General features: G+C 64.2%; 49 protein-coding genes and 1 pseudogene (2 of these 50 only partly in view). 19 read left to right on the forward strand and 31 right to left on the reverse strand.

Annotation, left to right across the window (positions count from 1 at the left end):
- The 3 genes in view from ASF04_RS12445 to rsmB are tightly spaced (at most 9 nt apart) and all read right to left on the reverse strand, a layout consistent with a single transcriptional unit that may run on beyond the window.
- Positions 1-1,639, reverse strand: the 5' portion of a protein-coding gene (locus ASF04_RS12445) for an ATP-binding protein (RefSeq protein ID WP_082488717.1). Its footprint begins 656 nt before the window's first position; the window shows 1,639 of its 2,295 coding nt (coding positions 1-1,639); the start codon lies at positions 1,637-1,639; its stop codon lies beyond the left edge, outside the window.
- Positions 1,640-1,648: 9 nt separating this feature from the next.
- Entirely contained in the window at positions 1,649-2,284 is a 636-nt protein-coding gene (locus ASF04_RS12450) for a DUF4390 domain-containing protein (protein ID WP_056141761.1), read from the reverse strand.
- Positions 2,277-3,689 (reverse strand): 16S rRNA (cytosine(967)-C(5))-methyltransferase RsmB, encoded by a 1,413-nt coding sequence (gene rsmB, locus ASF04_RS12455; RefSeq protein WP_056141764.1) that lies wholly within the window; start codon positions 3,687-3,689, stop codon positions 2,277-2,279. Before rsmB ends, ASF04_RS12450 begins: the two co-directional genes overlap by 8 nt.
- A gap of 240 nt (positions 3,690-3,929) precedes the next feature.
- On the opposite strand from rsmB, the gene argS reads away from it, so the two are divergent.
- Genes argS through ASF04_RS12490 form a run of 7 tightly spaced genes read left to right on the forward strand, consistent with a single transcriptional unit; the run spans position 3,930 to position 10,237 of the window.
- Positions 3,930-5,639 (forward strand): arginine--tRNA ligase, encoded by a 1,710-nt coding sequence (argS, locus tag ASF04_RS12460; RefSeq protein ID WP_056141765.1) that lies wholly within the window; start codon positions 3,930-3,932, stop codon positions 5,637-5,639.
- 20 nt (positions 5,640-5,659) lie between these two features.
- Entirely contained in the window at positions 5,660-6,352 is a 693-nt protein-coding gene (locus ASF04_RS12465) for an SPOR domain-containing protein (protein ID WP_056142040.1), read from the forward strand.
- Between the two features lie 29 nt (positions 6,353-6,381).
- Complete coding sequence (locus ASF04_RS12470) at positions 6,382-7,053, forward strand: thiol:disulfide interchange protein DsbA/DsbL (protein WP_056141768.1); 672 nt, start codon at positions 6,382-6,384, stop codon at positions 7,051-7,053.
- A gap of 36 nt (positions 7,054-7,089) precedes the next feature.
- Positions 7,090-7,890, forward strand: coding sequence for an SDR family oxidoreductase (locus tag ASF04_RS12475; RefSeq protein ID WP_056141771.1), 801 nt, complete (start codon positions 7,090-7,092; stop codon positions 7,888-7,890).
- Positions 7,887-8,723, forward strand: coding sequence for a biotin--[acetyl-CoA-carboxylase] ligase (locus ASF04_RS12480; RefSeq protein WP_056141773.1), 837 nt, complete (start codon positions 7,887-7,889; stop codon positions 8,721-8,723). The genes ASF04_RS12475 and ASF04_RS12480 overlap by 4 nt, the downstream gene beginning before the upstream one ends.
- Positions 8,714-9,475, forward strand: coding sequence for a type III pantothenate kinase (locus tag ASF04_RS12485; protein ID WP_056141776.1), 762 nt, complete (start codon positions 8,714-8,716; stop codon positions 9,473-9,475). The genes ASF04_RS12480 and ASF04_RS12485 overlap by 10 nt, the downstream gene beginning before the upstream one ends.
- A 21-nt stretch (positions 9,476-9,496) precedes the next feature.
- Entirely contained in the window at positions 9,497-10,237 is a 741-nt protein-coding gene (locus ASF04_RS12490) for an SPOR domain-containing protein (RefSeq protein ID WP_056141780.1), read from the forward strand.
- A gap of 15 nt (positions 10,238-10,252) precedes the next feature.
- On the opposite strand, the gene ASF04_RS12495 is transcribed toward ASF04_RS12490, so the two are convergent.
- From ASF04_RS12495 to ASF04_RS12530, 8 genes are all read right to left on the reverse strand, one after another.
- The gene (locus ASF04_RS12495; protein ID WP_082488720.1) at positions 10,253-11,425 is read right to left on the reverse strand and encodes a septal ring lytic transglycosylase RlpA family protein; all 1,173 of its coding nucleotides are present in this window, start codon (positions 11,423-11,425) and stop codon (positions 10,253-10,255) included.
- Between the two features lie 13 nt (positions 11,426-11,438).
- Entirely contained in the window at positions 11,439-13,586 is a 2,148-nt protein-coding gene (mrdA, locus tag ASF04_RS12500; protein ID WP_056141783.1) for a penicillin-binding protein 2, read from the reverse strand.
- Positions 13,583-14,737: a rod shape-determining protein RodA gene (rodA, locus tag ASF04_RS12505; RefSeq protein WP_056141786.1), complete on the reverse strand. Its 1,155-nt coding sequence runs from the start codon at positions 14,735-14,737 to the stop codon at positions 13,583-13,585. The genes mrdA (ASF04_RS12500) and rodA (ASF04_RS12505) overlap by 4 nt, the downstream gene beginning before the upstream one ends.
- Positions 14,737-15,849: a rod shape-determining protein RodA gene (rodA, locus tag ASF04_RS12510; protein ID WP_056141788.1), complete on the reverse strand. Its 1,113-nt coding sequence runs from the start codon at positions 15,847-15,849 to the stop codon at positions 14,737-14,739. The genes rodA (ASF04_RS12505) and rodA (ASF04_RS12510) overlap by 1 nt, the downstream gene beginning before the upstream one ends.
- Positions 15,850-15,859: 10 nt before the next feature.
- On the reverse strand, positions 15,860-17,839 hold the full coding sequence (gene mrdA / locus ASF04_RS12515; protein WP_056141793.1) for a penicillin-binding protein 2: 1,980 nt from the start codon (positions 17,837-17,839) through the stop codon (positions 15,860-15,862).
- Positions 17,840-17,852: 13 nt separating this feature from the next.
- Positions 17,853-18,365, reverse strand: coding sequence for a rod shape-determining protein MreD (gene mreD, locus ASF04_RS12520; protein ID WP_019924444.1), 513 nt, complete (start codon positions 18,363-18,365; stop codon positions 17,853-17,855).
- A complete protein-coding gene (gene mreC / locus ASF04_RS12525; protein WP_056141794.1) occupies positions 18,362-19,522 on the reverse strand; it encodes a rod shape-determining protein MreC in 1,161 nt (386 codons plus the stop codon). Before mreC ends, mreD begins: the two co-directional genes overlap by 4 nt.
- A gap of 93 nt (positions 19,523-19,615) precedes the next feature.
- Complete coding sequence (locus ASF04_RS12530) at positions 19,616-20,659, reverse strand: rod shape-determining protein (RefSeq protein ID WP_008445008.1); 1,044 nt, start codon at positions 20,657-20,659, stop codon at positions 19,616-19,618.
- Positions 20,660-20,933: 274 nt separating this feature from the next.
- Between ASF04_RS12530 and gatC the strand changes: the two genes are divergently transcribed.
- The 5 genes and pseudogenes from gatC (at position 20,934) to ASF04_RS12555 (ending at position 26,101) form a co-directional block, all read left to right on the forward strand.
- A complete protein-coding gene (gene gatC, locus ASF04_RS12535; protein ID WP_056141797.1) occupies positions 20,934-21,236 on the forward strand; it encodes an Asp-tRNA(Asn)/Glu-tRNA(Gln) amidotransferase subunit GatC in 303 nt (100 codons plus the stop codon).
- A gap of 74 nt (positions 21,237-21,310) precedes the next feature.
- Positions 21,311-22,795 (forward strand): Asp-tRNA(Asn)/Glu-tRNA(Gln) amidotransferase subunit GatA, encoded by a 1,485-nt coding sequence (gene gatA / locus ASF04_RS12540; protein WP_056141800.1) that lies wholly within the window; start codon positions 21,311-21,313, stop codon positions 22,793-22,795.
- Between the two features lie 18 nt (positions 22,796-22,813).
- Positions 22,814-24,277, forward strand: a pseudogene (gene gatB, locus ASF04_RS12545) (Asp-tRNA(Asn)/Glu-tRNA(Gln) amidotransferase subunit GatB); the annotation flags it as partial.
- 175 nt (positions 24,278-24,452) lie between these two features.
- Entirely contained in the window at positions 24,453-24,833 is a 381-nt protein-coding gene (locus tag ASF04_RS12550) for a BlaI/MecI/CopY family transcriptional regulator (RefSeq protein ID WP_056141806.1), read from the forward strand.
- The gene (locus tag ASF04_RS12555) at positions 24,830-26,101 is read left to right on the forward strand and encodes a M56 family metallopeptidase (protein WP_056141811.1); all 1,272 of its coding nucleotides are present in this window, start codon (positions 24,830-24,832) and stop codon (positions 26,099-26,101) included. Before ASF04_RS12550 ends, ASF04_RS12555 begins: the two co-directional genes overlap by 4 nt.
- Before the next feature lie 8 nt (positions 26,102-26,109).
- Here ASF04_RS12555 and ASF04_RS12560 read toward each other — a convergent pair whose 3' ends face one another.
- Positions 26,110-27,075 carry a LysR family transcriptional regulator gene (locus ASF04_RS12560; protein ID WP_056141814.1) on the reverse strand — a complete coding sequence of 322 codons (966 nt, stop codon included), beginning with the start codon at positions 27,073-27,075 and terminating at the stop codon, positions 26,110-26,112.
- Positions 27,076-27,184: 109 nt separating this feature from the next.
- Between ASF04_RS12560 and ASF04_RS12565 the strand changes: the two genes are divergently transcribed.
- Positions 27,185-28,120: a sodium-dependent bicarbonate transport family permease gene (locus ASF04_RS12565; RefSeq protein ID WP_056141817.1), complete on the forward strand. Its 936-nt coding sequence runs from the start codon at positions 27,185-27,187 to the stop codon at positions 28,118-28,120.
- 2 nt (positions 28,121-28,122) lie between these two features.
- On the opposite strand, the gene ASF04_RS12570 is transcribed toward ASF04_RS12565, so the two are convergent.
- Together ASF04_RS12570 and pyrE are read right to left on the reverse strand one after the other, a co-directional pair.
- The gene (locus tag ASF04_RS12570; RefSeq protein ID WP_056141821.1) at positions 28,123-28,494 is read right to left on the reverse strand and encodes a hypothetical protein; all 372 of its coding nucleotides are present in this window, start codon (positions 28,492-28,494) and stop codon (positions 28,123-28,125) included.
- Positions 28,495-28,575: 81 nt separating this feature from the next.
- On the reverse strand, positions 28,576-29,241 hold the full coding sequence (gene pyrE, locus ASF04_RS12575; RefSeq protein ID WP_056141824.1) for an orotate phosphoribosyltransferase: 666 nt from the start codon (positions 29,239-29,241) through the stop codon (positions 28,576-28,578).
- A gap of 96 nt (positions 29,242-29,337) precedes the next feature.
- Here pyrE and ASF04_RS12580 point away from each other — a divergent pair, with 96 nt between their 5' ends.
- Positions 29,338-30,111, forward strand: a complete 774-nt coding sequence (locus ASF04_RS12580; protein ID WP_019924455.1) for an exodeoxyribonuclease III — start codon at positions 29,338-29,340, stop codon at positions 30,109-30,111.
- An 85-nt stretch (positions 30,112-30,196) separates the two neighbouring features.
- Positions 30,197-30,886, forward strand: coding sequence for a DUF433 domain-containing protein (locus ASF04_RS12585; RefSeq protein WP_056141827.1), 690 nt, complete (start codon positions 30,197-30,199; stop codon positions 30,884-30,886).
- Between the two features lie 244 nt (positions 30,887-31,130).
- Here the strand turns inward: ASF04_RS12585 and ASF04_RS12590 are convergent, their stop codons facing one another.
- The 13 genes from ASF04_RS12590 to ASF04_RS12650 all read right to left on the reverse strand — a co-directional run bounded on the left by ASF04_RS12590 (position 31,131) and on the right by ASF04_RS12650 (position 43,759).
- A complete protein-coding gene (locus ASF04_RS12590) occupies positions 31,131-32,039 on the reverse strand; it encodes a pseudouridine synthase (protein WP_056141831.1) in 909 nt (302 codons plus the stop codon).
- Positions 32,039-32,929, reverse strand: a complete 891-nt coding sequence (locus ASF04_RS12595; protein WP_056141835.1) for a M48 family metallopeptidase — start codon at positions 32,927-32,929, stop codon at positions 32,039-32,041. The genes ASF04_RS12590 and ASF04_RS12595 overlap by 1 nt, the downstream gene beginning before the upstream one ends.
- Positions 32,916-34,169 (reverse strand): AmpG family muropeptide MFS transporter, encoded by a 1,254-nt coding sequence (locus ASF04_RS12600; protein ID WP_056141837.1) that lies wholly within the window; start codon positions 34,167-34,169, stop codon positions 32,916-32,918. Before ASF04_RS12600 ends, ASF04_RS12595 begins: the two co-directional genes overlap by 14 nt.
- Complete coding sequence (gene metW, locus ASF04_RS12605) at positions 34,169-34,777, reverse strand: methionine biosynthesis protein MetW (protein ID WP_056141840.1); 609 nt, start codon at positions 34,775-34,777, stop codon at positions 34,169-34,171. Before metW ends, ASF04_RS12600 begins: the two co-directional genes overlap by 1 nt.
- Positions 34,774-35,943 (reverse strand): homoserine O-acetyltransferase, encoded by a 1,170-nt coding sequence (locus ASF04_RS12610; protein WP_082488721.1) that lies wholly within the window; start codon positions 35,941-35,943, stop codon positions 34,774-34,776. The genes metW and ASF04_RS12610 overlap by 4 nt, the downstream gene beginning before the upstream one ends.
- Before the next feature lie 78 nt (positions 35,944-36,021).
- The gene (gene ptsP / locus ASF04_RS12615; RefSeq protein ID WP_056141847.1) at positions 36,022-37,770 is read right to left on the reverse strand and encodes a phosphoenolpyruvate--protein phosphotransferase; all 1,749 of its coding nucleotides are present in this window, start codon (positions 37,768-37,770) and stop codon (positions 36,022-36,024) included.
- Positions 37,771-37,814: 44 nt separating this feature from the next.
- Positions 37,815-38,084, reverse strand: a complete 270-nt coding sequence (locus tag ASF04_RS12620; RefSeq protein WP_019924464.1) for an HPr family phosphocarrier protein — start codon at positions 38,082-38,084, stop codon at positions 37,815-37,817.
- Positions 38,085-38,149: 65 nt separating this feature from the next.
- Positions 38,150-38,551 carry a PTS sugar transporter subunit IIA gene (locus tag ASF04_RS12625; protein WP_026637766.1) on the reverse strand — a complete coding sequence of 134 codons (402 nt, stop codon included), beginning with the start codon at positions 38,549-38,551 and terminating at the stop codon, positions 38,150-38,152.
- Between the two features lie 71 nt (positions 38,552-38,622).
- On the reverse strand, positions 38,623-39,570 hold the full coding sequence (gene gshB, locus ASF04_RS12630; protein ID WP_019924466.1) for a glutathione synthase: 948 nt from the start codon (positions 39,568-39,570) through the stop codon (positions 38,623-38,625).
- A 43-nt stretch (positions 39,571-39,613) separates the two neighbouring features.
- The gene (gene gshA, locus ASF04_RS12635) at positions 39,614-40,915 is read right to left on the reverse strand and encodes a glutamate--cysteine ligase (RefSeq protein ID WP_056141850.1); all 1,302 of its coding nucleotides are present in this window, start codon (positions 40,913-40,915) and stop codon (positions 39,614-39,616) included.
- Positions 40,916-41,095: 180 nt separating this feature from the next.
- A complete protein-coding gene (locus ASF04_RS12640) occupies positions 41,096-42,628 on the reverse strand; it encodes an ammonium transporter (protein WP_056141853.1) in 1,533 nt (510 codons plus the stop codon).
- Positions 42,629-42,638: 10 nt separating this feature from the next.
- Positions 42,639-42,977 (reverse strand): P-II family nitrogen regulator, encoded by a 339-nt coding sequence (locus ASF04_RS12645; RefSeq protein ID WP_008444920.1) that lies wholly within the window; start codon positions 42,975-42,977, stop codon positions 42,639-42,641.
- Between the two features lie 11 nt (positions 42,978-42,988).
- Positions 42,989-43,759 (reverse strand): TorF family putative porin, encoded by a 771-nt coding sequence (locus ASF04_RS12650; RefSeq protein ID WP_056142045.1) that lies wholly within the window; start codon positions 43,757-43,759, stop codon positions 42,989-42,991.
- 293 nt (positions 43,760-44,052) lie between these two features.
- Here ASF04_RS12650 and ASF04_RS12655 point away from each other — a divergent pair, with 293 nt between their 5' ends.
- Positions 44,053-44,352, forward strand: coding sequence for an accessory factor UbiK family protein (locus tag ASF04_RS12655; RefSeq protein WP_056141856.1), 300 nt, complete (start codon positions 44,053-44,055; stop codon positions 44,350-44,352).
- Positions 44,353-44,392: 40 nt separating this feature from the next.
- Here ASF04_RS12655 and ASF04_RS12660 read toward each other — a convergent pair whose 3' ends face one another.
- From ASF04_RS12660 to ASF04_RS12670, 3 genes are all read right to left on the reverse strand, one after another.
- The gene (locus ASF04_RS12660; protein ID WP_229205030.1) at positions 44,393-46,042 is read right to left on the reverse strand and encodes a glycoside hydrolase 43 family protein; all 1,650 of its coding nucleotides are present in this window, start codon (positions 46,040-46,042) and stop codon (positions 44,393-44,395) included.
- Complete coding sequence (locus ASF04_RS12665; protein WP_056141858.1) at positions 46,039-49,179, reverse strand: glycoside hydrolase family 2 TIM barrel-domain containing protein; 3,141 nt, start codon at positions 49,177-49,179, stop codon at positions 46,039-46,041. Before ASF04_RS12665 ends, ASF04_RS12660 begins: the two co-directional genes overlap by 4 nt.
- Before the next feature lie 89 nt (positions 49,180-49,268).
- Entirely contained in the window at positions 49,269-50,000 is a 732-nt protein-coding gene (locus ASF04_RS12670) for a hypothetical protein (RefSeq protein ID WP_156368612.1), read from the reverse strand.
- Positions 50,001-50,181: 181 nt separating this feature from the next.
- Here ASF04_RS12670 and ASF04_RS12675 point away from each other — a divergent pair, with 181 nt between their 5' ends.
- On the forward strand, positions 50,182-51,765 hold the full coding sequence (locus ASF04_RS12675; RefSeq protein ID WP_056141863.1) for a YifB family Mg chelatase-like AAA ATPase: 1,584 nt from the start codon (positions 50,182-50,184) through the stop codon (positions 51,763-51,765).
- 27 nt (positions 51,766-51,792) lie between these two features.
- The gene (locus tag ASF04_RS12680; RefSeq protein ID WP_056141867.1) at positions 51,793-52,731 is read left to right on the forward strand and encodes a DUF6624 domain-containing protein; all 939 of its coding nucleotides are present in this window, start codon (positions 51,793-51,795) and stop codon (positions 52,729-52,731) included.
- Between the two features lie 14 nt (positions 52,732-52,745).
- Here the strand turns inward: ASF04_RS12680 and ASF04_RS12685 are convergent, their stop codons facing one another.
- Entirely contained in the window at positions 52,746-55,034 is a 2,289-nt protein-coding gene (locus ASF04_RS12685; protein ID WP_056141871.1) for a hypothetical protein, read from the reverse strand.
- Between the two features lie 195 nt (positions 55,035-55,229).
- Between ASF04_RS12685 and ASF04_RS12690 the strand changes: the two genes are divergently transcribed.
- Positions 55,230-56,445, forward strand: partial view of a M1 family metallopeptidase gene (locus tag ASF04_RS12690; RefSeq protein WP_056141874.1) — the 5' portion only. The gene runs 503 nt beyond the window's last position; 1,216 of the gene's 1,719 nt are visible here — the first part of the coding sequence; the start codon lies at positions 55,230-55,232; its stop codon lies beyond the right edge, outside the window.

Here is a 56,445-nt window from a genome sequence, read left to right on the forward strand (position 1 = left end):
CCGACAGCTGGATCGGCGTCAGCGGATTCTTGATTTCGTGGGCCAGCCGGCGTGCCACCTCGCCCCAGGCGATCGAGCGCTGCGCCGAAATCACGTCGGAAATATCGTCGAACACCACCAGGTAGCCGCTGCCGCCCTCGATCGGCAGGCGCGAGCCGCGCGTGAGCAGGGTCAGGTCGTGGTCGTCCAGGCTGGCCGAGCGGCGCGGCACCTCGATCTGGCGCTGCCAGTGGGTGCGCTGGGCGGTGCGCCCGGCGGCCGACTGCGCGCTCTGGGCGGCAAAGCCGGCCACGATGGCGGCGCCGAACTCCTGCATGCCGTCCACCTCGTCGAGCTTGCGGCCGATCATGGTCATGCCCGGCAATTGCAGGATGCGCTCGACCGAATCGTTAAAGCTGATCAGGTGGAATTCGGCATCGAGCACCATCACCCCGGCCGACATATTGGCCAGCACCGATTCCAGATGGGCCTTGGCGTTTTGCAGCGCCGTGCGGTTACGCTCGACCGCGCTGCGGGCGTCCGACAGTTGCCGCGTCATGGTATTGAACGATTGCGTCAGCGTGCCCAGCTCGTCGGACGTGGCAACGATCGGGCGTGGCGACAGGTCGCCCTCGGCCACCGCGCGCGTGCCTTCGGCCAGCAGCAACAGCGGCTGGGCCAGGTCGCGGGCGATCAGGAAGGCGCTGGCAATGGCGCCAAACACTGCCAGCAGCAGGGTCAGCGTCAGGGTGACGATATACATCTTGCGCAAGCCCACGCGCGCGACAAACCGTTCCTTGTAATTGGAATAGGCACTGCGGATGGTCTCGCCGTTGGCAGCGAGCTTGGCGGGCGCCAGCTGGATCAGTTGCAGGTAGCGCGGCGCCAGGCGGAAGCCGTTGGGCCGCACCACCTCGGGAATGGCCATTACCACGCGCAGGCGCAGCTGGCTGGCGCTGTCCGGCTGGTTGACGGGCGCGGTGGGGACATCGATCAGGTTGCTGCGCAGTTCGTTGCCGCCCTCGGGTGCACCGTAGGCCACCTCGCTCTTGGCGCGGGCCATCATCTCCCTGGTGGGCAGGTCGGCGCTGAGGTTGCCGCCGCTGCTGGCGCGGGCGCTGACAACCAGGCCGCCTTCGGCATCGACAATGATGGCGTTCTGCATGCCGGGATGATTCTTGACCAGTTCGGCGAGCATCTGGCGCTCGGTACCTGTGGGTTCCTGGGCCAGCCGTTCGGTGGCGCGGGCGGCAGTCACGGTCAGCTCGCCGAGCGCCGCGTCGAGACCGGCACGGCTGAGGTCGATACCGGCCTCCAGCGCCTCTTCCACCGGCACATTGAACCAGGAATCGATCGAATGCGAGACGAACTGCACCGACACCAGGAAGATCACCAGCCCCGGCAGTACGCCGATGGCGGCAAACAGCAGCACCAGCCGGGTCATCAGCTTGGAGCCGAACTTGCCATCCTTGTAACGGCCGTACAGGCGGAACAGCGAGATGGCGACGAGCAGCAGCAGCGCGCCGGCCACCGCCGCGTTCAGGCCCAGCAGCCAGGCATAGTAGCGGTCGAAGAAGCCGGAGTTATCAGAAGCCGAGGCCAGCAGGAACAGCAGGATGCTGACGAAGGCGCCGCCGACGACCGCAAAGTACCGCAGCATCCTGCTCACTTATTCGGCCCTGTAAAGGAAGGATTTTTTGTCCGACGCCAGGCGCCATTCATTGTTGTTGAGGGCGTTGATCTGGATCGGCTTGGGCAGGTAGTTGGGGTCGAGCCCCATCGACAGCTTGACGGTATAGGTTTCGCCCACCTTGAGCGCGCCGCGCGGCGCCACGATCCAGCGGTTGGGGCGGCGGATCTGGAACAGCGCGTCGTCGAGCGACGAATAGCTTTGCGCCACGCTGCCGGTGATGCCCACCGTGTACTGGCGGGTGAGCACGTTGAACCAGATCTTGGCGGTCTGGCGCGCGACGATGGCTTTTTCGTCGAACCAGTACCAGCGCGGGCGCGAGAATTCGATGGTGGTGGTGAAGTACAGCGGCACGCCGTATTGCAGCGCGTCTTCCAGGCCGTGATTGAGGTCGAAACCGTAGGTAGCCGACAGGCGGTAGCCTTCTTCGGTCGCTTCCACGAAGGCGCGCTTGATCTCGACGCCGTCCGCAGCGCGTGCCGCCTGCGGCATGGCGCAGGCAATCAATAGCAGCAAGGGGCCGATCAACAGGCGCAGAAATCGAAGGGTCACGGTGCTCAACAGGTGCGGGGTGGCTAAAGCTTGGGCAAAATCGCTGGCAAAACGGTTACGCATTTTTCTGGAACAGCGCGTAGAACAAACCATCGTGATCCTGCCCGTCGCCACCGGCGGGAAGCAATTGGCCCGGCGCGTCGAGGCGCGCGGCGCCGTGGCGCACGGCAAACGCGGCCGCCTGCGCCTCGGATTCCTGGGGCCACAAGGAACATGTCACGAACAGCAATTTACCACCGGGGGCAAGCATCTGCCAAAGGTTGTCGAGGATTTTGGCCGAAAGTGTTGCAAGTTGGAGCGTGTCACCCTTGCGGCGCAACCAGCGGATATCAGGGTGGCGGCGCACGATGCCCGACGCCGTGCACGGCACGTCGGCCAGAATACGGTCGAACAATTGACCGTCCCACCAGTCCGAGGTCTCGGCCGGGGCGGCCTTGAGTTCGGCGTCCAGTTGCAGCCGTTCGAGGTTTTCGCCCACCCGCGCCAGGCGCTTGGCATCGGCGTCAAGCGCGGTCACGTGCACGTTGGCCAGTTCCAGGATATGGCAGGTTTTGCCACCGGGCGCAGCGCAGGCGTCGAGTACGCGCATGCCGTCGGCCACATCGAGCAGCGGCGCGGCCAGCTGGGCGCCGGCATCCTGCACCGACACCACGCCGTCGTTAAAGCCGGGGATCAGGCTGACGGCCACCGGTTTGACCAGGCGCACGGCCGACGGGCCGATGCGGGTGGCGGCCATGCCGGCCTGCTCCAGCACGGCCAGGTAGTCTTCCACCGAGCTTTTACGCACGTTGACGCGCAAGGTGAGCGGCGGCGCGGTGTTGCCGGTGGTGAGCACGCCCTGCCAGTCCTGCGGCCAGGCCGCGCGCACGGCGTCGATCCACCATTGCGGGTAGTTCCAGCGCGCCAGCGGCTGCAGCGAGGCGGTATCGAGCAGATTCTGGCGCTCGCGCAGGAAGCGGCGCAGCACGGCGTTGACCATGCCCTTGGCACGGGCGGTGTCCGGGTGCGCCTCGGCGGCGGTCACGGTCTGATCGACCACGGTGAATTCTTCGTAGGGCGCGGTTTCGTCCGGGGCGTTGATCAGCGCCAGCGCGCAGGCCAGCAAGGCCGCCACCAGCGGCTCGGGCGCCTTGGGCGCCATCAGGCCCACCAGGGTTTCGCTCTGGCCCAGCTGGCGCATGCAGCGGTAGCTGATGTCCTGCATCGCGCCGCGCGCCTGCGGCGTCGCATCGCCACCGAGGCGGGCCCACACCTGCACCAGCGCCTGTGGCAGGTTGGTACCAGTGCGCACCAGCGCCACGGCTTGCGCCGCGCCGATCAGGGAAAATGCGAGGGAATCGGGTTTGAGGCCGGTATTAAAACCTGTTTGCAGCGCCGGCTTGAGGTCGCGCGCGTGGCTGGCGCGCAGCGTGGGCGCAGCGGGCTTGGCGGGGGACTTCAGGGAGAGTGTCGGTCGCTGCTTGTTCATATGCTAATTCCAGATGGCGGCCGGCAGCCGTGATCGCGCAGTATACAGCAGCACCTTTCATATGGCGATGATATGCGCGGGCCACACATGTAAATCTCGTTTCAGATACCGACGCGCGGTGACCGGGCCCGGTCAAACCAGTATAATATTTGCAGTTTGGCTCGTGCTTTCGCGCCGGCCCGAAGCGTAACACTTCGCATTTTGATGATTATTTAGCGCGGCTCCGCCGCCACCCTGCTCATGCTCGCCCAACAAAAACAAGATATCACCGCCCTGTTCCAGGCCGCCCTTGCTCCGATCCTCGCTGGCACGGAAGTCTTCGCCAACGTCGTGCTCGAGCGTCCGCGCGATCCGTCGCACGGCGACGTCGCCTGCAACATCGCCATGCAACTGGCCAAGCAGCTCAAAATGAACCCGCGCGAGCTGGCTACCCGCCTGGTCGATGCGCTGCGCGCCGATCCTGCCGCCGCCGGCCTGGTGGAGTCCGTGGATATCGCCGGCCCCGGCTTCATCAACCTGCGCGTGACCGCAGCGGCCAAGCAGGCCGTGGTCAAGGCCGTGCTGGCCCAGGGCGCAGCGTACGGTCGCAGCGCCACCGGCACCGGCCAGAAAGTGATCATCGAATTCGTCTCCGCCAACCCCACCGGCCCGCTGCACGTGGGCCACGGCCGCCAGGCCGCGCTGGGCGATGCGCTGTCGTCGCTGTTCGGCAGCCAGGGCTACGACGTTACCCGCGAGTTCTATTACAACGACGCCGGCGTGCAGATTCAAACCCTGGCCAACTCGGTGCAGGCACGCCTGCGCGGCCACAAGCCCGGCGACGCGGCCTGGCCCGAATCGGCCTACAACGGCGACTACATCGCCGACATCGCCGCCGACTTCCTGGCCAAAAAGACCGTGTCGGCTTCCGACGGGGCGCCGGCCACCGCCTCGGGCGATATCGAGGACATCGAATCGATCCGCGCGTTTGCCGTGACGTACCTGCGCAACGAGCAGGACATCGACCTGCAGGCGTTCGGCGTCAAGTTCGACAACTACTACCTCGAATCGTCGCTGTACCAGGACGGCAAGGTCGAAGCCGCCGTGGACATGCTCAACAAATCGGGCAAAACCTACGAGGAAGAAGGCGCGCTGTGGCTGCGCACCGAAGACTACGGCGACGACAAGAACCGCGTAATGCGCAAGACCGACGGCACCTACACGTATTTCGTGCCCGACGTCGCGTACCACATCGTCAAGTTCCAGCGTGGTTACAACCAGGCCATCAACGTGCAAGGTTCCGACCACCACGGCACCATCGCCCGCGTGCGCGCCGGCCTGCAAGCGGTCGGCCTGGGCATTCCGCAAGGCTTCCCCGACTACGTGCTGCATAAAATGGTCACTGTCATGAAGGGCGGCGAAGAGGTGAAAATCTCCAAGCGCGCCGGTTCGTACGTCACCGTGCGCGACCTGATCGAATGGTCGGGCGGCGGCGACATCACCAAGGGCCGCGATGCCGTGCGCTTCTTCCTCATCTCGCGCAAGGCCGATACCGAATTCGTGTTCGACGTCGATGTCGCGCTGAAAACCTCGGACGAGAACCCGGTCTATTACGTGCAGTACGCCCACGCGCGCATCTGCCGCATGCTGGAACAGTGGACTGGCGACGAAGCCTCGCTGGCCAACGTGGACCTGGCGCCGCTCACCGCCCCTACCGAAGCGACCTTGCTGGCCACCCTGGCTGCGTACCCGGAAACGCTGGCGCGCGCGCAAGCGGAGCTGGGCCCGCACCAGATCGCGTTCTACCTGCGCGACCTGGCCGCCAACCTGCACAGCTTCTATTTCGCCGAGCGCGTGCTGGTGGACGACGAGGCGCTCAAGGCTGCGCGTATCGCGCTGATGGTCGCCACGCGCCAGGTGCTGCGCAACGGCCTGGCGCTGATCGGCGTTTCGGCTCCCAATAAAATGTAATGATCAGGATCTCCAGCACAATGACTTTCCGCACTCCGCAGCTCCGTACCCCGCGCCAACAGGGCAATACCTTCGTCGGCATCGTTATCGGCCTGGTCATCGGCCTGGCCGTGGCGGTGGTCGTGGCGCTGGTGATCAACAAGGGCGCCTCGCCGTTTACCGACAAGGCCCGCAACAGCAAGTCGGCCGAAACCACGGCGGGCCAGGCGGCCGATCCGAACAAGCCGATGTACGGCAACAAGGAAGCGGCACGCGCCGCCGCCAAGGACCTGGGCCGCGAGCCGCCACCACCGGCGCCGGCCACCCCGCCGCCGCCCGAGCCGGCACCGGCCAAGGCGGCCGACCAGTTGCAGGCCGTGGTCGATCGCATCCAGGGCACGCCGGCTGAAAAGCCACGCGCCTCCAACGTCACGCCGGTGCCGACCGGCAAGGCGCCAACCACTGCGGCCACCACGCCAGCGGCCGCCGGCGACGAGAAATACATCTATTACCTGCAAGCGGGCGCGTTCCGCGAAGTGGCCGACGCCGAAAGTGCGCGCGGCAAGCTGGCCCTGCTCGGCTTCGAAGCCACGCTGTCGGACCGCACCACCGATACCGGCGTGCTGCACCGCGTGCGCATCGGCCCGTTCCAGCAGGTCGAGGCGATGAACAAGGTGCGCAGCAAGCTGTCGGAAAACGGCATCGATGTGGCTGTCGTACGCAATCAGAAATAACTTAGCAAAAGTAAATCCAAGGAGTGAAGATGCGAGTCCTGAAATACGCAGTAAGCGCCATGCTGATGAGCGCCGTGGTCCTGTCGGCCTCGGCCTCGCCTACCGATCCGAAAAACGGCGTCGAATACCGCACCCTGCCCACGCCGCAACAGGCCGACGCGAAAAAAGTGGAAGTGATCGAATTCTTCGACTACGCCTGCCCGCACTGCTACGCGCTCGACCCGTCGCTGCAAGCCTGGATCAAGAAGCAGGGCGGCGCCATCATCTTCAAGCGCGTGCACATCTCGCGCACCGGCACCGACCTGCCGCAGCAAAAAATGTTCTACACGCTCGAATCGATGGGCCTGATGAACGACGCCATGAACACCAAGATCTTCACCGAGATGCACGTCAACCGCAACCGCATGAACCGCGACGAACTGGTGTTCGACTTCGTCGCCAAGCAGGGCGTCGATCGCCAGAAGTTCATCGACACCTATCGCGGTTTCGGCGTGCAGGGCCAGGTGCGGCGTGCCTCGTCGCTGATGGATACCTACGGCGTCGATTCGTGGCCGATGTTCGCCATCGATGGCAAGTACGTGACCTCGCCGGCCATGTCCGACGAAGCCACCAAGGCCGCCACCACCGAAGCGCAACTGCACGCGCAGGGCTTCCAGGTGATGGACGTACTGGTCGCCAAGGCGAAAGCGGAAAAGAAGTAAGCATGTCCCGCCCGGACGCGCCCATGGAGCGCCACCATGCAGCCTGAGTGGGGCCACCAGCGCGTGTTCATCACCGGCGCCTCGAGCGGCATCGGCGCCGCGCTGGCCGCGCATTACGCGGCACTGGGCGCCACGCTGGGCCTGCTGGCCCGGCGCGGTCCGGCGCTCGACCAGCTGATCGCCACCCTGCCCCACCCTGAACGCCACCGCGCCTACGCGGTCGATGTGCGCGACCACGCGGCCATTGCCGCCGCCGCGCAAGACTTCATCACCTGTACCGGCGGCATCGACGTGGTGATCGCCAATGCCGGCATCTCGGTCGGCACCCTCACCGAATACGCCGAAGACCTGCCGGTGTTTGCCGACATCGTCGCCACCAACCTCACCGCCACCGCCGCCACGTTCGCGCCGTTCATCGCCACCATGAAGGCGCAGCGCGCGCCGGCACGGCTGGTGGGCATCGGCAGCGTGGCCGGCATCCGTGGCCTGCCCGGCGCCGAGGCGTACAGCGCCTCCAAGGCCGCCGTGATCAGCTACTGCGAATCGCTGCGCCTGGAGCTCAAGCCTTACGGCATCAAGGTTGTCACGCTGTGCCCCGGCTATATCGACACGCCAATGACCCGCGTCAATCCGTACCCGATGCCGTTCCTGATGACGCCCGGTCGCTTCGCCGCGCGCGCCGCGCGTGTCATCGACGCCGGCAGCAGCTACGCCGTGATTCCGTGGCAGATGGGCGTGGTGGCCAAGGTGCTGCGTCTGCTGCCCAACCCGGTGTACGACTTCGCCTTCGGCAAGGCGCCGCACAAACCGCGCAAACCGCGCAAACAAACTTCATGAACGATCACTCCACGCTCGTCTCGCCAGCCGCGATCACCGCGCTGTGCGCCGCCAGCGCCAGCCACGTGGCGATCGAAGCGGTGTTTGAGACCGGTTCTACCAACGCCGACCTGCTGGCGCGCCTGAACAACCTGGGCACCTTGAGCGGCCCGCTGCTGCGCATCGCCGACCAGCAAAGCGCGGGACGCGGCCGTGCCGGGCGCAGCTGGCTGTCCGCGCCCGGCGCGGCGTTGATGTTCTCGCTGGCGTGGCGCTTCCAGGGTCCGCTGCACCGCATGACCGGCCTGCCGATGGCGGTCGGCGTGGCGCTGGCCGAAACCATGGCCGGCCTGGGCGTGCCGGTGCAGATCAAGTGGCCCAACGACCTGCTGAAGGGTGGCGACAAGCTGGCCGGCATCCTGGTCGAAACTTGCGTCGATAAGACCGATGGCGCCATCTGGGCCGTGATCGGCACCGGCATCAACCTCCTGATGCCCGATGCGCTGGAACAGCAGATCGGCCGCAGCGTGGCCGCTGCCCCGTGGCTGGCGCAAATGGACCGCAACGCGCTGGTGGCCGCGCTCCTGAACCGCCTGGCAGCGGTGCTGGCCGAATTCGACGACACCGGCTTTGCGCCGTTTGCCGAACGCTGGAACGCGCTGCATGCGTGGCACGGCCGCGAGGTGATGCTGCTCGATGACGGCCATGTGCTGCAACAGGGCCGCGCCGTGGGCGTGGACGCCATCGGCCGCCTGCTGCTCGACACGCCGAACGGCCGGGTCGAAGTACTGTCCGGCGATGTCTCGCTGCGGCTCTCTCCCGAACAATCAACCGGAAACACCCCATGCTCCTGATCGATGCCGGCAACACCCGCGTGAAATGGGCGCTGGCCGCCAATGATGCCGCCCCGGGCGACTGGCTCGAACACGGCGCCGTCACCCATGCCGACCTGCCGCAGCTGGAACTGGCATGGAGCGAAGCCGTGGCGCGCCACGGCGTGGGTCGCATCGTGATTGCCAACGTGGCCGGCAACGCGCTGCGGGTGCAGCTCGAGTACGTGTTGCAGCGGGCGTTTCCGGCGCTGGACCTGGACCAGGCGATTACCTGGTTCGCGTCCGTGCCGGCACTGGTGGGCGTGACCAACGGCTACCGCAACCCGGCCCAACTCGGGTGCGACCGCTTTGCTGCCGCCATCGGCGGCCATGCGCTGGCGCCGGGCCAGTCCATCATCGTCGCCAACTGCGGCACCGCCACCACCATCGACGCCATCACCGCCGACGGCTTTTTCCTGGGCGGGATGATCCTGCCGGGACTGGGCCTGATGGCTGGCGCGCTGGCGCGCAACACGGCGCAGCTCCCCCGCATTGCCCACGATGCCAAACTGCCCGACGGCTTCGCCGACAACACCGACGACGCCATCCTGAGCGGCTGCATGGTGGCCCAGAGCGGCGCCATCGAACACGCGTTTGCCCAGCATGGCGCGGCCATGTGCATCCTGTCCGGCGGCGCCGCGCCGCATATCGCACCGCTGCTGACGGTGCCGTACCGCCTGATCGACAATGTGGTGTTGATCGGCCTGCATGCATCGGCCGCTGCCGACATTTAACCGTTCCAACCAGGGAAGCCCGTGCTGAAATTTATCTTCTGTTCGCTGTTGGCCGTCAATGCCGCGCTGTTCGCGTACGGCCAGGGCTACCTCGGGCATTTCAGCGGCAACGAGCGCGAACCGCAGCGCCTGCAGCGCCAGCTCAACCCCAAAGACCTGACACTGGTATCGTCCGAGCGCGCGCACCGCACCGAGGCGAGCGCTACTGCGGTTGCCGCCAATGCCGCCACCGACACTGATACTGACGCAGCTACTGCCGCTGCCGCCGGCGCCACGCCTGCTGCCAAGCCGGCGCCGCCGCTGGCCTGCGTGGAAATCGGCAGCTTCGTGCTGGCCGAGGCGCGTCGTTTCGAGGCGCGCCTGGCGCCGCTGCAACTGGGCGACCGCCAGTCGCGCCGCAACCTGCCCGGTACCGAGGTGTCGAGCTACATCGTGCACATCCCGCCGCAAGGCAGCAAGGAAGCAGCCGACCGCAAGGCGGCCGAGCTGCGCGGCCTGGGCGTGACCAACTACTACGTCATTTCGGATAATTCGCCGCTGCGCTACGGCGTGTCGCTCGGCGTATTCAAGACCGAGGGTGCAGCGCAAAACCAGTTGGCGATGCTGGTCAAGCAGGGCGTGCGCACCGCGCGCGTCACGCCGCGCATGAGCGGCAGCCGCCTGCTGGCCTTCCAGTTCCGCGACGTCGCGCCACAGTTAAAGGCCGATCTCGACAAGATCCGCGCCGACTTCCCCAATACCGACCTGCGTACCTGCCGCTAACGCCGATTTCGGGGGTCAGCGCTGGATGACGAGTGGCTTGAGCTTGAGCGCCGACGGCAGGTTGCCGATCGCGTCCTGCGCGGCCTGGCGGCTGGCGAACGGGCCGCTGAACAGGCGGAAGACGGGTCCACTTTGCACCACGTGCAACGCCGCCAGCGCGGCGCCGGCCAGTTGGCCTTGCAACTGGCGCGCGCCGTCCGGGCGCGAGTAGGCGCCCAGTTGCAGATAGTAGCCGCCGGCCAGGGCTTCGTCCTGGGTCGCTGGAGTTGCCGGCACTGCCGGCACCGCCGGCGCGGCGGCTGCCGCAGGCGCGGCCTTTGCGCCATCGCCGAGCATCAGCGCTTCGATCTCGGAAGCCGGCACCGCGCGCGGCGCCAGCACCAGCGCCGGCTTTTCGTCATCGCCCCGGAACGACGACAGGCGCTTGTCCGGCGATGCCTGCGGCGACTGCGATGCCAGGCGCGGCCCGCTGGTGGTCGAGACGCCGCCGCGCGTGGCCAGCATGCGGTCGATCTCGGCCGGCAGGATGCGCTCCACTTTCAATTCGTGACTGCCCTTGTTGAGCAGGCCAAGCTTGAGCGCCGCCGTGTACGACACATCGATCACGCGCTTGGAATGGAACGGCCCGCGATCGTTGATACGCACCACCACCGTGGCGCCGGTGAGCATGTTCGATACCCGCGCATACGATGGAATCGGCAGCGTGGGATGGGCGGCCGTCATCTTGTACATGTCATACAGTTCGCCCGATGACGTGCGCTGGCCGTGGAATTTTTTCCCGTACCACGTACCCATGCCCACCTGGGTAAACGGCTCGTCGTCGGTGATCGGCGTGTAAGTTTTACCGAGCACCACGTACGGGCGGTTGGAGCGCGGCAGCAGCGGATCGTTGCGCACCTCGGCGTCCGGCACGGCGGCCAGGTTCTCGGGCGGATTGTCGCCGGGGCCGTCGTCCTGGTAGTAACCGCCGCGCCCGGAATTGGCCGGCGGCAGCACCGGCAGGCCCGGTTGCGCCTTGCCCGTGGGCGGCGCCTTGATCACGGGACCGCCCACGCGCGAGGTGCGCGGCAGCCGTTCGTCGGGCGTGCTGGCGCAACCGGCCAGCAAGGCGGCCAATAGCAGCGGTACCAGTAAAGGCGCGTGGTGGCCGCACAAGCGGGCGGGCGTGGTGTTGAAGCCTGGCCTCATGTCGTCATCCTTTTCAGTTCTTGCGGACCGCTGGCGCGGGCTGCGTGGCGGGCGTGGGCGCCGCCGGGGCTGGCACTGGGGCCGGCGCGGGCGCCGGTGCCGGCGTTGGTGTTTGAGCCGGAGCCGGAGCCGGTGCTGGCGCGGGTGCCGGCGTAGTCGGCGGCTGCGCCGTCGGCATCAGTCCCGGCGCCTGGTTGCCCTGCGCTTCGAGGCGCGCGGCGGCGGCCTGCTCTTCGAGCGTCTGGCCTTCCACCGGCAGGATCTCTTCGGCGTCTTCCCTTTCGACCTTGGTGGTGTCCTTGCCGGCCGGGCGTTTGCCCAGCAAATAATAATCGATGGCCTTGCGCGCGATTGGCGCCGCTTCGAGGCCCCCCATGCCGGCGTTTTCCACCACCAGCGCCAGTGCGATGCGCGGCTTTTCGGCCGGCGCAAAGGCGACGAACAGCGCGTTGTCGCGCAGGCGTTCGGCCAGCCTGGACGCATTGTACTTCTCGCCTTTCCGGATCGTGATCACCTGCGCGGTGCCGGTCTTGCCGCCCACGCGATATTCGGCGCCGGTAAAGGCGCGCACGCCGGTGCCGCCGGCTTCGGTGGTCACGCCCACCATGGCGTTCTTGATGAAGTCGATGTTTTCCTGCTTGAGCGGAATCCGGTAACTCTCTTTCGAGACCGTGAGCGTGCGTGCCCGGGTGCCGCCGTTTTCCAGGATTTTCACCAGGTGCGGCTTCATCACCACGCCGTTGTTGGCCAGGTTGGCCATGGCGTGGGCGATCTGCAGCGGCGTGTAGGCGTTGTAGCCCGAGCCGTTGCTGACCGAGATCGTGTCACCGCCCACCCAGCGTCCGGCCGAACCCTTGAAGCGCTTGCGCTTCCAGTCCTGCGACGGCAGCACGCCGGTCTTCTCGCCGATCAGGTCGATGCCGGTCTTCTGGCCGAAGCCGAACGGCTTCATGAAATCGTGGATCATGTCGATGCCCATGTCGTGACCGAGCTCGTAATAATACGTGTTACACGACACCACGATCGATCGGTGCATGGCCACCGAGCCGTGGCCGCCCACCACGTCATCGTTGAAGCGGTGCCCGCCCAGCATGTAGAAACCGGGGTCGTAGGTGGCATAGGTGGTGGTGCGCTTGCCCAGTTCCAGCGCGGCCAGCGCCATGAACGGCTTGAAGGTCGAGCCGGGGGCATAGGTGCCGGACAGCGGCCGGTTCACCATCGGCCGGTCGAGCGAGGTATTGAGTTCGTTCCAGCTCTGGGTGTCGATGCCGTCCACGAACAGGTTGGGGTCGAACCCCGGGCGCGAGACGTAGGCCAGGATGTCGCCCGTCTCCGGCTCGATGGCGACCAGCGCGCCACGGCGCTCGCCAAAGGCGTCTTCCACCACTTTTTGCAGTTCGATGTCGATCGACAGGATCAGGTTGTCGCCGGGCGTGGCGGGCTTGCGCGACAGCGTGCGGATGGCCCGGCCGCCGGCCGACACTTCCACTTCTTCGTAACCGGTGCGGCCATGCAGCTGCTGCTCGTAGCTCTTCTCCAGGCCTTCCTTGCCGATATGGTCGGTGCCGCGATAGTTGGCGGTGTCCTCGCGCTCGTCGATGGCGGCGGCGTCGGCACGGTTGATGCGCCCGATGTAGCCGATCACGTGCGACGCCGTCTCGCCCAGCGGGTACTGGCGGAACAGGCGCGCCTGCACTTCCACGCCGGGAAAACGGAAGCGCTGCGCGGAAAAGCGCGCCACTTCCTCGTCGGAGAGGCGGGTGCGCAGCGGCACGCTCTCGAAGCGTTTCGACTCTTCCATCAGCTTTTTGAAACGGCGCCGGTCCTTGATTTCGATATTGACCAGCGTCGATAGCTGCTCGATGGTGTCGTCCAGCGACGCCGTGAGTTTCGATGGCGTGATCTCGAGCGTGTAGGCCGAATAGTTATTCGCCAGGATCACGCCGTTGCGGTCATAGATCAGGCCCCGGTTGGGCGCGATCGGCACGATGGCGATGCGGTTCTCTTCCGCCTTGACGGCGAAGTCGTCGTGCTTGATCACCTGCAGCCAGATCAGGCGCGCCAGCAGCAGCGCAAAGCACACGAACACCACGCCGACCAGCACCGCGATGCGGGTACGGAACTCGCGCAGTTCGCGCTCGGTATCCTTGATTTCGATCATGCCGCCACTCCCCAGGACGGCGCATGACTGCCGGCGCCATGGCGCACGGTGCTGGTGAAGTGCGAAATGCTCATCAGGATGCCGGCGCCGATCCCGAGGGTAAACAGCGCGGTGCCGCCGTAGCTCATGAACGGCAGCGGCACGCCGACCACCGGCACGATGCCGCTGACCATGGCCATGTTCACGAAGGCGTAGGTAAAGTAAATCATGGTGATGGCGCCGGCGAGCAGGCGCGTGAAAAAGGTGGGCGCATTGAGCGCAATCGACGTGGCGCGCCAGATCAGCAGCAAGTACAGCGTGACCAGCACCAGGTTGCCCGCCAGGCCGAACTCCTCGGAGAACACGGCAAAAATGAAATCGGTGGTGCGCTCGGGGATGAACTCCAGGTGGGCCTGGGTGCCGTGGGTCCAGCCCTTGCCGCCGGCGCCGCCGGAACCAATGGCGATCATCGACTGGATGATGTGAAAACCCTGCCCCAGCGGATCGTGGTACGGATCGATGAGTGTAAGCACACGCTCGCGCTGATAGTCGTGCAACATGGTCCACAGCACCGGCAGCGCGGCGCAGCCCATCACCACCAGCGCGGCCAGCACCTTCCAGGCCAGGCCGGCCAGGTAGATCACGGCGCCGCCGGCGGCCACCACCAGCAAGGCGGTACCCAGGTCGGGCTGGCGCGCGATCAGGAACACCGGCACCGCCAGCAAGGCCGCCGCCGCCGCGTAGGTATGCCAGCGCAGGCGCCCGGCCTGCAGCTGGAAGTACCAGGCCAGCATCAGCGGCATGGCGATTTTCATGAATTCCGACGGCTGGATCTGTACGCCCAAAGTGATCCACCGGCGCGAGCCGCCCTTGATGGTGCCGAACAGCGCCACCGCCACCAGCAGCAGCACTGCCAGCGCATACACGGGAGCGGCCAGCCGCATCAGGGTTTGCGGCGGCGTGTTCGCGGCCAGCCACATGACGACGAACGCCGCGCCGATATTGCGCAACTGATCGGTGACCTTGCCGGGAATGGCCAGGCCGGCCGAATACAGCGTCACCAGCCCCACCGACAGCAGCAGCAAAATGATCAGCGCCAGCGGCAGATCGAACACCGCCACGTAGGGCCGTACGCGCTGCACCAGCGAGCCCCCGGGATTCAACGCCGCCATCAGGTCTGCACCAGCTTGCGGTGGCGCTGGATGCTCATCAGGATGCCGCCGGCCAGGCCGAGCGTGAGCAGCGCGGTGCCGCCGTAGCTCATGTACGGCAACGGCACGCCCACCACCGGCAGGATGCCGCTGACCATGCCCATGTTGACGAACGCGTAGGCGAAATAGATCATGGTCATGGCGCCGGCCAGCAGGCGGCTGAACAGGTTGGCCGCGTTCCCGGCGATCATCAGGCCGCGTCCCACCAGCAGCAGGTACAACAGCAGCAGCAGCAGGTTACCAATCAGGCCGAACTCCTCTGAGTACACCGCGAAGATGAAGTCGGTGGTGCGCTCGGGGACGAATTCGAGGTGGGCCTGGGTGCCGTGGGTCCAGCCCTTGCCGGTCATGCCGCCCGAGCCCACCGCGATGGTGGACTGGATGATGTGGAAGCCCTTGCCCAGCGGGTCGGAGGTGGGGTCGATCAGCGTCATCACGCGTTCGCGCTGGTAGTCGTGCAGCAGGGTCCAGATCACCGGCAGGCTGGCGCCGAACAGCACCAGCAGCACGCCGATGGCCTTCCACGCCAGGCCGGCCAGAAAAATCACCGTAAAGCCGGCAGCGACCACCAGCAGCGCCGTGCCCAGGTCGGGCTGGCGCACGATGAACAGCACCGGCGCCATCAGCAGCACGGCAGCGAGCAGGTACGAATGCCAGCGCAACTGGCCGGCGCGCTGCTGGAAGAACCACGCCAGCATCATCGGCGTGACGATCTTCATGAACTCCGACGGCTGGATGTCGATACCGAGATGCAGCCAGCGCCGCGCACCGAGCTTGATGATGCCGAACAACGCCACGCCGACCAGCAGTATCATGCCGGCCGCGTACGCCGGCACGGCGATGCGCATCATGGTCTGCGGCGAGATATTCGCGGCCAGCCACATCACCAGGAACGACAACACGATGTTGCGCACCTGGTCTTCCATCTTGCCGGGAATGCCGATGCTGGCCGAGTACAGCGTGATCATGCTCACCGTCAGCAGGGCGACGATGATCAGGGTGAGCGGGCCATCGAACACCGTGAAGTATGGGCGAAGGCGGCGCCCCAGGGAGCGCCTTTCGTGGATGCGCATTGCGGGTTCCTTATTCGGTATTGCCCGGGGTGTCCACACCCGGTTTGGGTTCGACCACGCCATGTTCGGCCTCGATGTCGTCCACCGAGCGCAGCACGGCGTCTTCCTTCGGCACCGGCGTGGTGTCTTTCTGGTTCGGGCGCTTGCCCAGCAGGTAGAAGTCGAGCGCCTTGCGCACGATCGGCGCGGCCACGGCAGCGCCGAAGCCGCCGTTTTCCACCACCACCGCAATCGCGATGCGTGGCTTGTCGGCTGGCGCAAAGGCCGTATAAAGCGCGTTGTCGCGCAGGTGCGCGGCCACCAGCTTGGCGTTGTACTTCTCGTTCTTCTTGATGGCGAACAGCTGCGCGGTGCCGGTCTTGCCGCCCGAGACGTAGCCGGCGTTGGCAAACACGCGGCTGGCCGTGCCGCTGGTGGTCACGCCCACCATGGCGCTCTTGATGAAATCGACGTTCTGCTGCTTGAGCGGGATGCGGTAGCTCTCGCGCGCCACTGTCAGCTGGCGCGCATGGGTGCCGCCGTCTTCGAGGATTTTCACCAGGTGCGGCTTCATCACCACGCCGTTGTTGGCCAGGTTGGCCACCGCGTGCGCCATCTGCAGCGGCGTGTAGTTGTTGTAGCCGTTGCCGATGCTGATCGAAATGGTGTCGCCGAGCTGCCAGCGCTGCGCGGCCGCGTTCTTCTTGAAGCGGTTGCGCTTCCACTCTTTCGACGGCAGCACGCCCTGCTTTTCGTGTTCGAGGTCGATGCCGGTCAGCTGGCCGAAACCGAACGGCTTCATGAATTCGCTGATGGTGTCGATGCCCATCTCGTTGCCGAGAATGTAGTAATAGGTATCGCACGACTCCGAGATCGACTTGAACATGTCCACCGTGCCGTGGCCGCCCGGCTTGTCGTCGCGGAAGCGGTGGCCGCCCAGCGTGAAGAAGCCGGCATCGTGGATGCTCTGGCCCGGCGTGCGGTAGCCGCGCTCCAGCGCCGCGAGCGCCATGAACGGCTTGAAGGTCGATCCCGGCGGATAGGTGCCGGACAGCGGCCGGTTGACCATCGGCCGGTCGAGCGAGGTATTGAGTTCGTTCCAGCTCTGGGTGTCGATGCCATCGACGAACAGGTTGGGGTCGAACCCCGGGCGCGAGACATAGGCCAGGATGTCGCCGGTTTCCGGTTCGATGGCGACCAGCGCGCCGCGCCATTCGCCGAACGCTTCCTCGATCACCTTTTGCAGTTCGATGTCGATCGACAGGATCAGATTGCTGCCGGGCGTGGCGTTGCGGCGCGACAGCGTGCGCACGGCGCGTCCGCCAGCCGATACTTCCACCTCTTCGTAGCCGGTGGTGCCGTGCAGCTGGCGCTCGTAGCTTTTCTCGATGCCTTCCTTGCCGATATGGTCGGCGCCGTTGTAGTTGGCGCCCTGGTCGCTGTCGGCCAGGGCTCTGGCCTCGGCCTGGTTGACGCGGCCGATGAAGCCGATCACGTGCGAGGCGGTTTCGCCCAGCGGATACTGGCGAAACAGGCGCGCCTGGATTTCCACGCCGGGAAAGCGGAAGTGCTGGGCCGTGAAGCGCGCCACCTCTTCATCGGTCAGGCGGGTGCGCAGCGGCACGCTTTCGAAGCGTTTCGATTCTTCGAGCAGGTGGCGGAAGCGCTTGCGGTCCTTGATGTCGATCGCCACCAGTTTCGACAGCGCGTCGATGGTCTCATCCAGCGAGGCGGTGAGTTTCGATGGCGTGATCTCGAGCGTGTACGCCGAGTAGTTGCGGGCCAGGACCACGCCGTTGCGATCGACGATCAGGCCCCGGTTGGGCTGGATCGGCACCAGCGAGATGCGGTTGTCCTCGGCCTTGACCGCGTAGTCTTCGTGCTTGATCACCTGCAGCCACACCAGGCGCGCCAGCAGCAGGACAAAGCAGGTGAGCACCACGCCGCCCACCACCGTCAGGCGCAGGCGGAACTTGTGCAGTTCCAGCTGGTTGTCCTTGAGCTCAGTCATGCACGACCAACCGTCAGATCGGCCGCGTGTGATCGCGGTCCACCGCGCGCCGCTGCGGCGCCAGCAGCAGCCACGACGCCACGGGCCACAGGCACACGGCCACCACGCTCTCCAGGAAGAAATACCACGCCGGCGACTGGCCGGACGCGAAGAAGCGCACCAGCAGCTGCACCGACTGCGCCATGACCAGCAGCGGGAACACGTGCGTGGCCTGGGTCGCCAGCGGGAACCAGGTCACGCGCCGGTGCAGCATGATGGCGAAATACGACAGCAAGGTGTACGACAGCGCGTTCTCGCCCAGCAGGGTCGAGTCATGCACGTCCATCAGCAGGCCGAGGAAAAAGGCAGTGCCAATGCCAACGCGGCGCGGCTGGTGCACGCCCCAGAACACCAGCGCCAGCGCGACGAAATCGGGCACGCCGATCAGGTGGCCCCACGGCAGCAGGTTCAGTAAGAAGGCGCACAGCAGGCTGAAAGCGATGAACAGCGGGCTGACCGGCAGAAGAATGTAGTGAGGACGGTTCATCGGGCCGGTTCCTTGGTGGGGGTGGCGGCCGGCGCTCCGGTGGCGGGCGCCCTGTTGGCCGGAACGGTGGCTGGCGTGGCGGCAGTTGGCGTCCTTGCCGCCGGCGTGGTGACGGCTGGCGTGCTGACGGCCGGCGTACCGGTTACAGGCGTCGTTGCCGGCGTGGCCGCAGCCGGCGCCTTCGGTATCAGTTCGGAACCGGCAGCCGCAGATGCAGCACCGGCAGCAGGCGCCTCTTCCTTGGCCGGATCCTTGATCGGCGCCATGCGGTTGTTGCCCTTGCGTGGAACGCGTGGTTCTTCATCGGGCGGACGTGGTGCGATTTCGGGTGGCGACATCAGGATCAGCAGCTGGCGGTTGTTCTGGATGCCGGCCAGCGGCTGGCAGATCACGCCGCCGAAGGCGCCATTGGCGTTGCTGTCCACCTGCGTCACGCGGGCCACGGCCAGGCCGGCCGGATAGATGCCATCGAGGCCGGACGTGACGACGATGTCGCCGACCTTGATGTCGGCGTTGGGCGCGGTGAAGCGCAGTTCCAGCGAGCCGATCTTGCCGCGGCCATAGGCCACGCTGCGCAAGCCGTTGCGCAGCAGTTGTACGGGAATGGCCTGGTCCTTGTCGGTGAGCAGTGTGACTTCCGACGTGAACGGGAACACGCGCGTAACCTGCCCCACCACGCCCTGGTTGTCGATCACGGGCAGTCCCAGCGAGACATCGCTGTTGCTGCCACGGTTGAGGATGATCTTGCGGCTGCTGGCGTCGCGCGCGTCGTACAGCACTTCGGCCAGCATCGACTTGGTGGGTACCTGCTCGCGCGCGCCCATCAGGCGGCGCAGCTGGTTGTTTTCGGCCGTGCGCAACTGCGCCTGCTGCAGTGCCTGGGCATCGGCGATCTGCTGGCGCTTGAGTTCATCGACCTGTTTCTTCATCTCCGCGAGCGAGGAGAAGTAATCGCCGGCGCCATAGATGGCGTCGCGCGGCAGCAGTGCCACCATTTGCAGCGGGTGCAGCACGGTGCCGACGACCTGGCGCACCGTGCCCAGGGTGCGCATCTGCGAATCGACCAGCAGCAGCACGATCGATATGCAGGCGAACACCGTCATCTTGACCCGCGCCGAAGCGCCTTGCTTGAAAAGTGGCGGAGGACTGTATTCCATGACTTTCAATAATCCGGCGCTCCCGCGCCAACCAGACTGTCAACTCACCCAATGAACCGGGGCCGCTTAGCGGCCCCGGTTTTATCTATCGGATCACTCGTAGGAGAAGATCGATCCCAGCTGGTCCATGCGCTCGAGCGCCATGCCCGAGCCGCGCACCACGCAGGTGAGCGGATCTTCGGCCACCAGCACCGGCAGGCCGGTTTCTTCCATCAGCAGGCGGTCGAGGTCGCGCAGCAGCGCGCCGCCGCCGGTCAGCATCATGCCTTTTTCGGCGATGTCGGCGCCCAGTTCGGGCGGGGTTTGTTCCAGCGCGTTTTTCACGGCCGAGACAATATTGTTGAGCGGGTCGGTCAGCGCTTCGAGAATTTCGTTCGACGAAATGGTGAACGAACGTGGAATGCCTTCGGACAGGTTGCGGCCCTTGACTTCCATTTCCTTCACTTCCGAACCCGGGAAGGCCGAGCCGATGGCCTTCTTGATCGCCTCAGCGGTCTGCTCGCCGATCAGCATGCCGTAGTTGCGGCGGATGTAGTTGACGATCGCTTCGTCGAACTTGTCGCCACCGACGCGCACGGAGCCTTTATAGACCATGCCGCCCAGCGAGATGATGCCCACCTCGGTGGTACCGCCGCCGATATCGACCACCATCGAACCGGTGGCATCCGACACTGGCAGGCCGGCGCCTATTGCCGCTGCCATCGGTTCTTCGATCAGGTACACTTGCGAAGCGCCGGCGCCCAGCGCCGATTCGCGGATCGCGCGGCGTTCCACCTGGGTGGAACCGCACGGCACGCAAATGATGATGCGTGGCGACGGACGGAAGAACTTGGAGTCGTGCACCATGCGGATGAACTGCTTGAGCATTTGCTCGGTGACGGTGAAGTCGGCGATCACGCCGTCTTTCATCGGGCGGATCGCCTCGATATTGCCGGGAACCTTGCCCAGCATCTGCTTTGCTTCCTTGCCGACTGCCTGGATCGTCTTCTTGCCGTTCGGGCCGCCCTCTTGGCGGATCGCAACGACCGACGGTTCATCCAGGACGATGCCCTGGCCGCGTACGTAGATCAGAGTGTTGGCCGTGCCCAAGTCAATGGCCAGATCGGTGGAAATATACCTGCGTAAAAAACCAAACATGTGTGTCCTGTGGCGCCACTGACGTGCGCGTAACCGTTATAAGGGGAAGCGTGGAAATGCTGCGGCAGCAATCATTCAGCGCCGGCAACGCATCAACCCGCCATTCTACCTTATAATTTGAATGCGATTTACCGAAAATCGGCCCGAAAATGTATCAGTCGAGGCCGCAAGATAAGCGGCAATCGTCGGCTTTTACCGGCGATTTAGCGGAATTTCAAGTTTTTATCATTGTAACAATTTAAACATTTGCGCGGCTTCCCCCGCGCCCTACGCCATGTCCCTGACCCTATCCGACGTAACACGTATTGCCAAGCTGGCACAACTGGAGATGAGCGAAGCGCAGAGCGCCACCGCTCTCGACCAACTGAACGGCATTTTCGCGCTGGCCGGGCAGATGCAGGCAGTCGATACCGACGGTGTGGCCCCGCTGAGCCACCCGCTGGCCGCCCACATGAATAATATCGCCCTGCGCCTGCGCGAGGACATCGCCACCGAAACCAACCGCCGCGACGACTACCAGGCCGTGGCGCCGAAGACCCAGGACGGCTTGTACCTGGTGCCCAAGGTCATCGAGTAATCGCTTGATCGAGTAAGCACCCGGGCAACCGGGCCGCCGCACCTGCCGCCGTACCGAATTCCGAATTGAACGCCATGCACACCAAAACCATTAAAGAGCTGTCCGCGTTGCTGCAAAGCAAAGCCATCACCGCCACCGAGCTGGCCACGCATTTCCTCGACCGTATCGAGCAAAGCGACCTGAATGCCTTCCTGCACGTGGACCGCGCCCTCACCCTGGCCCAGGCCGCCGAGGCCGACGAACGCATCGCCAATGGCACCGCCACGCCGCTGACCGGCGTGCCGATCGCCCACAAGGATATTTTCGTCACCCGCGACTGGCGCTCCACCGCCGGCTCGAAGATGCTGGCCAACTACGCGAGCCCGTTCGACGCCACTGTCGTGGAAAAGTTCCGCGCCGCCGGCATGGTCACGCTGGGCAAACTCAATTGCGACGAATTCGCCATGGGCTCGGCCAATGAAAACTCGGCCTTCGGCCCGGTGAAAAATCCGTGGGACAAGACCGCCGTACCGGGCGGCTCGTCCGGCGGTTCGGCCGCCGCCGTGGCCGCGCGCCTGGCGCCAGGCGTGACCGGCACCGACACCGGCGGTTCGATCCGCCAGCCGGCCGCGTTCTGCGGCATTACCGGCATCAAGCCGACCTATGGCCGGGTGTCGCGCTTCGGCATGATCGCGTTTGCCTCGTCGCTGGACCAGGGCGGCCCGATGGCGCAAACCGCCGAAGACTGCGCCCTGCTGCTCAACGCCATGGCCGGCTTCGACGAACGCGACTCCACCAGCCTCACACCGGAACTGGGCGGCATCGACGAAGATTTCACCCGCGAGCTGGGCCAGCCGTTGACCGGCCTGCGCATCGGCGTACCGAAAGAGTACTTCGGCGAAGGTCTGGCCAAGGACGTGGAAGACGCCGTGCGCGCCGCGCTGGCCAAGTACGTGGAACTGGGCGCCACCCTGGTCGATATCTCGCTGCCCAACACGGCGCTGTCGATTCCCGCGTACTACATGATCGCCCCGGCCGAAGCATCATCGAACCTGTCGCGCTTTGACGGCGTGCGCTTCGGCCACCGCGCCGACGGCTACAAGGACCTCGGCGACATGTACCGCAAAACTCGCGCCGAGGGCTTCGGCGCCGAAGTCAAACGCCGCATCATGGTCGGCACCTATGTGCTGTGCCACGGCTACTACGACGCCTATTACCTCAAGGCGCAAAAGATCCGCCGCCTGATTGCGCAGGACTTCGAAGCCGTGCTGAACGGCCCCAACGCCGTGTGCGACGTCATCATGGGACCGGTAGCCCCGACCGTGGCCTGGGACCTGGGCGACAAGTCCGACGACCCGGTCGCCGCCTACCTGGCCGACATTTTCACCCTGTCGACCAGCCTGGCCGGTTTGCCCGGCATGTCGATTCCGGTCGGCTTCGGCCAGGGCGAGAAAAACGCCAACCGCCCGGTGGGCCTGCAAATCATCGGCAAGCATTTCGGCGAAGCCAAGCTGCTGAACGTCGCCCACGCCTACCAGCAGGCGACCGACTGGCACACCCGCGCACCGAGCGGCATCTGAGAATACTTAAGCGAGAACAATATGGAATGGGAAGTCGTCATCGGTGTTGAGAACCACGTGCAGCTCACCACCGCATCAAAAATCTTCAGCGGCTCGCCGACCACGTTCGGCGCGGCCCCCAACACCCAGGCCAGCCCCGTGGACCTGGCGCTGCCGGGCGTGCTGCCGGTCATGAACAAGCAGGCCGTCGATCGCGCCATCCGCTTCGGCCTGGCCGTGGGCGCGAAAATCGCGCCGGCCTCGATCTTCGCCCGCAAAAACTATTTTTACCCGGACTTGCCCAAGGGCTACCAGATCAGCCAGTTCGAAGACCCTGTGGTCATCGGCGGCGCGGTCACGTTCGGCTATGAAAAGGACGGCCAGTTCGTCACCAAGACGGTCAATCTCACCCGTGCCCACCTGGAAGAAGACGCCGGCAAATCGCTGCACGAAGATTACGCCGGCATGTCCGGCATCGACTTGAACCGCGCCGGCACGCCGCTGCTGGAAATCGTCTCGGAACCGGAAATCCGCAGCGCCGCCGAAGCGGTGGCCTATTGCAAGGCCCTGCACTCGCTGGTGATGTGGCTCGGTGTATGCGACGGCAATATGCAGGAAGGCTCGTTCCGCTGCGACATCAACGTGTCCGTCCGCCCCAAAGGCCAGACCGAATTCGGTACCCGCTGCGAAATCAAGAACCTGAACTCGTTCCGCTTCATCGAGGAAGCCGTGCACGTCGAAGTGCGCCGCCAGATCGAACTGATCGAAGACGGCGGCAAGGTCGTGCAAGCGACGCGACTGTACGACCCTGACCGCAAGGAAACGCGCGAAATGCGCAGCAAGGAAGACGCGCAAGACTACCGCTACTTCCCGGACCCGGACCTGCCGCCGCTGGTCATCTCCAACACCTGGATCGAACAGGTCAAAGCTGCCATGCCGGAACTGCCGGACGCCATGCGCGCCCGCTTCATTTCCGACTACGCGCTGCCGGAATACGACGCGCTGGTCCTGACCGCCTCGAAAGCGATGGCCACGTATTTCGTGGCCGTGGTCGATGCTGCCGGCAAGGACAACGCCAAGGCCGCCGCCAACTGGCTGATGGGCGACGTCTCGTCCACCGTCAACCGCGAAGGTGTCGATATCGGCGACGCCCCAGTCAAACCGGCGCAACTGGCGCTGATGCTCAAGCGCATCGCCGACGGCACCATCAACAACAAGACCGCCAAGGAATTGTTTGCCGATATGTGGGCGGCCAAGTCCGACGACAACAACCTGGTCGATGCGCTGATCGAGTCGAAGGGCCTGAAACAGATTTCGGACACGGGCGCGCTGGAAGCGATCGTTGACGAAGTGCTCGCTGCCAACGCCAAGTCGGTCGAGCAGTACCGCGCCGGCAAGGAAGCAGCGATCAACGCCCTGATCGGCCAGGCCATGAAAGCCTCGCGCGGCAAAGCCAACCCGGCCCAGCTGACGGAGCTGCTGAAAGCCAAGCTGGCTGGTTAAATCTTTTCAGCGCCAGATCACGCCCCGCCAGCGCCAGCTCGCGGGGCGTTTTTTTATCCCGATATAGACATCAATGTCTACAATCTGCTACAGCCAGAAAAACCTGTTCGAATAAAGTATACATTTTTTTCTAGACAGACTAATCTACAACCACTGCACACCCCCACACACCACCATGAGCATCCCGAAACCTACCGCCGCCGAGCTGGAACTGTTGCAAACCCTGTGGCCGCTTGGCGCGTCCACCGCCAAGCAGGTGCACGAAGCGATGTTGGCGCACAAGCCCGATCTCGCTTACGGCACCGTGCTGCGGCTGATGCAGATCATGCACACCAAGGGCATCCTGATCCGCGACGAAAGTCAGCGCTCGCATATTTATGCACCGGCGCAGGCCCGCGACTCGCTGCAAACCAACCTGCTCCGCGACCTGATCGACAAGGCATTCTCGGGCTCGGCCAAGGCGCTGGTGCTGGCGGCGCTGCGCTCGGGCATCTCCAAAAAAGAGCGGGCCGAAATCGAGGAATTGCTCAAGGATAAGGGCGACCAACAACCATGAACGCCTTCATCGCCATGCTGGGCGCCACCCTGGTCCACTTCCTGTGGCAGGGCTTGCTGATCGGCTGCGCCACCGCCGTCGTGCTCGCGCTGCTGCGCAACAGCCGCGCCGAATACCGCTACCTGGTGGCGTGCACGGCCTTGCTGGCCTGCCTGGCCTGGCCCGCGCTGGGCCTGGTCGAACGCCTAGGCAACGGCGCGGCAGCACCAGGTGAAGCGACCGGCATGATGCAGTTCGCGGTCCGCAACATGGTCGGCAACGGTCAACTGATCGACCTCGGTGCTGCCGTCCGGAGCATTGTCAGCGTCTGGGCGCTGTGCGCGGCCGTGCTGTCGGTACGCATGGCGCTGGGGCTGCTGTGGATCGAACGCACGGTCCAGCGCAACGCCGGTCGCCACGATCCGGTGCAGGCACGCTGGCAGGCACGGCTGTCGCAAATGGCGCAGGCGTTCGGCATCACGCGCCAGGTGCGCCTGAGGATGGTCGAAGTGCTGGCCAGCCCGGTCACGGCCGGCTGGTGGCGTCCCGTGGTGCTGGTGCCGGCCGCGCTGGCCGCCCGCATGCCGCCCGACTTGCTCGAGGCGCTGCTGGCGCACGAACTGGCGCACGTGCGCCGTCACGATTACCTGGTCAACCTGCTGCAGAACGTGATCGAAACGCTGCTGTTCTACCACCCGGCTGTCTGGTGGCTCTCGAACCGCATCCGTGCCGAACGCGAACTGATTGCAGATGATTTCGCAGCAAGGCAGCTCGGCGAACCGCGGCGTCTGGCGCTTGCTTTATCCGAACTGGAACGTCTCCAGTTCTCCACCCACCACCTGGCCCAAGCGGCCAACGGAGGAAATCTGATGGATCGTATTAAACACCTGATGCGCCCTGCCCCGCAGGCCCTGAACTGGAAAGCCGCGATTCCGATGCTGGGACTGGCGCTGGCCTGTGTCGCGATTTATGCCGAAGCAACGGCAGCGGAGGCCACCACGGCTAAAGGAAAAACGGCAAAGGCCGTGGTCAATTTCGACAAGTGCGCGCTGCCCGAGTGGCCGGCAGCAGCAGTGGCCCAGCAACGCACCGGCAAGGTCGTCCTCGGCTTTTTGATTGCCGCCGATGGCAAGGTCAAGTCCAGCAAGGTCGAGCAGTCGAGCGGTCATGCCGACCTGGACCAGGCAGCCCGCACCGCCATCGAGAAATGCAGCTTCATCCCAGCGACCACGGCGGGCAAACCGGTCGCGTCGTGGCTGAAGATGATGTACGACTGGAACCTGAAGTAAGCAATTGCTCAAGGACGCGCAACCGGCATGAAATGCGCGTCCAGCCCGGCAATGCCGGGCGCCACCCAGTCGGGTTCCACGCACTCGTGCAGGTGGCCGGCGATAAACCGGATCAGGCTGTGCGCCGGCGCCGACAGGCGGCGGTCCTTGCGCGCCACCAGGTACCAGTTGCTTTCGAGCGGAAAGCCGGCCACCGGCAGCACTGCCAGCCGTTCGCGCCCCTCCTGCAAGGTGTGCTCGGAAATCACCGACACGCCCAGCCCCGACGCCACGCTCAGGCGGATCGCCTCGTTGCTCTCGACCTGCATGGTGCTGCCCAGATCCATGCCCTGGGCGCTGAGCCACGACTCGAACATCATCCGCGTGGCCGACCCTGGCTCGCGCACCAGGAAGCGTTCGCCGCGCAGCTGCGCCATCGTCACCGGCGGCCCGCCAGCGGCCCAGTGATCGAGCGGCGCGATCATCTGCAGCGGATTGCGCAGGATGCGCGCAGCTTGCACCTGCGGGCCGCTCGGCGGATGGCTGAATACGTAGAGCTCGTCCTCCTGGCGCTCGAAGCGGCCCACGATCTGGGCCCGGTTGCCCACGCTGAGCGTGATGCCGATATCGGGAAACTGGCGGTAGAACGCCCCCATGATGCGCGGCAGCACGTATTTCGCGGTGGTGACCACGGCGACATGGATGTGGCCGGACGAACCGCCGCGCGCCCGCTCCAGGTAGCCATTGAAATCGTCGAAGCGGCCCAGCACGTCGCAGGCGGCGCAAAACAATTCCTCGCCCACGGCGGTGCGCTCGAAGCGTCCGTCTTTTTGTTCGAACAGCGGTGCGCCGACCGCCTCGGCCAGCCGTTTCATTTGCAATGAGACGGTGGGCTGGGTCAGGTGCATGGCGCGGGCGGCGGCGGAAATGCTGCCGCTGCGCACCACTTGCACGTAGATTTGCAGCAGGCGAAAACTCAGGTGGCGGATGTTCATGCGGTTCGATCCATAGACGATGCTCTATGAGCTATTGCAGAAGGTTTTATTATTCAATATACGCGGTGATGGGCACAATGGCGAGCATTCCAATTAGAAACTCCTCTACATGCCCGACATCGTTATCGCCTTCTTCGCCCTCGGCCTGTGCGCCGGCCTCGTCAAATCAGACCTGAAACTGCCCTCTCCCACGTACGACACGCTGGCCATCCTGCTGATGCTGGTGCTCGGCTTAAAAGGCGGCATGGCGCTGCACGGCCATGTCACCGGCGCCATGGTGGTCGAACTGCTGGTGGTGGCCGCGCTCGGCGTGGCGCTGCCGCTGCTGTGCTACCCGGTACTGCGCCGCCTGGTGCGGCTCGACCGTCCCAACGCGCTCAGCATTGCAGCCCACTACGGTTCGGTCAGCGCCGGCACCTTTGCCGTGGCCCTGGCCCTGGCTGAACACGATGGCCTGGCCGTCAGTCCACAAACCACCTTGTACCTGGTGATGCTGGAACTGCCGGCCATCGTGATGATGTTGTGGTTGCACCACCGGCGCCAGGGCGGCGCAACGTCGGGCCACGGCGGCATGGCGATCTGGCGCGAAGCGCTCACCAGCCGCGGCGTGGTGCTGCTCGGTGGCGGCGTGGTGATCGGTGCTTTGTACGGGCCGCAAGGCATGGCGCCAATCGCGCCGGTGATGCTGGGCGGGTTCAAGGCCATGCTGGCGATCTTCCTGCTGGAAATGGGCTTGTGCACGGCGCGCGTGTGCCGGCCATTGCCGTTGCAGCACTGGCGGCTGATGGTGTTCGCGGCAGTGGCACCGTTCGTGCTGGCCTGGGCCGGCATCGCCGTCGCCACTTTGCTGGGTCTGCCACCGGGCACCACGCTGGTGCTGGCGGCGCTCACGGCCAGCGCGTCTTATATCGCGGCGCCGGCAGCAATCCGTGCCGCCATCCCGCAAGCCGACATCGGGCTGGCGATGCTCGCTGCGCTGGGCATCACGTTCCCGGTCAATGTGTTGCTGGGGTTGCCGCTGTACCGGCTGTGGCTGGGCGTCTAAGGTCAGGCAGTGATGCTGAGGTTGATGCCCATTTCCACCAGCAGGGTCAGGTCCGCCAGCGAGAAGTCGAGCGTGGGCGTGGCCGCGCCGCGTTCGGAGCTGAACGAGATGCGCAGCTCGGCGGCCACGTCGGCACGCTCGAAGTGGATGCCGCGCGCAGCCGATTCGGCCAGGAAGGTACGGATCGCCTTGAGCAGTTCGTCGGGATTGTCGTCGGTTGCGAGGCGCACGTAGAAGCCGGAGTCGATGCGTACCCGGCCGTCGGGCTTGACATCGCCACGGCGCCAGTCGCCATCGGGCTCGATCGGCAAGCCGTCGCGGATGTCGGCCAGGCCGTCATCGCCGCCGTGTACTTTCAGTGTTGCAATGTTCATGTGCGCCTCGATTGTCCACGGTCTGTACGCCGCGCTAAAAGGTTACACCATAGAAATATCGGTGTCTACCAATATAGCACTTTATGCAATTCCGTAGCGCTCGCGATAGGCGGCCACCGCTTCCTTGTGTTGCTGCAACTGCGGATCGGCGCCGGCGCCGTTCAGGTAGCCGAACAAATCGTCGAGGTTGCCGATGGAGATCACCGGGATATTGTATTGCAGCGCCACTTCCTGTACCGCCGAGTTCGGCGATAGTTGTCCGTCCTTGCCGGCGCGTTCCATGCGGTCGAGCGCGATCAGTACGGCACACGGCTCGGCGCCGGCGGCGCGGATCATGTCCACCGACTCGCGCACCGAGGTGCCGGCCGAAATCACGTCGTCGATGATGACCACCTTGCCGGTGAGCTTGGCGCCGACCAGGGTGCCGCCTTCGCCGTGATCCTTGGCTTCCTTGCGGTTGTAGGCAAACGAGGTATTGCGGCCCTTGCCGGCCAGCGCCAGCGCGGTGGCCGAGGCCAGCGTGATGCCCTTGTAGGCGGGGCCGAACAGCATGTCGAACTCGACGCCAGAGTCGAGCAGGGTTTGCGCGTAAAACTGCGACAGCTGGGCCAGCGTGGCGCCGTCATGGAACAGGCCGGCATTGAAGAAGTACGGCGACTGGCGCCCGGCCTTGGTGGTGAACTCGCCAAAGCGCAATACTCCGGTCTTGACCGAAAACGCGATGAAATCCTGACGTAAATTGCTCATGCTGCCTCATTTCTGTTTAGTTCTGGAAAGTGCCGACATTTTACCGCTACACTAACGCATTCCAAAATTTCGACGCTTTTTTAAGCAGCTGCCACCATGCCAAAAATCATTTCCGCCAACCTGAACGGCATCCGCTCCGCCTCGTCCAAGGGTTTCTTTACCTGGCTGGCCAAGCAGGATGCCGATTTCGTCTGCGTCCAGGAGCTCAAGGCGCAAGCACCGGACATGACGCCGGAGTTCCTCAACCCGGGCGGCTACCACGGCCATTTCCACTACGCCGAAAAGAAGGGCTACTCGGGCACCGGCATCTACAGCCGCATCGAGCCGGACCGCGTGGTGATCGGCTTCGGCGCCCCCGAGTTCGACCGCGAAGGCCGCTACGTGCGCTGCGACTTCGGCAACCTGACCGTGATTTCCGTGTACTGCCCGTCCGGCTCGTCCGGCCCCGAGCGCCAGGAGGCCAAGTTCCGCTTCATGGACCTGTTCCTGCCGCACTTGCAACTGCTGCACGCGGAAGGCCGCGAAGTGGTAATTTGCGGCGACTGGAACATCGCCCATAAAGAAATCGACCTCAAGAACTGGAAAGGCAACAAGAAAAACTCCGGCTTCCTGCCCGAAGAGCGCGAATGGATGACCCGCATCTTCGACGAAGTGGGCTACGTCGATGTACACCGCGGCCTCGACCCGCGCGAAGAGCAGTACACCTGGTGGAGCAATCGCGGCCAGGCGTACGCCAAGAACGTGGGCTGGCGCATCGACTACCATGTCGCCACCCCCGGCATCGCCGCCCGCGCCACCACCGTGGCCGTGTACAAGGAAGAGAAGTTTTCCGATCACGCGCCGCTGATTATCGATTACGCGCACGAGTGATCCGCACACCGCTGCGTGTAAAGATTGATCAAGCGCGTGGGTTCTGCTAACGTCAACTACGCGCATATTATCTTTCATTGACCTCATGGACCTTATCGGCACCGGCATCTATCCATTGCACCAGGCTGCGCGCCTGATCGGGGCGGAACCGCGCTCGCTGCGACGCTGGTTGCAAGGTTACACGCGAAAATATAAAGATGAGCACGTGCGGTCGGAGCCGTTATGGACCACGCAGTTCACCGGCCAGGACTTACCGGGCGAGGTCATTGGTTTTCGCGACTTGCTGGAGTTGCGCATGGTGGCAGCGTTCGTCGAACACGGTGTGGACCTTAAAGTCATCCGCGCCACGATCGAAGCTGCTACTGAATACTTCGGCAACGACTACCCGCTGACCAACCGCCAGTTCCGCACCGATGGCAAGCGCATCTTTCTACAAGCGGTGGAAGCGGCCACCGGCGATGAAAAGGTCGTCGATGTCGTGCACCGGCAGTTCGTTTTCTCGGACATCGTCAGTCCATCCCTGTACGCCGGCATCGAGTACGACGAAGAGAGCGCCGTGCGCTGGTTCCCGCTGGGCAAACGCAAATCCATCGTGCTCGATCCCGCACTCCAATTCGGCACCCCGATTATCGCCAGCGCAGGCATTCCCACCGACACCATTTACGCCTCGTTTCTCGCGGAAGGCCGCGACAAGGACATGGTGGCCAGAGTCTTCGATATCACGCCGAAAATGGTGACCGAAGCCATAGAATTTGAAGAAAGACTCGCAGCTTGAAATTCTTCTTCGATAATAATTTATCGCCCTATCTTGCCCACGGCATCAGGGAATTATCGAAGGTTGCTCGTCAAGTAGAAAACGTCACAGTCGTCCACTCAAAGGTTTTGGGCGCAGTCGGAACGTCTGGTCAAATGGTGGCCACAGGTAGTGGCCTATTCAGAACTGGTCGCTGGCGGCGCCTATCGCGTACCGTGGAAGCATTCCCCGGTAGCCAAGTTCCAGGCCATCCCGTTTTAACACTCTACAAACTGCGCTGGCTCGAAAATTCGCGCCAGTCGCCGCTGAGGGGGTCGAGGAAGCAGATGCGGCGGGCCAGCAGTTTGAGCGGGTTGGCGTAGTCGTCAGGCCCGCTTGGCAGTGTCACTGGATAAAAGGCGTCGTTCAGGATCGGGATGCCCAGCGAGGACAGGTGCAGGCGCAGTTGGTGCTTGCGGCCCGTGTGGGGGAACAGGCGGTAGCGCGTGTGCTCAATTCGGTGTTCGATGACGTCGATGATGGTCTCCGAATTCGGTGCGCCCTCTTCCTCCTTCATGATGAAGAACTTGTCGCCATCGACCATGCGGCTCTTGTACGTGAACGGGAACTGCACGCCGTCCAGGCGCGGCGCCAGCGCTTCGTATTCTTTCTCGATCACGCGCTGCTGGAACAGCGACTGGTACGCGCCCCGGCTCTCCTGGCGGCGCGAAAAAATCACCACGCCGGCCGTCTCGCGGTCCAGCCGGTGAATTGGCGTGAGCGCCGGTTCGCCCAGGTTTTTTTTCAGCCGCACCAGCAGTGTCTCGTGCAGGAAGCGGCCGGTTGGCGTCATCGGCAGAAAATGCGGTTTGTCCACCACCACCAGGTGGTCGTCCATGAACAGGATCTCTTCCTGGAACGGGATTGGCGTTTCGACTTCGTCCAGCTCGCGATAGTAAAAGATGCGCATGCCGCGCCGGTAAGCACTATACGGCGCCAGTGGTTTGCCGTCGCCATCGACCACGTGGCCGCGCGCCATGCGTTCGCGCCAGGTGGCTTCCGGTACGTCGGCAAAGCGCGCGGCCAGGAAGGTGATCATGTCGGGCCACTGGCCTTCGGGCAGCCACAAGTAGCTGGGCGCGACGCCGTCGCGCATCGGCAGCGGATGCCGATCCGCCGGGGACGGCGCCGGCATCAGGATTTCGGCAGCGCCAGCGAGCGGTATGGCGGCAGCTTGTTGACGTCGAGCCCCTTGGCGCGTGCGTACACGGGCAGCACCAGGTTCATGTGGTCGTTCATATTCTTGATGCGGTCGCTGCCGGTCGGGTGGGTGGAAAGGAAGCTGATAGGCTGGTTCTTGTTGATCGCTGCCATTTTTTGCCACAACGCTACGCCGGCGCGCGGATCGTAGCCAGCGCGTGCAGCCAGATCGATACCCACCAAATCGGCTTCCGATTCATCGGACCGCGAGAACTTCAGTGCAGCACCTTGCGAAAAAACCCCTGCTGCCACATCGCCGAGCCTGGGATCAACCCCCAAATAAGCAGAACCAACCGCGCCAACAACGCGACTAAGCCCTTGAGTCAAGGTGTTCTTTCCAGCCTGCGCGCGCGCATGTTCGCGCAGCGCGTGGGCTATTTCGTGGCCCATCACGGCGGCAACTTCGTCGTCGGTGAGATTGAGCTTGGTCAGGATGCCGTTATAAAAGGCGATGCGTCCGCCCGGCATGCAGAATGCATTGACGGTCGGCGAATTGAGCAGGTTCACTTCCCACTTCCAGTTGGCGGAATCGGGGTTCCAGCGCTTGGTGAACGGAATCAGGCGGTCGGCGATGGCGCGCAGGCGTATCAGTTGCGGGTTGCTGTCGGTAGCCACCGCGTCTTTTTCGTGGGCCTGCTTGAGCATCTGGTCGTACTGCAGTTTCGACTGCTGGTTGACCTGGTCGGCGTCGCCACCGATGCTGCGCAGGCGCGACATTCTCTCGACCGGGATGCCGTCGTTTTGGGCCAGGGCCGGCAGCGCCGGCAGCACGCTCATCGCACAGGCCAGCGCCAGCGCGGCGCCCTTGAATTTAAGCTTTTTCATCTCGTTTATTCCATGGAGCGATTTTAGGGAGCATCAGCATGGCCGGAAAAGCCAGCATGAAGCAGACCATAAAGAACCAGAACCAGCCGGTTTCCGCGACAATATACCCTACCGACGCATTGATGAATGTGCGCGGCACCGCTGCCAGGCTGGAAAACAACGCGTACTGGGTGGCCGTGTAGCGCGGGTCGGTCGCGCGCGACATGAACGCCACCAGCGCCGCCGAACCGAGCCCCAGGCTGGCAAATGCCTCAAAACCGAACACGGCGCTCAGCAGGAACGGGTCGGGCCCCACCTCGGCCAGCCAGGCAAAACCGAGAATCGCGATCGCCTGCAGCACGCCGAATACCCACAGCGCGCGGTTGATGCCAAGCTTGATCATCCAGATGCCGCCCACCGCGCCGCCGGCCAGGCTGGCCCACCAGCCGGTAGCGTTGGCGGCCAGGCCGATCTGCTTGGTGGTAAAACCGATATCGAGGAAGAACTTGGTCGATAAGGCGGTAGCCATGGTGTCGCCGATTTTATACAGCAGCACAAACATGATGATGATAATCGCCTGTTTCAAGCCGTCGCGCTGGATGAATTCCTTGAACGGCAGGACGATCGCTTCTTCCAGGTTTTTTGGCGGCGCGCCATACACGGCTGGCTCCCTGGCCAGCAAGGTGCAGATAAAACCGGGCAGCATGAACGCGGCCACGATCCAGAACACGGCCTGCCACGACATGCTGTCCGCCAGTACCAGTCCCAGCGCGCTGGGAATCAGGCTGGCCGCCTTGTAGGCATTGACGATAATGGCCGCGCCCAGGCCCTGCTCTTCCTCGGCCAGGATTTCGCGGCGATAGGCGTCCACCACCACGTCCTGGCTGGCCGACAGGAAGGCGATCGCCGCCACCGCCAGCACGATCAGGGACAGCTCCTGCTTCGGATCGAACATGCCCACGCCGCCGATCACCAGGAACAGGCCAATCTGCGTGACCGCCATCCAGCCCCGGCGCCGGCCCAGGCGCCCGATGCTGTAGCGGTCCATCAGCGGCGCCCACAGGAATTTGAAGGTGTACGGGAACGTCATCAGGCCGAACAGGCCGAGCGCCTTCACATCGAGTCCGGCCGTGGCCAGCCACGCCTGCATCAGGTAAATCAGCGTGTAGAGCGGCAGCCCGGAGCTAAAGCCCAGGAACAGGATCGAGATGGTGCGGCCGTTCAGGTAACTCAGCCATTTCTTCTGTTCCGGGGCGTTCATCAATGAGCTTTCTTGCGGAGGCGGAATACCGCCAAATCGCCGCGCAGGTTGGGCAGGAAGTCCACGCGGCGGCCTTCGGCCAGCGCCACGCAGTCGATCACTTCGACGCCGCAGTCATGCGCCAGGTCGCGGAAGTCGTTGATGGTGGCGCAGCGCAGGTTGGGCGTGTCGTGCCATTCGTATGGCAGCGATTTCGACACCGGCATGCGCCCGCGCAGCAGCGCCACGCGGTGCGGCCAGTAGGCGAAGTTGGGAAACGAGACGATCACCTCCTTGCCTACCCGGACGATGTCGCGCAGCAGCGCTTCCACGTGCTTCATCATCTGCAGCGACGACAGGCACAGCACGGTGTCAAAACTGTTATCGCCAAACAGCGCCAGGCCTTTTTCCATATCCTGCTGCACCACCTGCACGCCGCGGCGGGTGCTGGCGAGTACCTTGTCGTCGGCGATCTCGATGCCGTAGCCGCTGCAGCGCTTGTCGCTTTGCAGGTAGTCCATCATCACGCCGTCGCCGCAGCCGACGTCCAGCACGTGCGCGTTGGCCGGCACCCAGTGGGCGATAAAGGCGAGATCGGGACGGGCCGCGCTCAAGTCGTCGAAATTCATGCGGCCTCCTTGACTGCGTTGATGTCGTTCCAGACCCGGTCGTAGTACGCACGCACCAGGTTCAGGTAGCGCGGGTCTTCCAGCAGGAAGGCGTCGTGGCCATGGGGGGCGTCGATTTCGGCATAAGTCACTTGCCGGCGGTTGTCGATCAGGGCCTTGACGATTTCCTGGCTGCGTTCGGGCGAAAAGCGCCAGTCGGTGGTGAACGACGCCAGGAAGAACTTGGCGCGCGTGGCGGCCAGCGTCTTCGACAGGTCGCCGCCGTGGTGGCGCGCCGGATCGAAGTAGTCGAGCGCCTTGGTGATCAACAGGTACGTGTTGGCGTCGAAGTATTCGCTGAACTTATCGCCCTGGTAGCGCAGGTACGATTCGATCTCGAAGTCCACGCCGAAGTCGAATTTATAGGTGCCGGTGGCAGCGATGTCGTCAGCCACGGCGCGCAGCTTGCGGCCGAATTTTTCGGCCATGTCGTCGTCCGACAGGTAGGTGATGTGGCCGACCATGCGGGCGACCCGCAAGCCGTTTTTCGGCACCACGCCGTACTCGTAAAAGTCGCCGCCGCGATAGTCGGGGTCGGACAGGATTGCCTGGCGGGCGACGTCGTTGAAGGCGATGTTTTGCGCGGACAGCTTGGCGGTGGACGCGATCACCACGCAGTGGCGCAGGCTGTCCGGGTACATGATGCTCCAGGCCAGCGCCTGCATGCCGCCGAGCGAGCCGCCCATTACGGCGGCAAACTGGGTGATGCCCAGCTGGTCAGCCAGGCGCGCCTGGGCGCTCACCCAGTCTTCCACGGTCACGACCGGGAAGGTGGCGCCGTACGGCTTGCCAGTGGCGGGGTTGGTGTGCATCGGGCCGGTGGAGCCGAAGCACGAGCCGAGGTTGTTGATGCCGATGACGAAGAACTTGTCGGTGTCGAGCGACTTGCCCGGGCCGACCATATTGTCCCACCAGCCGGTGCTTTTCGGTTTGCCTTCGTATTCGCCGGCCACGTGGTGCGAGGCGTTCAAGGCGTGGCAGACCAGCACCGCGTTCGATTTGTCGGCGTTCAGGGTGCCGTAGGTTTCGTACATCAGCATGTAGTCGCGCAGCGCGGCGCCGCTTTGCAGCGGCAACGGTTCGGCGAAGTGCATGGTTTGCGGGGTGACGTATCCCAGGGATGACATGATGGTTTCGATTTTTTTATTGGGGCGGCCCCACGGGCCATCTATCAAGGTGGGACCGCGAGGATGGGTCCCACCGACTTACAAGAGCTGTAATTGTTCGACCGCGTCTGCAATTACACCTGGTTCCATCGAGCGCATGATCTTGCGGGTTTGCGGCATGATGCGCGCAAGGTCGCTGTTCAGGATTTCCTGCTTGACCGAGAGCAGTTGCGCCGGATGCATGGAGAACTCGCGCAGTCCCAGGCCCAGCAACAGGCGGGTGAGCTTGACGTCGCCCGCCATTTCGCCGCACACGGCGACGTCGATCCCGGCTTTATGCCCGGCCGCAATCGTCATGGCGATCAATTGCAGCACAGCCGGATGCAGCGGATTGTAAAGGTGTGCGACCTCATAATCAACCCGGTCGATCGCCAGCGTGTACTGGATCAGGTCATTGGTGCCGATCGACAGGAAGTTCATGCGCTTGACGAACATCGGCAATGCCAGCGCGGCGGCCGGAATTTCGATCATCGCGCCCACATCGACATTCTCGTCGAACTTGACGTGCTCTTCGCGCAGCTCGGCCTTCGCTTGCGCGATCATGGCCAGCGACTGGTCGATCTCGAACGCGTGCGCCAGCATCGGGATCAGGATGCGCACCTTGCCGAATGCCGACGCGCGCAAAATCGCGCGCAGCTGGATCAGGAAAATCTGCGGCTCGGCCAGGCAGTAGCGGATCGCGCGCAGGCCCAGCGCCGGGTTCAATGCCGTGTGCTCGGCCTGGTCGAGCGGCTTGTCGGCGCCGATGTCGAGCGTGCGAATCGTCACCGGGCGGCCTTTCATGGCCACCACGGCTTTCTTGTACTGCTCGAACTGCTCGTCCTCGGACGGCATCTTGCCCTTGCGGCCCATGAACAGGAACTCGGAGCGGAACAAACCGACGCCGTTGGCGCCCGCCTCCATCGCGGCCGGGCAGTCGTCGGGCAGCTCGATATTGGCCAGCAGCGTGATCTCGGTGCCATCCTTGGTAATGGCCGGGGTTTTCTTCAGCTTGCCCAGTTTTTTGCGGGCACGGATCGCCGCGTTCTGACGATCGCGGTACTGCTCGAGCACCACCACGCTGGGGTTGGCGATGACCACGCCAGCGTCGCCATCGATGATCAGCCAGTCGTCCTGCTCGATCAGGGTCGAGGCGCCCGACATGCCCACGGCTGCCGGGATGTCGAGGCTGCGGGCGACGATGGCCGTGTGCGAGTTCTGGCCGCCGACGTCGGTGACAAAACCGATGAACGAGCGGTCGCGGAATTGCAGCATGTCGGCCGGCGAGATGTCGTGCGCGACGATGATCATCTGCGGCTGGAATTCGTCGTCGCCCAGCTTGACCGGCGGCGGCAAAATCTGCGCGGTACCCATCAGCACTTTTAAAACGCGTTCGGCCACCTGCTGGATGTCGGCCTTGCGCTCGCGCAGGTACGGGTCTTCGATTTCGTCGAACTGCGCCGACAGTTCATCGATCTGGGTGAGCAGCGCCCATTCGGCGTTGTAGTGGCGCGCGCGGATGATGTCGAGCGGCGCCTCGGAAATCATGGGGTCGGACAGGATCAGCGCGTGGACATCGATGAACGCGCCCAGTTCCGTCGGGGCGTCCTTGGGCAGCTCGTTCCACAGGGTTTGCAGTTCCTTGTGCACCTGGGCCAGTGCCTGCTGCAGGCGCAGCACTTCGGCTTCGAGATGTTCCTCGGCCACCAGGTAGTGCTTGACGTCGAGCGCGGCAGGCGCCAGCTTGTGGGCGCGACCAATCGCAATCCCGCGCGACACCGGGATGCCGTGCAGGGTAAACGAAGCCATGGGGGCGCCGGAATAAGGACGGGAGCGGCCGCGATCCGAAGGCATTACTCGCCTTCGCCGAACTTGTCGTTGACCAGTGCAGTGAGGGCCGCGATGCATTCCTTCTCGTCGGCGCCGTCCGCTTCGAGCAGGACCTTGGCGCCCTTGCCGGCAGCCAGCATCATCACGCCCATGATGGACTTGGCGTTGATGCGGCGCGAATTGCGGCTCAGCCAGACATCGCTCTGGAATTTGGCGGCCAGCTGGGTGAATTTGGCGGACGCGCGTGCGTGCAGGCCGAGCTTGTTGATAATCTCAAGTTCTTGCTGAATCATTTTTATATTGTCTCTTCGAAAAACTGCGAGAAAGCCGCACTCTAAAAATCCCGCGCCAGTCGAATTTATCCGACGCGAATCCGGTTATCGACGCGCACCGCCCCACTTTGCGCACCGGCCAGGGCCATCTCGACGACCACGTCCAGCGTATCGCGGCGGTAGGTTATGGCCCGCAACAGCATCGGCAAGCTGATACCGGCGATCACTTCCACCCTGCCCGCGTCCGCCAACCGGTCGCAGCAATTGGACGGCGTACCGCCCTTCACGTCCGTCATGACCAGCACGCCATCGCCGTCGTCGAGCCGTTTGATCGCCGCCGCCGCCAGTTGCTGGACCTGGCCGAGATCCTGGTCGGCAATCACGTCGATCGCTTCCAGTAGCTCGGTGGGACCACGAAACACGTGGGCGCAGGCGGCAATAAATGCCTGCCCCAGCGGCGCGTGCGTCATAAGCAGTATGCCAACCATATTCTTAATCCGCCAGTGAGCGCGGACTAAATTGCGGCCGTCCGGCAAAATTATTTTGAATTTGCATCTTTTTAACCCGCCGACACGGCAGCTTCCACCGCGTCGATGAAGGTGGCCGCCACCGGGAAGCCCGCTTGCTGGGTGATTTCCTGGAAGCAGGTCGGGCTGGTGACGTTCACTTCGGTCAGGCAGTCGCCGATCACGTCCAGGCCCACCAGCAGCAAACCGCGCGCAGCCAGGGTCGGGCCGATGGCGTTGGCGATCTCGAAATCGCGCTCGGTCAATGGCTGGGCCACGCCGAGGCCGCCGGCGGCCAGGTTGCCGCGCACTTCGCCGTTTTGCGGAATGCGGGCCAGCGAAAACGGTACCGGTTTGCCGGCGATGACCAGGATGCGCTTGTCACCTTTGGCGATGTCAGGGATGAAGCGCTGCGCCATGATGGTCGTTGCACCATTTTGGGTCAGCGTCTCGATAATCGCGCCCAGATTCATGGCATCGGGCTTGACGCGGAAGATGCCGGTGCCGCCCATGCCATCGAGCGGCTTCAGGATGATGTCGCCATGCTCGGCCTGGAAGGCGCGGATGCGGGCCTCGTCAGCCGTTACCAGGGTGGGCGACGTGTATTGCGGGAACTGGGCAATCGCCAGTTTTTCGCTGTGGTCGCGAATCGCCGACGGCTTGTTGAATACCTTGGCGCCCTGGGCTTCGGCCAGCTCGAGCATGTAAGTGCCGTAGATGTATTCCATGTCGAACGGCGGGTCCTTGCGCTGGACAATGGCGTCGAACTCGCCCAGGTTGGTTTCCACCGCCGGCGCGGCGCGGTACCAGTCGGTAGCGTCGCCGGTAAAGCTGATCTGCGACGCCTTGGCCGTGGCGATACCGCCCAGCACTGCCATATCCTTTTGCTCGAAGGCATACACGGTATGGCCGCGCCGGTTGGCCTCGACCATCATGGCGTAGGTGGAGTCCTTGTAAGTCTTGAACGTGGCTAACGGATCTGCGAGAAAAGCGATTTTCATGGATGCTTCCGGTTTGGTGAAGATCTGATTTTAGCCGAGATTCTCAATACACTTCCGGATTGGGGTCGGTGCGCTCCATCTCCAGCGACGCCGCCAGCAGCGCCAGCCGCGCCACCACGCCATACACGTAGAACCGGTTGGGCGCTGCGGTGCCCGGCTTGGCCTTCAAATCGGGCACCGCGTGCTGCTGCGCGAACGCCAGCGGCACGTACTGCGAGCCCGGCGCATTGAGGTTCTGGTCGATGCCCTTCTCGGCGTGGACCCGGTAAAAACCACCGACCACGTAGCGGTCGATCATGTACACGACCGGCTCGGCAACATCGTCCTTGATGCTCTCGAAAGTGGGCACGCCTTCCTGGATGATGAAGTCGGTGACTTCCTTGCCGTCCTTGATAACGATCATCTTGTCGCGCTGGGCCTGCGTCAAGTCCTTGATTTCACTGGAATCCTTGATGGTCAGGATGCTGGTGCCATAGGTGCCGGCGTCGGGCTTGATGATCACGAACGGCTTCTGTTCCTTCATGCCGTACTCTTTGTATTTCTTCTTGATCTTCGAGAGCAGCGTATCGACATTGGCGGCCAGGCACTCGTAGCCCTCGCCGGTGCGGAAGTTCACCGCATCGCACTTGGCGTGCAGCGGGTTGAACATCCACGGATCGACACCGATCAGCTTGCCGAACTTCTTCGCCACTTCGTCGTAGGCGTTCAGGTGGTTGCTCTTGCGGCGCAGCGCCCAGCCCGCGTGCAGCGGCGGCAGCAGGCTTTGTTCGTGAATATTCTGCAGGATGTCGGGAATGCCGGCCGACAAGTCGTTATTGAGCAGCACCGTGCAAGGATCGAAGTCTTTCAGCCCCACGCGACGGCCATTGGCCGAGCGGACCAGCGGTTCCACCACCAGCATATTGCCGTCCGGCAGAGCGATCGGCGTGGGCTGGGTCACTTCCGGCGACAAGGAACCGAGCCGCACGTGCAAGCCGGTCTGGCGGAAAATCTGCATCAGGCGGGCGACGTTTTGCCAGTACGTGGGGTGGCGCTGGGTGATTTCCGGGATCAGCAGCAGGTTGCGCGCGTCGGGGCAGTACTTGTCGATCGCGGCCATGGCGGCCTGCACCGACAAGGGCAGCATCTCGGTAGCCAGGTGGTTGAAACCGCCGGGAAACAGGTTGGTGTCCACCGGCGCCAGCTTGTAGCCGGCGTTGCGCATATCGACCGAGCAATAGAATGGCGGCGTGTGCTCTTGCCACTCGAGGCGGAACCAGCGCTCGATGGCGGGAGTGGCGGCCAGGATCTTTTCTTCGAGGTCGTGGAGCGGGCCGGTCAGGGCCGTGGCGAGATGGGGAACCATGTTTACTTCCTTAAATGATGCGGGAGGCCGACCCTCCAGGCACGCTGAAACACCGAATATTACCTTGTGGACAACCTACATCGGGGCGATAACCCTATTTTAAAGGCGGAAATAAAAAAAAGCCCCCGCACGCAAGTGCGGAGGCTTTCCTGACAAGATTAACAGCAATTACATGTCGGATTACATGTGGTAGGCGGACTCGCCGTGGGTGGTGATGTCCAGGCCTTCGCGTTCCTCTTCTTCCGGTACGCGCAGACCGATCACCATGTCCACCAGCTTGAAGGCGATGAAGGCAACCACTGCCGACCAGACGATGGTGACGCCCACGCCGGTTGCCTGGATCAGCACTTGACCGCTGATCGAGTAGTCGGCCGATGGCTTGTTGGCCACGTAGTCGAAGATGCCCTGGCCACCCAGCGATGGCGCAGCGAACACGCCGGTCAGGATGGCGCCCAGGATGCCGCCCACGCCGTGCACGCCGAACACGTCCAGCGAGTCGTCGGCGCCGAGCAGGCGTTTCAGGCCATTCACGCCCCACAGGCAGATCACGCCAGCGAGCAGACCCATGATCAGCGCGCCCATCGGACCGACAAAGCCGCAAGCCGGGGTAATCGCGACCAGGCCCGCTACCGCACCCGAAGCGCCACCCAACATCGATGGTTTGCCTTTGAAGATCCATTCAGCGAAGACCCACGACACGGTGGCAGCTGCGGTGGCCAGCAGGGTGTTGATGAAGGCCAGGGCCGAGATGTCGCCAGCTTCCAGCGGCGAACCGGCGTTGAAACCGAACCAGCCGACCCACAGCAGCGAAGCGCCGATCATGGTCATGGTCACCGAGTGCGGCGCCATCGATTCGCGGCCGTAGCCGACGCGTTTGCCAATCACGTAAGCACCGACCAGGCCGGCAACAGCGGCGTTGATGTGCACCACGGTACCACCAGCGGTGTCGAGCGCGCCGTGCTGGAACAGGTAACCGGCTTTGGCGGTTTCGGTCGCCAGGGTAGCGGCATCCTTGATCGCGTCAGGACCGGTCCAGAACCAGACCATGTGGGCGATTGGCAGGTACGAGAAGGTGAACCAGATCACCACGACCAGCAGGACGGCGGTGAACTTGGCGCGTTCGGCAAATGCACCGACGATCAGCGCGCAGGTAATCGCTGCGAACGTGGCCTGGAAGGCAACGAACATGAACTCCGGAATTACCACACCCTTGCTGAAGGTGGCGGCATAGGCGAAGGTGCCCTTGACCGGATCGTAGATATTGTTGAGGAAGGTGCGGTCATGCAGGTTGCCGAAGAATGCATTGCCTTCGGTAAACGCCAGCGAGTAACCGTAGATACACCACAACACGACGATCACGGCGAAGATCATGAAGATCTGCATCAGGATCGACAGCATATTCTTGGAACGGACCAGGCCGCCGTAGAACAGGGCCAGGCCGGGAATCGTCATCATGACTACCAGCAGCGTGGCAACCATCATCCAGGCGTTGTCGCCCTTTTGCGGCGTGGGCGCGGCGGCAGGCGCGGTTTCAGCCACGGCGGCGGTGGCCGCCACAGGCGCAGCGGCGGGTGCAGCGGCAGCTTCCGGTGCAGCGGCGGTGGCGGCGGCCACCGGCGCATCAGCCGGCTTGGCATCTTGCGCATGGATCGGTGCGGCAAGAGCGAACAGCAGAGATACCCCAGCTAGCAACGTTGTTATAGTTTTCTTCATCTAAATCCCCTTAAAGAGCTTCGTTGCCGGTTTCGCCGGTACGAATACGGATCACCTGTTCCAGGTTGTACACAAAGATCTTGCCATCACCGATTTTGCCGGTGCGGGCTGCGCCTTCGATCGCTTCGATTGCCTGCTCGACGATGCTGTCGTCAACCGCCGCTTCGATCTTGGTCTTCGGCAGGAAGTCCACGACGTACTCGGCGCCGCGATACAGCTCGGTATGTCCTTTTTGACGACCGAAACCCTTCACCTCGGTCACCGTAATGCCCTGCACGTTGATGGCCGACAGGGCTTCGCGGACTTCATCAAGCTTGAACGGCTTGATAATGGCGGTAATCATTTTCATGAGAGCCTCGCTTAGAAAGTTTTGGAAATAGTCACAACTGCGCCCGATTTACCGAGGTTTTTGCCGTTGCGGCCGACGTATGCATCGGTATTGGTCTTGACGCCGGCAACCGACACCGAGAACACGCCGAAGTCCTTGGTCACGCCGACCTTGTAGTCGCTATAGCTGACCGGGCCATTGTTCTTGACGTTCTGGTGGCCGGCATGGAGGTTGAGCACATAGCCGTCATAGACGTCATAGTTGAACTGGCCGTCGAGGTAGCCGCTGTTCTTGCTGTCAGGCGTGCCGAACAGGTTGCTGGTCGAGTGCGAATACTTGATCGAGAACGGGCCAGCACTCACCTGGGCGTACAATTCGAAGGTATTGGCGCTGGTGGCGAGCTTGTTCGAAGGATAGGCGTAGTACAGCGCGCCGACGTCGTAGGCGAAGGTGTCATTGATCTGGCCGCGTTTGCCGGCATAGACGTCGAATTCATACGAGGCATCGCCGCCGCCGTCCTTGATCCACTTGATATTGGTGGCCCAGGCCCCCACATATACACCGGTGGGGTTGTTGACATAATCAACACCGCCCTGCACGGCTGGTTGCAGACGGGTTTGCGAAATGCCGCGGTAACGGTAATCGCTGACAACGGCGACGTTATAGGAAATCTGGTTGTCTGGTACGGCTTCGGCAGCGGGTTGCGCTTCCTGGGCCTGCGCCGAGGCGCTAATGGTGGCGAATGCCAAAGTCAACGCTGCTGCTGTCAGGGTTCGGGTCAGGCTTTTGTTTTGGCTCTTCATCATTTTGTCCTTGTAGTTATCGAAACTGAATACAGATACTAGGTGCGATGCGGGTAAAATCCTTGTGAAGCGAAGCGTTAAGCATTCCCTGGCTTCTATAGCAGAATGCGTGCCAGCTAACGTTGCCTGGTAGATAGCAGCTTTGGCTGCTTTGTCATGGGCGACAGGGCGCCGCCTCTGACAAAAGTGATAATTTGGAAGGAAAGTTGGCCGCGCTGTTTGAATTTGCACCACATCGATACACGGACGCACTTCAATGGTGCATCCGTCCCGCCACCAGATCAAGGAATATTATGGATATGAATACTTTTTTTAACGACTTGCAGAACAAGATCTCCAAGGCCGTCGAAAATTCGCCCGCCAAGGACATCGAAAAGAACGTCAAGTCCATGATGACCCAGGGCTTCTCCAAGCTCGACCTGGTTACCCGCGAAGAGTTCGATATTCAGACCCAGGTGCTGGCCAAAACCCGCGCCAAGCTGGAAGCTCTGGAAACTCGCCTGGCGGCGCTGGAGGCGAAAGCCGCACCGGTCCAGCCGGCTGCAGTGTCGCCTGAACCTAAAGTGGAGATCGCCAAGGGCGAGGTGCTGTAAGCAAGCTGCCGGCGGGTAATCTGCCGGCGTATTGTTGAAATTATTTGCCGACGCGGAAGTAGTCGGCATCGAGATATGCCGGGGCGCCGCTGGCTCCCGGCACCCGCGTCGCCAGCAGGCCCACTTGCGCCCCCACCCAGCGTCCGACGCTGGCCGTGAACGGCTGCCCCGCCAGTGTGTACTGCTTGCCATCCTGGCTGTACGAGAAGCGCACCACCGCACCGTCGCTCACTTGCGCCCGCAGGTACAGCGCCTGTTTATCCGTACGGTTGTTCCCTCCCTGGTCCACCGGCCGTAACACCTGCACCTGCTCCTTGCAGGCGGCAGCCGGTTCCGCGCAGGTTGCCAGCACCAGCTCCCTGCCATTTTTGCCCTGCTGCACGCCGATCCACGCGTATTGAATCCCCAGCACCACCAGGCCCGCGCGGCTCAGGTCGCCATGAACCTCAATCCGGGTATCGACCGTGAAGGCCGGCGCCGGGAATTTTTGCGTCAGCACGGAAGGCACGTCGCGCACGCTGCCGGCAACCGGCGCCGCCTGCGCATGCAACCGCAAACTGCCCTGCTTGGCCGTGAGTTCATACCAGCCCGGCGCCTCGTTGGCGTTCCATTGCCATTGCAGCCCCAGCTTGGCGGCGTTGAATTCGTCGCCCGCCGGTGGCGCCTTGATGCCGCTGTCCTTGCCGGCCGGCTTGTCGTGCACCAGCACCGGCTCGCCCGTGCCCTTGCCATCCTTGTCCTCGCCGATCACCGGCCAACCGTCGTGCCAGCGCATCGGCTGCAAGTGGACGATGCGGCCGTACGCGCGCTTGTCCTGGAAGTGATAGAACCAGTCGCGTCCTTTCAGATCATCGACCCACGCGCCCTGGTGCGGGCCGTTGGTGGTGGAGGCCCCCTGCGCCATCACGATGCGGTCCTGGTACGGCCCGGCGATGGTGCGCGAGCGGAATACCGACTGCCAGCCGTGTTCCACGCCACCGGCCGGCGCGAAGATGTAGTAGTAGCCGTCCTTCTTGTAGAACTTCGGACCTTCCAGCGTGGTGTAGCCACTGAGCTTGTTGCCGTCGATGATGTCCTTACCGCGCTGGTCGAGCAGCGTGCGCGCCTCCGGGTCCATCTCGCGCAAGGTCAGGATGTTGTTGAAGCCCGCGCGGCTCCTGGCCCACGCGTGCACCAGGTAGGCCTTGCCGTCGTCGTCCCACAGCGGCGACGGATCGATGATGCCTTTTCCGGGCAACAGCAGGTGCGGCTCGCTCCACGGTCCGGCAAAGCTGGTGGCGGTGATCACGTACACGCCGAAATCGGGATCGGGATAGAAGATCCAGAATTTGCCGGCGTGATGGCGCAGCGACGGCGCCCACACGCCCTTGCCCGGCTGCGGCGTGGCGAATGCCTGCGCCGGCACCAGCTTGGGCAGCGCATGGCCCACCAGTTCCCAGTTGACCATGTCGGTCGATTGCAGCAGCGGCAGCCCCGGCGCGTTGCTGAAGCTCGACGCGGTCATGTAGAACGTGGCGCCCACGCGGATGGCGTCGGGATCGGAATAGTCGGCGTACAGGATCGGGTTCTGGTAGCGGCCGTTGCCGAGGTCGGCCACCCACGGGCCGCCCGGTTGTGCGGGAGTTTGAGCAATCGTCCACGGCGCGCTGCACAGCAGCGCCAGCGCGGCGGCGGTTGTCATTATTTTCATTTTGTCTCCTGCGGTTTGGCTGCAAGCGGCGCGATGGTAAAGCTGTAGCTGGCCGGTTCGAGCTTGATGCGGTACTTGACGTGAGCGCGGCCGGTGAGGTTCCAGCCGGTGTCGCCGCCTACGCCGCTCTGGGCCAGGTCGATCAGCAGCGAGCCGTCGCCATGCGGTGCAATCTCCGAGCTTTTCCAGGCGCCACGCGGACGCAGGTACAGGTCTTCGTACGGGAACGCCAGCGCGTTGACCGACAACGGCGCGGCGCCCTTGACGGTGATGCCGCTGCCCTGGGAGTTGAATAGCGACAGCCAGCGCACGCCGGTCTTGTTGCCGCTTTCCTGCGGACGGCTATAGCCGTGGTACTGGTCCGCCACCTTGCCGGTGTAGCGGCCGATGGCGTAGCCGGTGGCGCGGTCGGCATACGATTCCTGCGGTCCGCGTCCGTACCACTCGATGGTGTCGAGCGTGTTGTCGTTGTCGAAGCGCAGGCCCAGGCGCAGCGGATCGGGCAAGTCGTCGCGCAGCGGCGTAAACGTCGCCGCCACACCGAGCGCGCCATCGGCATCAAGGGTATATGTCGTTTCCCAGTGGGCGGCGCCGGCGCCAAAGCTGTACAAGACTTTTGCCCGGTTGCCGTCCAGCGTGACCGAGCGCACGTGGCGCTGTTCCGAGAAGGTCTTCCAGACCTGGTGCGTCTTGTCCACGCCCGCGCCTTCGTCGTTGTCGATCAGCCCGCGCCAGAAGTTCGGTGCGCCGCCCTTGAGCACGGTCTTGCCGTCTACCGCGTAGTCCACCAGGCCGGTTTTCGCATCGAGCCGCAGGACGGCCGGGCCGCCAGCGAGTCGGATGTCGTCGCCCGCGCGCGTTGGCTGCGCCGCTTTGGCCGTCGCCGCCGGTTTGGAAGCTGGCACCGTGACGAACTGCGACCAGCCCACCACCGTGCCAGCCGCCACGCCCTTGACCGAATCGGTGCGGGCTTTGGCGCGCAAGGTCACCAGTTGTTCGCCGCCGGTCGAGCGCAGCTTGGGCAGCCTGATCTCGATCTGGCGGCTGGCGCCCGCAGCGACGGCCGGCACGGTCAGCGCACCGCGCGTGACCTCGTTGCCGTCGTTGGTGAGCACCCAGTCGAAATCGAGGTCGGACGTGTCGCGGAAGTCGTAGCGGTTGACCACCGTGACCTTGCCGGACCTGGGATCGCCCTCGAACACCAGCGGCGAATACACCTTTTGCACTTCGTAGTATTCGGGGTCGGGCGTGCGGTCGGCGCGCACCACGCCGTCGCCCACCACGCTGTTGTCGCCCACCTTGGGATTGACGTCGAAGCCGGACGCCCAGTAGCGGCGGCCCTTGTCATCGGTGGCGAACACGGTCTGGTCCACCCAGTCCCAGATAAAGCCGCCCTGCAGTTTTTTATGGGCGCGGATCACCTGCCAGTAGTCTTCCATGTTACCGAGCGAGTTACCCATCGCGTGCACGTACTCGCACTGGATCATCGGCTGGGTGAAGCGCGGATCGACCGCGTAATCGACCATCTTTTCGATGTCGTCGTACATCGGCGCGTAGATGTCCACGTAGGCATTTGGCTTGTGGGTTTCGCCGATGGTGCCGTAGCCCAGGTAGCTGACCAGGCGGGTGGGATCGTTGGCGCGGATCCACTGCGCCGCGTGTTCGAAATTGGGACCGGTGCCGGCTTCATTCCCCAGCGACCAGAAGATGATCGACGGCGCATTCTTGTCGCGTTGGACCATGCGCGAGACGCGGTCGAGGTGGGCCGCGCGCCACTGCGGCTTGTAGCCGAGCTGCACCTGTTCGCGGTAGCCGGGCACCTTGGAGTGGTCGCCCAAATGCATGTAGGCGTGCGATTCGATATTGGCTTCGTCCATCACGTACAGGCCGTATTCGTCGGCCAGGTCGTACCAGCGCGGATCGTTCGGATAATGCGAGGTGCGCACGGCGTTCACGTTCGCCTGCTTCATCATCTCCACGTCCTTGCGCATCAGGTCCAGCGACATCACGCGGTAGGTCACCGGATCGTGCTCGTGGCGGTTGGCGCCCTTGATCATGATGCGCTTGCCGTTGACGCGTACTTCGCCATCCTTCATCTCCACCGTGCGGAAGCCGATGCGGCGCGACGTGGCCGACACCAGCTTGCCGTCGGCATCAAGGTATTCGATCAGCATGCGATACAGGTTGGGTGTCTCCGCCGACCAGGCATGCACCTTGGGCAGCACGCCATCGATGGTGGCGGCACTGCCGTCGATCTTCGCCTTGCGGGCGAATACTTCGCGCTCGCCGTCGAACAGCGTGACTGCGATTTCGCCCGCTGCGGGCGTGCCCGCCAATTCGGCCTTGAGCTTGAATACGCCGTCGGTGTACTGTTTGTCGAGCAGTGCGGTGACGGTGTAGTCGCGCAGCCAGGCTTTGGGTTCGGCGTACAGGTACACGCTGCGCTCGATGCCGGACAGGCGCCAGAAGTCCTGGTCTTCCAGGTACGAGGCGTCTGCCCAGCGATAGACTTCGATCGCGATATTGTTCTTGCCCGGTTTGAGGTAGCGATTGAGCTTGAATTCGGCCGGCAGCTTGGAGTCCTCCGAGTAGCCCACCTTCTCGCCGTTGACCCAGATGTAGTAAGCGGAACCGGCCGCGCCCACGTGCAGGAATACTTCGCGCCCTTCCCAGCCGGCCGGCACCACGAAGTCGCGGCGGTACGAACCCACGTCGTTGAAGGCGTCGGGCACATGCGGTTCGTTGAGCGGGAACGGGTAATCGACATTGGTGAAAATCGGCTTGCCGTAGCCCTGCGCCTGGATCATGCCCGGTACCTGGATGGTACCCCAGCGGCTGGTGTCGAAATCGTTGCGGTAGAAATCTTTCGGGCGCTCGCCGGGCGTATTGGAGTGGGCGAACTGCCAGGTGCCGTCGAGCGACAGGTAGTACTGCGAGGCGGCCATGTCGCCGGCCACCGCCTTGTCGCGGCTCTCGAAATTGAAGAACGTCGCCTTCATCGGTTCGCGGTTCACGGCCACCACTTCCGGTTGCTGCCACTCGGTGAGCGGCGTTGGTGCGGGGGCGGCGTGCACACCGGCCGAGAGGGACGCCAGCGCCAGCAGGCATGCGTGGACAGGAGCGGTTTTTTTGACCATGGGGTGTTCTACCTTTTCATGAAAACGATGACAAAGATACCAGCGCCGAGTATAGGCGATGGATGGCGCCGGAGGTCAATGCCCTCCGGTCAATTGCTTGCGCGTTTAGGCAGCGCGATGGTGAAGGTGGTGGACCACAGCCGCGAGGGCGCGCCCATGGGCAGCAGCACATCGCCGTCACCCGCACTGGAACTGGCGCTGGCGTCGTCGCCCAGCTTTGACAAGTCCCAGCGCACCGACACCGGATATTGCCTGCCGTCCGGTGGCAGCAGCACCAGTGCATTGCCTGCGACGGCAAGGCCACCACGCTCGACGCGCAGCGCGCTGGTGGCGGGCGGTGGCAGCGCTGGGCCTGGCGTCGCATCGGGCGGCGCGGCGGCGCGGCGCTTGGGCGGTGGCGGTTCCACCGGCGCCTGGTAGTGCACCACCAGGTCGCCCTGCACGTCGCGCGGCGACGTCCATTCGCGCAGTTTGCCGTCCGGTCCCTTGACGTCGCGCGTGGCCAGCGGCACGTTGCCGTGGCTGTCGCGCACCGTCAGTTCCTTGAGCGTGACGGCCACCGTTTCACCTTGCTCGACCGCGAGCGGCAGCTGCAGCAGCGCAGTATCGGCGCCCACCTGCACGTCGGGCACCTTGAGCGTGACATCGACCACGCCGATGCCCGCGCCAGCCTTGTCGGGATGGTTGAACGGCGCTGGCTGCAACAGCAGCAACAGCGGGCGTGGCGGCTGTGGTGCGGCCGCCGCCGCATCCTGGTCCGGCGCTTGCGCCATCGCGCCGCCCGCCGCCAGCGCCAGCAAGCCGGCCTGGATGGTTCGCAAACCCGTTCGATGAATCACAGTGGCAATGCGCATATCGGGCTCCACAAAAATCGACGATCAACAACTTTACCATCTATCAATGTTTCCTTGCGCAAGGTAGCACTGCCTCTGCCGCAGATCAAGGCCCGGCCTGGCCAACCGGCTACACTCGCGGCAGCCCGTGACCACGTAGGGGAAACACATGAGCCTGGCCGTACTCAAGAGCCGCGCCCTCGCGGGCATGGAAGCGCAGCAAGTCAATGTCGAGGTGCACCTGGCCAACGGCCTGCCTGCGTTCACCATCGTCGGCCTGGCAGATACCGAAGTGAAGGAAGCCAAGGACCGCGTGCGCGCCGCGATCCAGAACGGCGGCTTCGAGTTTCCCGCCCAGCGCATCACCGTCAATCTCGCGCCGGCCGACCTGCCCAAGGAATCGGGGCGCTTCGATTTGCCGATCGCACTGGGCATCCTGGCCGCCTCGCGCCAGATTCCCGCCGCTATCCTGGACCAGTACGAGTTTGCCGGCGAGCTGTCGCTGTCGGGCGAGCTGCGGCCGATCCGGGGGGCGCTGGCGATGTCGTTGGCGATGACGCGCGATGCCAGGCGTGATTGCGCCCACAATGGCGAGCACGGTAAAGAGCCTGTCAGGCAGCGCACTCCGCCCGGTAAAGCTGACCGGCGTGGCTTCATCCTGCCGCAAGCCAATGCCGACGAAGCGGCGCTGGTGAACGGCGCCGCCATCTACCCGGCCAGCTCACTGCTGCAAGTGTGCGCCCACCTGGCGGCCAGTTCAAGCGAGGCGATGCTGTCGCGCCATACGTCTGCGCTGGCGGTGGCCATGACCGAGGTGGCCGACCTGGCCGACGTCAAGGGCCAGTTCATGGTCAAGCGCGCGCTGGAGGTGGCGGCGGCCGGCAACCACAGCCTCCTGATGGTGGGCCCGCCCGGCGCCGGCAAGACCATGCTGGCGGCGCGCTTTCCCGGCCTGCTGCCGCCGATGACCGACGACGAGGCGCTGGAAGCGGCGGCCGTGCAGTCGCTCACCGGCGGCTTCCGGATCGAGGACTGGAAGCGCAGGCCATTTCGCGCCCCGCACCATACGGCATCCGGCGTGGCATTGGTGGGCGGCGGCGGCTATCCGCGTCCCGGCGAAATCTCGCTGGCTCATCGCGGCGTGCTGTTCCTCGACGAGCTGCCCGAGTTCGACCGGCGCGTGCTGGATGTGCTGCGCCAGCCGATGGAGTCGGGCCGCGTCACCATCTCGCGCGCGGCGCAGCAGGCCGAGTTCCCCGCCCACTTCCAGCTGATCGCCGCGACGAACCCGTGCCCGTGCGGCTACCACGGCCATCCCAGCGGCGTGTGCAACTGCACGACCGAGCAGATCGCCCGTTACCAGGGCCGTGTTTCCGGCCCCCTGCTCGACCGCATCGACATGCAGATCGAAGTCTCCGCCGTGGAACCCGACACCCTGGCCGCCGACGCCGACGGCGAACCTTCCACCGCGATTGCCGCCCGGGTGCAGCGCGCCGCCGAGATCCAGCTGGCGCGCCAGGGCAAGCGCAACCAGTACCTCACCACCCGCGAAATCGACCGCCTGTGCAAGCCCGACAAGGCGGGCAGGGCCAAGCTCAAACGCAGCATGGAACACTTCCAGTGGTCGGCCCGCGCCTACCACCGCATCCTGCGCGTGGCCCGCACCATCGCCGACCTGGCCGGGGCGGAAGGGATTGGCGAACAGCATATCGGGGAGGCGGTGCAGTATCGGAGGGCATTGAAGGATCGGTGAGCGCTCGGGCTGTGAGAGAATCACACCATGAATTCAATCCGCAGACAACCAATCGCCGTCGCCGCGCTCCTGTTCGCAGCGCTCACCGGTACCGCCCGCGCCGAAGACACGCCTGCACCAACTCCGGCCATCCAGCCCATCCCCTACTCCGGCAAAATCGTCAGCGCCACCGGCACCGTGCCGGAGCAAGCCGCCATCTTTGCCGACTGCCAGGATGGCAGTGAGCGCATCCATGGCCAGATCGAAGCCGACACCTACCGCCTCGACCTGCCGCCAGCCGTCACATGCACCGTGGTGCTCGGTGACACGGATTGGGAAGCCGATGCCCAACTGGTGTCCGATGCTGCCACCGCCCTTCCGCAAACCATGCTGATATACCCGCTGCCGGTGCCGCAGCCGGAGATCGCGCGCGAGCTGATCGAGATGGGTGCCCAGGACCGCGCGGTGCGCCAGGCCTGGGCTGCCGGCAAGCGCGATGCCGCGTCAGAAAAGAAGTTTGCGGCGGATGATCGCAAACGCCAGCGGCGCCTGCGCCAGATCATCACTACCAAAGGCTGGCCAACGATTTCAATGGTGGGCGCAGAAGCTGCCAACGAGGCGTGGCTGGTTGCGCAGCACGCCCCGCCTGCGCAGCTCAAGCACTGGGCGGTGTTCATGCGCGCGGCAGCAGCCAGGCACGAAATCAAGCTGGTCAACCTGGCTACCACGCTGGATCGCGTGCGCATGTATGAGAAGCGGCCGCAGATTTACGGCACCCAGTACAGCAGTCGCGAGGATGGTGCGATCCAGTTCTACCGGATCGAGGACATCGCCAATATCGACAAGCGGCGCCTGGAAATGGGCATGTCCACGTTTGCCGCGTTGCAGGCGCAACTGGCCAAGCCACCCAAACCGGCAGAGCCAACCAAACCTGCCGAGCCGGCCCCTCCTGTTACTCCTGCCACCCCTGCTACTGCTGGGGAATAGCTTCCTGAATCAGCTCAAACCTCCCACTGTACCTTCACCGTCAACGACTTGTTAGTAGTATCGGGATCGCGCGTGCGGTCGCGCGAAAAGCCCACCGACATCGAGCGGCCGTGGCGCCACAGGTGACGGTATAACAGCGAGCGGTGCATCTGCCGCTCGGCCCATGGCTCCAGTCCCGAGACGCCGTCGTCGCGGCGCGCGGCCGACGTGGTTTGCGCCAGCAGCCGCAATGAGTCGGCAGCCGTGAAGTGCAGCATGCCCAGCGCACGCCAGCCGTTGTCCACGAATGCCGGCCGGCCCAGGGTGCCCTGCACCCATGCGCGGTTGAGCCGGAAATCGGTCTCGATCGACCAGCCACGCGTGCCAGGCAATGGCAGGCGCAAGCCCAGGTCCACGATGGCATTGCCGCCGCTGCCCACGCGATCGGCATCGACGTCGAGCTGGCGGCCCAGCGTGACCTCGGCATTGAACTTGGTCATCCACGACAGCGGCGACGATTCGAAACCGAAGTGCACGGCCGGCACATCGTGCAGAGGCCCCAGGCGGCGGCCGCGCTGCTGGTCGAAGCCAAGGTTGGCCCACAGGTTGGTCTGCCGTCCGGCGCGGAACCAGATCCCCGGCTGGAGCTTGCGCTCGACAACCTGGTTGGCCTGCTGGTCCAGCCGATTATCCGACAGGGTACGGATCTCGTGCACGCCCAGGTGCGCCTCGAATTCGTACAGTTCCAGCTCGGCGCCGCCAAGCGCCAGCGTGCGTCCGCCCAGCCGGCGGTTGAGATTGATGTCGGTCTTGAGCACGCCCGCCTGCGGCACAAAGCCGTTGTCGTTGACAAAACCCGGCGTGATCGCCTCCAGCTGCAACTCGTTCCACCAGGCGTCGCTGATGCTGGTGAATTTGCCGAGCGCGTAGCCGCCGTGGCGCGTGGCCACGCGGGCACTGCGCGCCACCGGTTCCTCCACGAAGCCGGCGCTGGTTTGCGAGTGCATCAGCAGCCACAAGGCCTGCTGGCCGTCGCCGCGCCACTGGCCGTCGAAACCTGCCACCTCGTTGCTGCCGGCATCGCCGTAACCGCGCTGCGAGACGAACGCGCCCATCACCGAGTGTTCGCCATGCCAGCGCGTGCGCACCATGCTGGCGAGGGTGCGCCGGGTTTGCGCGTATTCGGCCGTCTCGTAGGCGCCGCCGCGCAGCACCACGCCGCCCTCCTGGTCGCGCAAGCTCATGGCGGTGGCGTCGGCGCCAGCATCGCGCCAGGTCGCGCGCAAGCCCCATTCCGGGTCGGCCACGGTGCGCGAATAAAATGCCGACAGCGGCAATCCCAGCACGTCCGAACTCTCGAGGAAAAAGCCGCGTTTTTCCGGCAGGCTCAGGGCGATGCGGCTGGCGCCCGACGACGTGGGCTCGTCGATTTCCACCTGCGAGAAATCGGGATTGACGGTGGCGTTGAACACCCAGTCCGCGCGTGGCCGGGCATTGACCTCCAGGCCCACGCTGGCGCGGTCGCCGCGCTGGCGTCCCGTTTCATCGCGGTCGCGGTTGGACCGCATGGTCAGTTCCGGCTTGAGTTCCACGAAGCTGCGGTCGCGCACCGCCGCCACCGTGTCGCCCATGCCGCCCACGTCCTGCAACAGCGCGATGTGGCTCAGCGAGCCGTTTTTGAGCGGAGTGCTGGTGAGCAGCAGGCCGTCCGCGTGCGGCACGCTGCGCTCGATCATCACGCGCCAGGTCTTGCCGTCGGCGTAGGGAAAGCGCAGGTTCGACAGCGGCCAGCGGATCTCCATGGTATAGCCGTCGGCCAGTCGCTTGACTGCTGCGTCGATGGGAAAGTCCGGTCCCAGGTCCGACTCGTCGAGATCCGCGCGATAGATGCCGTCGCTGAACACGCCGGCGATATTCACGCGCACGAACTGCGCCGCGCGGCCATGTCCCGTGGGATCGAGCCACACGCCGATGAAGTCCTGGTCCAGGCTCACCTTGTCGCGCCGTGTGAGGGTGCCGCGCATGCGCTCGGGCGCGTCGTCCCAGGCGCGGATGCCGAACACCAGCGCACCGTCGTCGATCAGCAGTTGCACCGTGGTGCGCAGGTTGGCCGGCGCCGGCTTGCCGTCGGCGGGGAGAAACTGGTGGAAGGCGTCGAACACGGGGGCGGTGCGCCACGCGTCGTCATCGAGCGCGCCATCGATGCGCAAGCTGGCGGTGCGGTCGGCCAGCATGGCTGACAATGGCGGAACTCGCTGGTGGCGTTCGTCCTGCTCCACGGCCGCCACATCGCCGGCGGCAAACATGGCAGCAAAGCCTGCCATGCGAAATACCCTGAAAATTGAATCCACTCTAGCCCCTGTTTTGTGCGCAGCAGTTTACCGCAGCAAGATGCTTTTTTGAGAACTATTTTTGAGAAGATCGTCCACGCTAAATTCTGTCGAAGCACGCGCATAACATCACTTGTTTGCCACCCTTGCTGCTATATTCAGCATTGCCTTCAACTTGCCGGAATCCGCATGACACGCCTGCCCCTTCTGCTTGCCGCCAGCGCCGTGCTGGCCGGCTGCGCCACCGCCCCTGCACCGATGACCGACTTCACCGCCAACTCCGGCAGCCCACGCGCGCCCGAGCAACTGGCGGTCACGTTCGAGCACGCCGATGTGGCGCTGCGCGTCGATCCTGCGACGCAAAGCATCAGCGGCGACACTGCGCTCACCTTCACCGCCACTGCGCCGCTCACCCGCATCGCGGTGGAACTCGACCGCAACCTGCCGATCGACGGCGCCAGCGTGGACGGCGTCGCCTTGCCGGCAGCGGCCATCAGCAATCCCGACGGCCGCCTGTACCTCACCTTGCCCAAACCGCTGCTGGCGGGCGAGCGCACCACCGTGCGCATCCGCTACCACGGCGTGCCGCACGTGGCAAAACGGGCGCCGTGGGACGGCGCCTTCGTGTGGGCCAGGACCGCCGACGGCCAGCCGTGGATTGCCACCACGGTGGAAGGAGAAGGGTGCGATCTGTTCTGGCCCTGCATCGATCACCCGATGGGCAAACCGAAACTGATCGACCTGCACATCACGGTGCCTTCGCCCCTGGTCGTCGCCGGCAACGGCGTAGCCACCGGCATGACGGAAAAAGACGGCTGGCACACCTACGACTGGCGCGCCAGGAATCCCAGCACCTACGGCGTGTCGCTCAACATCGGGCCATACGATGTGCTGGCGGGCGACTACGTTAGCCGCTACGGCAATACCATCGCGCTGCGCTACTGGTACCTGAAAGGGGACGAGGAAAACCGCAAGAAGGCGCAGGGACTGTTCGATGAATTCACGCCCATGCTCGATTTCTTCGAAAGCCGCATCGGCCCTTACCCGTTCGGCGACGAAAAAATGGGCGTGGTCGAAACCCCGCACCTGGGCATGGAACACCAGACCATCAACGCCTACGGCAACAAGTACCTGAAGTCGCCGTACGGTTACGACTGGCTGCTGCACCATGAGCTGTCGCACGAGTGGTTCGGCAACCAGATGACCAACGCCGACTGGGACGACATGTGGCTGCACGAAGGCTTCGGCAGCTATATGCAGCCGCTGTACCTGCAATCGCTGCGCGGCGAGATGGCGTTCCAGGCCGAGTTGTTCAAGCAGCGCCAGGCCATCAAGAACAAGGCCCCCATCGTCAGCGGCAAAACCCAGCGCATCCAGGATGTGTACGATGCCGATAAAGGCGGTC

The organism is Duganella sp. Leaf61, assembly GCF_001421905.1.
Taxonomy (GTDB): domain Bacteria; phylum Pseudomonadota; class Gammaproteobacteria; order Burkholderiales; family Burkholderiaceae_D; genus Rugamonas; species Rugamonas zoogloeoides.

Excerpts from the sequence above, each read along its gene's own strand:
- rodA (WP_056141786.1), bottom strand. The coding sequence starts at position 14,737 with ATGGCGGCGTTGAATCCCGGGGGCTCGCTGGTGCAGCGCGTACGGCCC.
- ASF04_RS12580 (WP_019924455.1), top strand. The coding sequence starts at position 29,338 with ATGCCAAAAATCATTTCCGCCAACCTGAACGGCATCCGCTCCGCCTCG.
- ASF04_RS12570 (WP_056141821.1), bottom strand. The coding sequence starts at position 28,494 with ATGAACATTGCAACACTGAAAGTACACGGCGGCGATGACGGCCTGGCC.
- rsmB (WP_056141764.1), bottom strand. The coding sequence starts at position 3,689 with ATGAACAAGCAGCGACCGACACTCTCCCTGAAGTCCCCCGCCAAGCCC.
- gatC (WP_056141797.1), top strand. The coding sequence starts at position 20,934 with ATGTCCCTGACCCTATCCGACGTAACACGTATTGCCAAGCTGGCACAA.
- ASF04_RS12585 (WP_056141827.1), top strand. The coding sequence starts at position 30,197 with ATGGACCTTATCGGCACCGGCATCTATCCATTGCACCAGGCTGCGCGC.
- ASF04_RS12485 (WP_056141776.1), top strand. The coding sequence starts at position 8,714 with ATGCTCCTGATCGATGCCGGCAACACCCGCGTGAAATGGGCGCTGGCC.
- pyrE (WP_056141824.1), bottom strand. The coding sequence starts at position 29,241 with ATGAGCAATTTACGTCAGGATTTCATCGCGTTTTCGGTCAAGACCGGA.
- ASF04_RS12665 (WP_056141858.1), bottom strand. The coding sequence starts at position 49,179 with ATGGTCAAAAAAACCGCTCCTGTCCACGCATGCCTGCTGGCGCTGGCG.
- ASF04_RS12565 (WP_056141817.1), top strand. The coding sequence starts at position 27,185 with ATGCCCGACATCGTTATCGCCTTCTTCGCCCTCGGCCTGTGCGCCGGC.
- ASF04_RS12480 (WP_056141773.1), top strand. The coding sequence starts at position 7,887 with ATGAACGATCACTCCACGCTCGTCTCGCCAGCCGCGATCACCGCGCTG.
- ASF04_RS12655 (WP_056141856.1), top strand. The coding sequence starts at position 44,053 with ATGGATATGAATACTTTTTTTAACGACTTGCAGAACAAGATCTCCAAG.
- ASF04_RS12600 (WP_056141837.1), bottom strand. The coding sequence starts at position 34,169 with ATGAACGCCCCGGAACAGAAGAAATGGCTGAGTTACCTGAACGGCCGC.
- ASF04_RS12465 (WP_056142040.1), top strand. The coding sequence starts at position 5,660 with ATGACTTTCCGCACTCCGCAGCTCCGTACCCCGCGCCAACAGGGCAAT.
- ASF04_RS12660 (WP_229205030.1), bottom strand. The coding sequence starts at position 46,042 with ATGAAAATAATGACAACCGCCGCCGCGCTGGCGCTGCTGTGCAGCGCG.
- ASF04_RS12610 (WP_082488721.1), bottom strand. The coding sequence starts at position 35,943 with ATGTCATCCCTGGGATACGTCACCCCGCAAACCATGCACTTCGCCGAA.
- ASF04_RS12590 (WP_056141831.1), bottom strand. The coding sequence starts at position 32,039 with ATGCCGGCGCCGTCCCCGGCGGATCGGCATCCGCTGCCGATGCGCGAC.
- rodA (WP_056141788.1), bottom strand. The coding sequence starts at position 15,849 with ATGCGCATCCACGAAAGGCGCTCCCTGGGGCGCCGCCTTCGCCCATAC.
- ASF04_RS12675 (WP_056141863.1), top strand. The coding sequence starts at position 50,182 with ATGAGCCTGGCCGTACTCAAGAGCCGCGCCCTCGCGGGCATGGAAGCG.
- ASF04_RS12685 (WP_056141871.1), bottom strand. The coding sequence starts at position 55,034 with ATGGCAGGCTTTGCTGCCATGTTTGCCGCCGGCGATGTGGCGGCCGTG.
- ASF04_RS12595 (WP_056141835.1), bottom strand. The coding sequence starts at position 32,929 with ATGAAAAAGCTTAAATTCAAGGGCGCCGCGCTGGCGCTGGCCTGTGCG.
- ASF04_RS12550 (WP_056141806.1), top strand. The coding sequence starts at position 24,453 with ATGAGCATCCCGAAACCTACCGCCGCCGAGCTGGAACTGTTGCAAACC.
- mrdA (WP_056141793.1), bottom strand. The coding sequence starts at position 17,839 with ATGACTGAGCTCAAGGACAACCAGCTGGAACTGCACAAGTTCCGCCTG.
- ASF04_RS12470 (WP_056141768.1), top strand. The coding sequence starts at position 6,382 with ATGCGAGTCCTGAAATACGCAGTAAGCGCCATGCTGATGAGCGCCGTG.
- ASF04_RS12625 (WP_026637766.1), bottom strand. The coding sequence starts at position 38,551 with ATGGTTGGCATACTGCTTATGACGCACGCGCCGCTGGGGCAGGCATTT.
- ASF04_RS12560 (WP_056141814.1), bottom strand. The coding sequence starts at position 27,075 with ATGAACATCCGCCACCTGAGTTTTCGCCTGCTGCAAATCTACGTGCAA.
- mrdA (WP_056141783.1), bottom strand. The coding sequence starts at position 13,586 with ATGATCGAAATCAAGGATACCGAGCGCGAACTGCGCGAGTTCCGTACC.
- ASF04_RS12645 (WP_008444920.1), bottom strand. The coding sequence starts at position 42,977 with ATGAAAATGATTACCGCCATTATCAAGCCGTTCAAGCTTGATGAAGTC.
- mreD (WP_019924444.1), bottom strand. The coding sequence starts at position 18,365 with ATGAACCGTCCTCACTACATTCTTCTGCCGGTCAGCCCGCTGTTCATC.
- ASF04_RS12555 (WP_056141811.1), top strand. The coding sequence starts at position 24,830 with ATGAACGCCTTCATCGCCATGCTGGGCGCCACCCTGGTCCACTTCCTG.
- ASF04_RS12530 (WP_008445008.1), bottom strand. The coding sequence starts at position 20,659 with ATGTTTGGTTTTTTACGCAGGTATATTTCCACCGATCTGGCCATTGAC.
- ASF04_RS12620 (WP_019924464.1), bottom strand. The coding sequence starts at position 38,084 with ATGATTCAGCAAGAACTTGAGATTATCAACAAGCTCGGCCTGCACGCA.
- mreC (WP_056141794.1), bottom strand. The coding sequence starts at position 19,522 with ATGGAATACAGTCCTCCGCCACTTTTCAAGCAAGGCGCTTCGGCGCGG.
- ASF04_RS12640 (WP_056141853.1), bottom strand. The coding sequence starts at position 42,628 with ATGAAGAAAACTATAACAACGTTGCTAGCTGGGGTATCTCTGCTGTTC.
- ASF04_RS12450 (WP_056141761.1), bottom strand. The coding sequence starts at position 2,284 with ATGCGTAACCGTTTTGCCAGCGATTTTGCCCAAGCTTTAGCCACCCCG.
- gshB (WP_019924466.1), bottom strand. The coding sequence starts at position 39,570 with ATGAAAATCGCTTTTCTCGCAGATCCGTTAGCCACGTTCAAGACTTAC.
- ASF04_RS12680 (WP_056141867.1), top strand. The coding sequence starts at position 51,793 with ATGAATTCAATCCGCAGACAACCAATCGCCGTCGCCGCGCTCCTGTTC.
- ASF04_RS12475 (WP_056141771.1), top strand. The coding sequence starts at position 7,090 with ATGCAGCCTGAGTGGGGCCACCAGCGCGTGTTCATCACCGGCGCCTCG.
- ptsP (WP_056141847.1), bottom strand. The coding sequence starts at position 37,770 with ATGGCTTCGTTTACCCTGCACGGCATCCCGGTGTCGCGCGGGATTGCG.
- argS (WP_056141765.1), top strand. The coding sequence starts at position 3,930 with ATGCTCGCCCAACAAAAACAAGATATCACCGCCCTGTTCCAGGCCGCC.
- gshA (WP_056141850.1), bottom strand. The coding sequence starts at position 40,915 with ATGGTTCCCCATCTCGCCACGGCCCTGACCGGCCCGCTCCACGACCTC.
- gatA (WP_056141800.1), top strand. The coding sequence starts at position 21,311 with ATGCACACCAAAACCATTAAAGAGCTGTCCGCGTTGCTGCAAAGCAAA.
- metW (WP_056141840.1), bottom strand. The coding sequence starts at position 34,777 with ATGAATTTCGACGACTTGAGCGCGGCCCGTCCCGATCTCGCCTTTATC.
- ASF04_RS12650 (WP_056142045.1), bottom strand. The coding sequence starts at position 43,759 with ATGAAGAGCCAAAACAAAAGCCTGACCCGAACCCTGACAGCAGCAGCG.
- ASF04_RS12495 (WP_082488720.1), bottom strand. The coding sequence starts at position 11,425 with ATGAGGCCAGGCTTCAACACCACGCCCGCCCGCTTGTGCGGCCACCAC.